46 protein-coding genes and 1 pseudogene (2 of these 47 cut by a window edge) are annotated in these 57,671 nt (G+C 42.1%); 31 read left to right on the top strand and 16 right to left on the bottom strand.

Annotated features, from left to right (window positions below):
* Nucleotides 1–345: the 3' portion of an RNA-guided endonuclease TnpB family protein gene (locus tag EG2_RS00755; RefSeq protein WP_060813098.1), read on the top strand. Its footprint begins 693 nt before the window's first position; the window shows 345 of its 1,038 coding nt (coding positions 694–1,038); its start codon lies beyond the left edge, outside the window; its stop codon occupies nt 343–345.
* A 198-nt stretch (nt 346–543) separates the two neighbouring features.
* Here the strand turns inward: EG2_RS00755 and EG2_RS00750 are convergent, their stop codons facing one another.
* Together EG2_RS00750 and EG2_RS00745 are read right to left on the bottom strand one after the other, a co-directional pair.
* A complete protein-coding gene (locus tag EG2_RS00750) occupies nt 544–1,374 on the bottom strand; it encodes an NUDIX domain-containing protein (protein WP_060813097.1) in 831 nt (276 codons plus the stop codon).
* A gap of 45 nt (nt 1,375–1,419) precedes the next feature.
* Nucleotides 1,420–1,689 carry a hypothetical protein gene (locus EG2_RS00745; protein WP_060813096.1) on the bottom strand — a complete coding sequence of 90 codons (270 nt, stop codon included), beginning with the start codon at nt 1,687–1,689 and terminating at the stop codon, nt 1,420–1,422.
* Nucleotides 1,690–1,873: 184 nt separating this feature from the next.
* Between EG2_RS00745 and metG the strand changes: the two genes are divergently transcribed.
* The 10 genes from metG to EG2_RS00690 all read left to right on the top strand — a co-directional run bounded on the left by metG (nt 1,874) and on the right by EG2_RS00690 (nt 16,927).
* Nucleotides 1,874–3,880, top strand: a complete 2,007-nt coding sequence (gene metG / locus EG2_RS00735; protein ID WP_060813094.1) for a methionine--tRNA ligase — start codon at nt 1,874–1,876, stop codon at nt 3,878–3,880.
* A 263-nt stretch (nt 3,881–4,143) separates the two neighbouring features.
* A complete protein-coding gene (locus tag EG2_RS00730) occupies nt 4,144–6,822 on the top strand; it encodes a cation-translocating P-type ATPase (RefSeq protein WP_060813093.1) in 2,679 nt (892 codons plus the stop codon).
* 174 nt (nt 6,823–6,996) lie between these two features.
* On the top strand, nt 6,997–7,425 hold the full coding sequence (locus EG2_RS00725; RefSeq protein WP_060813092.1) for a hypothetical protein: 429 nt from the start codon (nt 6,997–6,999) through the stop codon (nt 7,423–7,425).
* Nucleotides 7,426–7,941: 516 nt separating this feature from the next.
* Nucleotides 7,942–9,450 carry a ribosomal protection-like ABC-F family protein gene (gene abc-f, locus EG2_RS00720; RefSeq protein WP_060813091.1) on the top strand — a complete coding sequence of 503 codons (1,509 nt, stop codon included), beginning with the start codon at nt 7,942–7,944 and terminating at the stop codon, nt 9,448–9,450.
* A gap of 470 nt (nt 9,451–9,920) precedes the next feature.
* On the top strand, nt 9,921–10,994 hold the full coding sequence (locus EG2_RS00715; RefSeq protein ID WP_060813146.1) for an ABC transporter ATP-binding protein: 1,074 nt from the start codon (nt 9,921–9,923) through the stop codon (nt 10,992–10,994).
* A complete protein-coding gene (locus EG2_RS00710) occupies nt 10,994–11,875 on the top strand; it encodes a carbohydrate ABC transporter permease (protein ID WP_029487291.1) in 882 nt (293 codons plus the stop codon). The genes EG2_RS00715 and EG2_RS00710 overlap by 1 nt, the downstream gene beginning before the upstream one ends.
* Before the next feature lies 1 nt (nt 11,876).
* Nucleotides 11,877–12,695 (top strand): carbohydrate ABC transporter permease, encoded by an 819-nt coding sequence (locus EG2_RS00705; RefSeq protein ID WP_041119808.1) that lies wholly within the window; start codon nt 11,877–11,879, stop codon nt 12,693–12,695.
* The gene (locus EG2_RS00700) at nt 12,679–13,971 is read left to right on the top strand and encodes an MBL fold metallo-hydrolase (RefSeq protein ID WP_060813090.1); all 1,293 of its coding nucleotides are present in this window, start codon (nt 12,679–12,681) and stop codon (nt 13,969–13,971) included. The genes EG2_RS00705 and EG2_RS00700 overlap by 17 nt, the downstream gene beginning before the upstream one ends.
* Nucleotides 13,972–13,992: 21 nt before the next feature.
* Nucleotides 13,993–15,276, top strand: coding sequence for an ABC transporter substrate-binding protein (locus EG2_RS00695; RefSeq protein ID WP_060813089.1), 1,284 nt, complete (start codon nt 13,993–13,995; stop codon nt 15,274–15,276).
* A gap of 103 nt (nt 15,277–15,379) precedes the next feature.
* Nucleotides 15,380–16,927, top strand: a complete 1,548-nt coding sequence (locus EG2_RS00690) for a bifunctional metallophosphatase/5'-nucleotidase (protein WP_060813088.1) — start codon at nt 15,380–15,382, stop codon at nt 16,925–16,927.
* A gap of 192 nt (nt 16,928–17,119) precedes the next feature.
* Here EG2_RS00690 and EG2_RS18725 read toward each other — a convergent pair whose 3' ends face one another.
* The 3 genes from EG2_RS18725 to EG2_RS00680 are packed head-to-tail and all read right to left on the bottom strand — an operon-like array spanning nt 17,120 to nt 18,705.
* Nucleotides 17,120–17,281, bottom strand: coding sequence for a hypothetical protein (locus EG2_RS18725; protein ID WP_021149110.1), 162 nt, complete (start codon nt 17,279–17,281; stop codon nt 17,120–17,122).
* Nucleotides 17,282–17,310: 29 nt separating this feature from the next.
* Entirely contained in the window at nt 17,311–17,661 is a 351-nt protein-coding gene (locus EG2_RS00685; protein WP_060813087.1) for a hypothetical protein, read from the bottom strand.
* 21 nt (nt 17,662–17,682) lie between these two features.
* Nucleotides 17,683–18,705 carry a lactonase family protein gene (locus EG2_RS00680; RefSeq protein WP_060813086.1) on the bottom strand — a complete coding sequence of 341 codons (1,023 nt, stop codon included), beginning with the start codon at nt 18,703–18,705 and terminating at the stop codon, nt 17,683–17,685.
* Between the two features lie 118 nt (nt 18,706–18,823).
* Here EG2_RS00680 and EG2_RS00675 point away from each other — a divergent pair, with 118 nt between their 5' ends.
* From EG2_RS00675 to EG2_RS00655, 5 genes are all read left to right on the top strand, one after another.
* A complete protein-coding gene (locus tag EG2_RS00675; protein ID WP_003128600.1) occupies nt 18,824–19,174 on the top strand; it encodes a PTS glucitol/sorbitol transporter subunit IIA in 351 nt (116 codons plus the stop codon).
* 11 nt (nt 19,175–19,185) lie between these two features.
* The gene (locus EG2_RS00670) at nt 19,186–20,349 is read left to right on the top strand and encodes an AI-2E family transporter (RefSeq protein ID WP_003128601.1); all 1,164 of its coding nucleotides are present in this window, start codon (nt 19,186–19,188) and stop codon (nt 20,347–20,349) included.
* A gap of 228 nt (nt 20,350–20,577) precedes the next feature.
* Entirely contained in the window at nt 20,578–21,477 is a 900-nt protein-coding gene (locus EG2_RS00665; protein WP_060813085.1) for an ROK family protein, read from the top strand.
* Between the two features lie 100 nt (nt 21,478–21,577).
* Nucleotides 21,578–23,836 (top strand): helix-turn-helix domain-containing protein, encoded by a 2,259-nt coding sequence (locus EG2_RS00660; protein ID WP_060813145.1) that lies wholly within the window; start codon nt 21,578–21,580, stop codon nt 23,834–23,836.
* Nucleotides 23,837–23,865: 29 nt separating this feature from the next.
* The gene (locus EG2_RS00655) at nt 23,866–25,158 is read left to right on the top strand and encodes a family 20 glycosylhydrolase (protein ID WP_249024250.1); all 1,293 of its coding nucleotides are present in this window, start codon (nt 23,866–23,868) and stop codon (nt 25,156–25,158) included.
* Nucleotides 25,159–25,442: 284 nt separating this feature from the next.
* Here the strand turns inward: EG2_RS00655 and EG2_RS00650 are convergent.
* From EG2_RS00650 to EG2_RS00635, 5 genes and pseudogenes are all read right to left on the bottom strand, one after another.
* Nucleotides 25,443–26,740 (bottom strand): annotated as a pseudogene (locus EG2_RS00650) (alpha-L-fucosidase).
* An 11-nt stretch (nt 26,741–26,751) separates the two neighbouring features.
* Nucleotides 26,752–27,237, bottom strand: coding sequence for a hypothetical protein (locus EG2_RS00645; RefSeq protein ID WP_060813083.1), 486 nt, complete (start codon nt 27,235–27,237; stop codon nt 26,752–26,754).
* A 47-nt stretch (nt 27,238–27,284) separates the two neighbouring features.
* Nucleotides 27,285–28,943, bottom strand: coding sequence for a beta-N-acetylhexosaminidase (locus tag EG2_RS00640; RefSeq protein WP_249024253.1), 1,659 nt, complete (start codon nt 28,941–28,943; stop codon nt 27,285–27,287).
* On the bottom strand, nt 28,944–29,147 hold the full coding sequence (locus tag EG2_RS19475) for a hypothetical protein (protein ID WP_249024254.1): 204 nt from the start codon (nt 29,145–29,147) through the stop codon (nt 28,944–28,946).
* Between the two features lie 27 nt (nt 29,148–29,174).
* Nucleotides 29,175–29,801 (bottom strand): YesL family protein, encoded by a 627-nt coding sequence (locus tag EG2_RS00635; RefSeq protein ID WP_060813082.1) that lies wholly within the window; start codon nt 29,799–29,801, stop codon nt 29,175–29,177.
* A gap of 434 nt (nt 29,802–30,235) precedes the next feature.
* Here EG2_RS00635 and EG2_RS00630 point away from each other — a divergent pair, with 434 nt between their 5' ends.
* The 7 genes from EG2_RS00630 to EG2_RS00600 all read left to right on the top strand — a co-directional run bounded on the left by EG2_RS00630 (nt 30,236) and on the right by EG2_RS00600 (nt 41,981).
* Nucleotides 30,236–31,579 carry an alpha-L-fucosidase gene (locus EG2_RS00630; protein WP_060813081.1) on the top strand — a complete coding sequence of 448 codons (1,344 nt, stop codon included), beginning with the start codon at nt 30,236–30,238 and terminating at the stop codon, nt 31,577–31,579.
* 78 nt (nt 31,580–31,657) lie between these two features.
* Entirely contained in the window at nt 31,658–32,611 is a 954-nt protein-coding gene (locus EG2_RS00625) for an ABC transporter permease (protein ID WP_060813080.1), read from the top strand.
* A 15-nt stretch (nt 32,612–32,626) separates the two neighbouring features.
* Complete coding sequence (locus EG2_RS00620; protein ID WP_003128615.1) at nt 32,627–33,541, top strand: carbohydrate ABC transporter permease; 915 nt, start codon at nt 32,627–32,629, stop codon at nt 33,539–33,541.
* Between the two features lie 19 nt (nt 33,542–33,560).
* Nucleotides 33,561–35,210 carry an extracellular solute-binding protein gene (locus EG2_RS00615; RefSeq protein WP_060813079.1) on the top strand — a complete coding sequence of 550 codons (1,650 nt, stop codon included), beginning with the start codon at nt 33,561–33,563 and terminating at the stop codon, nt 35,208–35,210.
* A gap of 90 nt (nt 35,211–35,300) precedes the next feature.
* Nucleotides 35,301–38,327 carry an alpha-mannosidase gene (locus EG2_RS00610; protein ID WP_060813078.1) on the top strand — a complete coding sequence of 1,009 codons (3,027 nt, stop codon included), beginning with the start codon at nt 35,301–35,303 and terminating at the stop codon, nt 38,325–38,327.
* 28 nt (nt 38,328–38,355) lie between these two features.
* Entirely contained in the window at nt 38,356–40,593 is a 2,238-nt protein-coding gene (locus EG2_RS00605; RefSeq protein WP_060813077.1) for a glycoside hydrolase family 3 protein, read from the top strand.
* Complete coding sequence (locus EG2_RS00600; protein WP_060813076.1) at nt 40,587–41,981, top strand: glycoside hydrolase family 1 protein; 1,395 nt, start codon at nt 40,587–40,589, stop codon at nt 41,979–41,981. The genes EG2_RS00605 and EG2_RS00600 overlap by 7 nt, the downstream gene beginning before the upstream one ends.
* A 121-nt stretch (nt 41,982–42,102) precedes the next feature.
* Here EG2_RS00600 and EG2_RS00595 read toward each other — a convergent pair whose 3' ends face one another.
* The gene (locus tag EG2_RS00595) at nt 42,103–42,963 is read right to left on the bottom strand and encodes a MurR/RpiR family transcriptional regulator (protein ID WP_003128626.1); all 861 of its coding nucleotides are present in this window, start codon (nt 42,961–42,963) and stop codon (nt 42,103–42,105) included.
* A gap of 217 nt (nt 42,964–43,180) precedes the next feature.
* Between EG2_RS00595 and rpsO the strand changes: the two genes are divergently transcribed.
* The 5 genes from rpsO to celB all read left to right on the top strand — a co-directional run bounded on the left by rpsO (nt 43,181) and on the right by celB (nt 50,092).
* Nucleotides 43,181–43,450: a 30S ribosomal protein S15 gene (gene rpsO / locus EG2_RS00590; RefSeq protein WP_003128628.1), complete on the top strand. Its 270-nt coding sequence runs from the start codon at nt 43,181–43,183 to the stop codon at nt 43,448–43,450.
* Nucleotides 43,451–44,099: 649 nt separating this feature from the next.
* Entirely contained in the window at nt 44,100–46,217 is a 2,118-nt protein-coding gene (pnp, locus tag EG2_RS00585; RefSeq protein WP_060813075.1) for a polyribonucleotide nucleotidyltransferase, read from the top strand.
* A 189-nt stretch (nt 46,218–46,406) separates the two neighbouring features.
* Nucleotides 46,407–47,174 carry a DeoR family transcriptional regulator gene (locus tag EG2_RS00580; protein WP_060813074.1) on the top strand — a complete coding sequence of 256 codons (768 nt, stop codon included), beginning with the start codon at nt 46,407–46,409 and terminating at the stop codon, nt 47,172–47,174.
* A gap of 161 nt (nt 47,175–47,335) precedes the next feature.
* Nucleotides 47,336–48,727, top strand: a complete 1,392-nt coding sequence (locus EG2_RS00575; RefSeq protein WP_060813073.1) for a glycoside hydrolase family 1 protein — start codon at nt 47,336–47,338, stop codon at nt 48,725–48,727.
* A 3-nt stretch (nt 48,728–48,730) separates the two neighbouring features.
* Nucleotides 48,731–50,092: a PTS cellobiose transporter subunit IIC gene (celB, locus tag EG2_RS00570; RefSeq protein ID WP_060813072.1), complete on the top strand. Its 1,362-nt coding sequence runs from the start codon at nt 48,731–48,733 to the stop codon at nt 50,090–50,092.
* Nucleotides 50,093–50,271: 179 nt separating this feature from the next.
* On the opposite strand, the gene fni is transcribed toward celB, so the two are convergent.
* The 4 genes from fni to mvk are packed head-to-tail and all read right to left on the bottom strand — an operon-like array spanning nt 50,272 to nt 54,332.
* Complete coding sequence (gene fni / locus EG2_RS00565) at nt 50,272–51,312, bottom strand: type 2 isopentenyl-diphosphate Delta-isomerase (protein ID WP_060813071.1); 1,041 nt, start codon at nt 51,310–51,312, stop codon at nt 50,272–50,274.
* Nucleotides 51,312–52,391 (bottom strand): phosphomevalonate kinase, encoded by a 1,080-nt coding sequence (locus EG2_RS00560; RefSeq protein WP_060813070.1) that lies wholly within the window; start codon nt 52,389–52,391, stop codon nt 51,312–51,314. The genes fni and EG2_RS00560 overlap by 1 nt, the downstream gene beginning before the upstream one ends.
* Nucleotides 52,388–53,407 carry a diphosphomevalonate decarboxylase gene (gene mvaD / locus EG2_RS00555; RefSeq protein ID WP_060813069.1) on the bottom strand — a complete coding sequence of 340 codons (1,020 nt, stop codon included), beginning with the start codon at nt 53,405–53,407 and terminating at the stop codon, nt 52,388–52,390. The genes EG2_RS00560 and mvaD overlap by 4 nt, the downstream gene beginning before the upstream one ends.
* Complete coding sequence (gene mvk / locus EG2_RS00550; RefSeq protein ID WP_060813068.1) at nt 53,400–54,332, bottom strand: mevalonate kinase; 933 nt, start codon at nt 54,330–54,332, stop codon at nt 53,400–53,402. The genes mvaD and mvk overlap by 8 nt, the downstream gene beginning before the upstream one ends.
* A 414-nt stretch (nt 54,333–54,746) precedes the next feature.
* Between mvk and EG2_RS00545 the strand changes: the two genes are divergently transcribed.
* Both EG2_RS00545 and EG2_RS00540 read left to right on the top strand, forming a co-directional pair.
* On the top strand, nt 54,747–55,391 hold the full coding sequence (locus EG2_RS00545) for a deoxynucleoside kinase (RefSeq protein WP_172461435.1): 645 nt from the start codon (nt 54,747–54,749) through the stop codon (nt 55,389–55,391).
* Between the two features lie 95 nt (nt 55,392–55,486).
* Nucleotides 55,487–56,389: a magnesium transporter CorA family protein gene (locus EG2_RS00540; protein WP_003128641.1), complete on the top strand. Its 903-nt coding sequence runs from the start codon at nt 55,487–55,489 to the stop codon at nt 56,387–56,389.
* 4 nt (nt 56,390–56,393) lie between these two features.
* Here the strand turns inward: EG2_RS00540 and EG2_RS00535 are convergent, their stop codons facing one another.
* On the bottom strand, nt 56,394–57,029 hold the full coding sequence (locus EG2_RS00535; protein ID WP_060813066.1) for a pentapeptide repeat-containing protein: 636 nt from the start codon (nt 57,027–57,029) through the stop codon (nt 56,394–56,396).
* A 337-nt stretch (nt 57,030–57,366) separates the two neighbouring features.
* Between EG2_RS00535 and nox the strand changes: the two genes are divergently transcribed.
* Nucleotides 57,367–57,671: the 5' portion of a H2O-forming NADH oxidase gene (gene nox / locus EG2_RS00530; protein WP_060813065.1), read on the top strand. It continues 1,030 nt past the right edge of the window; 305 of the gene's 1,335 nt are visible here — the first part of the coding sequence; it begins with the start codon at nt 57,367–57,369; the stop codon falls past the right edge of the window.

The following is a 57,671-nucleotide window of genomic DNA, read 5'->3' as shown; positions in this document are numbered from 1 at the left end:
GCTCGTAATTATCAAAAACAAAAAGGAAAAGTTTCTCAGCTATATCGGGCGCATCGTGATCAAAAAAAAGAATACATCGATCAAGTAACCTTTCATCTGGTCAAACAATACGATACGATTTTTTTGGAACGGCTGATCGATGAGACTTGTAGATCTACAGGGAATTTTTCAGTCAGTGACTGGCATCAGTTTATTCGTAAAATCACGTACAAAGCAGAGTGGTACGGCAAAGAAGTCCGATTTATTTCTTTGTCGGCCAAAGATTGTCAAAAAATGACGCAAATGTTGCGTGTAATCGAAAGTGAAACAAACTGGGAGGAGCGCCAGGGATCGCCTAGGGGATAGAAAAAATCTTCGGATTTTTGTTTCTAGGAATTCTGCTCACTAATTATGATTAACCAGCGAAGAGGCTGTGACGTCAGGCAAAACAAAAAATACCCAAACGATACACAAACCCACAGACGCTGGCTTTATGCCCAGCTGAAAGTGATTCGTCTATCGTTTCGGTTCTTGTTTGCTTATGTTGCAGCCTCTTTGCACGGCCTACATTTTGTCGCCAAGCACATCAGCATTCAATTCATAGATTTTCGAAGGTCGTCCAATACCGACGGGCTTTTCACCGATTTCCGTGAAATATTGAAGCATGGCTTTTTTGAAATTTGAATGGTCAATCAATTTAAAATCGATCCCCAAAAATTTAGCGAAGACTTTACGTGCTTCAGTGATCGTGAAGCTTTCGCCTAGAACCAGCAGTACTTGTGGTTCGTGTTCCATTTTGTTTGCCACTCGTTCAAATGCTTTCAAAATAATCGCGCTATGGTCAAAAGCCAATGTATCCTTACCGACAGATTGTCCCGAGACTAGGTCCAAGATAATCTCAACATCGCCACTAGATAAAAAGATTTGGTTCGCCTTTCTCTCTAATGAAAACCAGCGGACTTGATTGGCATCATCCCCAGCGCTCAAAGGTTCTTCGCCGATAAAAGCGAGATAACTGACCGTAATGACCCAGCCCCGCGGATCTCGCCCTGGTGTGCTGAAGGTATGGAGTTGTTCGATGTTTTGCTTTGAGATGGTTACGCCGATCTCTTCTTGCGTCTCGCGAATGACACTTTGACCAGTTGACTCATTCGGATTGACGAAACCACCCGGTAAAGCCCAAGAATTTCGAAAGGGATGCCCTTTTCGCTGGATCAGTGCAATCTTCAGTTCTTCTTCTTCTTTGTTGTAACACATCAAGACCATATCGACTGTCACAGAAGGCTTCTCGTATTTTGGCTGGTCCTGACTGCGATACCAAGTTAAAAATTCTGCTTCAGAAGCTTCTTTTTCATAATACTCTTTTTCTGCTGTTTTTGAGGTGAATTCTTTCATTCCTGTCTCCTACTCCTGATATGATGAAATAATAATGATGATGGATTAGTTAAAAAAATAGGGAAAAATCAAATTGATAAAAAAGAGTGCTAAATAGAAGAATGCCGCTTTTTGTGTGTGCTTCATGGCTAAATATCCCCACACAGCGATCCATAGCAGGAACACATAACGAAGCAATGATGTGATGACCACAAAGAAGCTAGCTAGATTTTCCCCATTGAAATAGCCGTAAAAATACAAATAAAAACTAGAAAAAATCAAATGAATGATCGTTAAAACAGCTAAGATCATGAAGCGCTGTTGTTGTTTTTTCAAGCGAAAAACCCTCTCTTTCAAACGTTCATTCCTATTATAGCAAAAAAACAGCTCATAAACCAAAAGGAGCTGATAGTAAAATCATCTCATCAATTTGGGCAAAAGAAAAAAGGAAAAACTCGCAGAAAATTATGGTATACTACCTTAGTATACACTTTACAGGTGAAAAGGAGGACGTACGCCCATGGCTGAAAAAGAAACATTTTACATTACGACGCCAATCTATTATCCAAGCGGCAAATTGCATATCGGAAATTCTTACACAACGATAGCTTGCGACGCAGTAGCACGTTATAAACGTCTAATGGGCTTTGATGTGTTTTATTTGACTGGTGTTGATGAACACGGGCAAAAAATCGAAAAAAAAGCGGAAGAACTAGGTGTTGATCCACAAGAATATGTAGATAAAATGGCTGCCGATGTCAAAAAATTGTGGAAAACATTGGACATCAGCTACGATAAATTTATCCGGACAACGGACGACTATCACAAAAAGGCAGTCCAAAAAATCTTTCAACAATTATTGGACCAAGGAGATATTTATCTTGGCGAGTATGAAGGATGGTACTCCGTCTCTGATGAAGAATACTTCACAGAAACACAATTGGCAGAAGTTTATCGTGATGAAGAAGGACATGTGATCGGTGGGAAAGCACCAAGCGGCCACGAAGTAGAATTAGTAAAAGAGTCTTCGTACTTCTTCCGCATGAGCAAATATGCAGATCGTTTGGTGCAATATTATGATGAGCACCCAGAATTTATCCAACCTGAATCCCGTAAGAATGAAATGATCAATAATTTTATCAAGCCAGGTTTAGAAGATTTAGCTGTCTCCAGAACAACTTTCAAGTGGGGGATTCCGGTAACGGCGAGTCCTGAACATGTGGTCTATGTTTGGATCGATGCTTTATCAAACTATATTACAGCACTGGGCTATGGTTCCGATGACGATTCATTGTTCCAAAAATACTGGCCGGCAGATGTTCATATGGTTGGGAAAGAAATCGTTCGTTTCCATACGATCTATTGGCCAATCATGCTGATGGCATTAGATTTGCCATTGCCTAAAAAAATCTTCGGTCATGGTTGGCTGATGATGAAAGACGGCAAAATGTCGAAATCTAAAGGCAATGTCGTTTATCCAGAGATGCTTGTTGAGCGCTATAGCTTGGATGCTTTGCGCTACTACTTGCTGCGGGCAGTGCCTTTTGGCAGTGACGGCGTCTTTACACCAGAAGACTTTGTTTCCCGGGTAAACTATGATCTAGCCAATGACCTGGGTAATCTATTAAACCGTACTATCGCTATGATCAATAAGTATTGTGAAGGAATCGTTCCTAAATATGCCTCAAAAGTAACTCCTTACGATAGTGAGTTGTCGACAACCGCAGCCAACGTCGTAGGTCGCTACCATGAAGCAATGGACAAGATGGAATTCAGTACTGCATTGTCGGAAGTATGGACGTTGATCTCTCGTGCCAACAAATACATCGATGAAACACAACCGTGGGTATTGGCCAAAGATCCTGAGAAAAAAGCAGAATTAGACAGTGTGATGGTCCATCTTGCAGAAAGTTTGCGAATCGTAGCAATCTTGCTGCAACCGATCATGACCGAAACACCGGCGAATATTTTCCATCAGTTAGGCTTAACTTCAGAAGCCATGGACTTGAAAGACTTACGGTTCGGTGAATTTCCTAGTGATACCAAAGTAGTGGCTAAAGGAACGCCAATCTTCCCTCGTTTGGAATTAGAGACGGAAGTCGCTTATATCCAGAAGAAAATGGCGGAAGGAACGCAAAGCACTGCTGAAACAGTCAAATGGAACCCAGAAGAAACGGTTCTTGCTTCTGAAAAAACAGAGATCAAATACGATGATTTCGACAAGATCGAATTGAAAGTAGCTGAAGTGATCGACTGTCAAAAAGTCAAAGGAGCAGATAAACTGCTTCAATTCCGCTTAGCTGCCGGTGATGATCAAGATCGACAAATCTTGTCAGGAATCGCTGAGTTTTATCCAGAGCCGCAAGATTTGATCGGTAAGAAAATCGTAATCGTAGCTAATCTGAAACCACGTAAGATGCGGGGGCAAATCAGTCAAGGGATGATCCTTTCCGCGGAAGATACCGAAGGACGATTAAAAATCGTTGAAGCACCAAAGGGAATGCCTAACGGATCAATCATTGCCTAAGCGAGACAGTATTTAATCATTTCTGTTCTTTTTCAGAAAATGAAATTGCAACCGAATGAAACATTTTGTATAATGGTCTTTATTGAGATGATCATGAGGGAGTAACTGGCAGCTTATCGTTGCGGCAACATCACCATCCTGAAAGAAATTTCTGGTGTTGCCTTAAATAGTGAGACTCGTGTATGTGTTTTAGTGCATACATGAGTCTATTTTTTTTCATTTCATGTACAATAAAGAAGGAAGAAGAATAAAGGAGGAAAAACATGTCTGAAGAGAATAAAAAAGAGCAACTCTCACAAGCTTTTTATGCACAAGAAGCTGAGGCTGTTCTGAAAGAGCTGCAAACCGATGCCAACGGTTTGACAAATGACGAAGCCAAAAGTCGTCTGTCACAATATGGCGCCAATGAATTAGAAGAAGGTAAGAAAAAATCGATGGCTCAAAAATTCTTTGAACAATTCAAAGATTTGATGATCATCGTCTTGTTAGCCGCTGCGATCATTTCTGCAGTCGTGTCACATGAAATCGTCGATTCAATCATTATTTTAGCCGTTGTTATTATCAATGCGATCATGGGCGTGGTTCAAGAAGCGAAGGCCGAACAAGCCATCGAAGCGTTGCGGGAAATGTCGACGCCAAATGCCAATGTGTTACGAAATGGGCATACGGTGACGATCAAAAGCGATGAACTGGTACCCGGGGATATCGTTCTTTTAGAAGCCGGCGATGTGGTACCAGCGGATTTACGCTTATTAGAAGCTAGTTCTTTGAAAATCGAAGAAGCGGCATTGACTGGTGAATCGGTACCCGTAGAAAAAGAATTGACTGTGATCGATGCAACAGATGTTGGGATCGGTGATCGTGTCAATATGGCTTACTCCAACAGTAATGTGACTTATGGACGGGGAAAAGGGGTCGTTGTCAATACAGGGATGGCGACAGAAGTCGGTAAGATCGCTGGTATGTTAGCAAGAGCTGAAGAAACGGAAACGCCGTTGAAACGTAACTTGAATGAACTTGGTAAATTCTTGACGATCGCCATCATCGTGATCGCCGTAATTATGTTCTTTGTTGGTACGATCTTCAATAATACTTCTTGGGTCGACATGTTGCTGACATCAATCTCTCTTGCGGTTGCTGCGATTCCAGAAGGATTGCCAGCGATCGTAACGATCATCTTAGCACTAGGCACACAAGTCATGGCGAAACGAAACGCTGTTATTCGTAAATTACCGGCAGTAGAAACATTGGGTGCGACAGATATCATCGCTTCAGATAAAACAGGTACATTGACACTAAACCAAATGACAGTTGAAAAACTTTATGTCAATGATAAGCAACATGCTGCTTCTGAAGATATTCCATTGGATACAATGGCTCTGAAAGTCATGAACTTCGCGAATGATACTAAGTTCGGTGAGGAAGGCAACTTGATTGGTGATCCTACTGAAACAGCACTTGTTCAATTCGGGATGGATCAAGGCTTCCACGTGAAAGATCAAGTGAGTGCAGAACCTCGTGTAGCGGATCTGCCATTTGATTCGGATCGTAAATTGATGAGTACGATCCATGAACAAGAAGATGGTCGTTACTTAGTTGCAGTGAAAGGCGCGCCAGATGTCTTATTGGGACGTGCGTCAAAAGTCTTGTTGAACGGACAAGAAGTACCAATGACTGAAGAAGAAAAACAAAAAATCTTGTTCAACAATACAGATATGGCCAAACAAGCACTTCGTGTCTTGGGAATGGCATACAAGTATGTAGATGCAGTACCAGAAAACTTGGAATCAGAAATCGTAGAAAATGATCTAGTCTTTGCTGGTCTTGTAGGGATGATCGACCCTGAACGGGCTGAAGCAGCCGATGCTGTGCGAGTAGCTAAAGAAGCTGGCATTCGTCCAATCATGATCACAGGAGACCACCGAGACACAGCAGAAGCAATCGCTGGACGTCTAGGAATCATCAAGCCTGGTGATGACGCAGCTGTATTGACGGGTGCTGAATTGAACAAAATGAGTGATGAAGAGTTTGCACAAAAAGTGACCCATTACTCGGTTTATGCACGGGTTTCACCTGAACATAAAGTTCGGATCGTGAAAGCATGGCAACATGAAGGCAAAGTCGTCGCTATGACAGGTGATGGTGTTAATGATGCGCCTGCACTGAAACAAGCTGATATCGGTGTTGGTATGGGAATCACTGGGACTGAAGTATCTAAGGGTGCTTCGGATATGGTTCTGGCTGATGACAACTTCGCAACGATCGTTGTGGCTGTTGAAGAAGGACGAAAAGTTTTCTCAAACATCCAAAAAGCGATCCAATATTTGTTAGCAGCTAACTTAGGTGAAGTTTTGACATTGTTCTTAGCTACCTTATGGGGCTGGGATACACTGTTGCCGATTCATCTGTTGTGGATCAACCTTGTAACAGATACATTCCCTGCAATCGCATTGGGAATGGAGCCAGCTGAGAAAGATTTGATGAAGCATGCCCCTCGTGGCCGGAATTCGAACTTCTTCTCTGGTGGAGTTATGAGCAGTATCATCTATCAAGGGATCTTGGAAGCTGCAACGGTCTTGTTCGTCTACTGGTCAGCAATTCAATGGCCGGTACACGATACCTATGATGCAATCCATGCAGATGCATTGACAATGGCGTTTGCTACATTAGGATTGATGCAACTGTTCCATGCCTTTAACGTTAAGTCTGTTTACCAATCATTATTCAAAGTGGGACCTTTCCGCAACAAAGCCTTTAACTGGGCAATCTTGCTTTCCTTTGCATTGATGATGGTCATCATTGTTGTTCCTGGATTAAATGATATCTTCCGAGTGGCTCATTTAGATCTCTATCAATGGGGAATCGTCCTAGGTGCATCCTTCGCGATCATCCCGATCGTTGAGATCGTTAAAGCTGTCCAACGTGCAATGGGCAAAAAATAAGCAGTCTCTAAATTTATTCCGCAGGCAGAGTATTCTGTCTGCGGTTTTTGTTCACACCAATCGTCGTAAATGAATAATAGGGGCGAATAAACAATCTGCTTTTGCCGACCTTTTCATTTTTGGCAATAAACGGTAAAATAAAAGATAGCTAAGAAGAAAGTAGGGGAATGAATCGTGCGACCGAATTTAGGTTTTTATGTACAAACAATCAATGATCTAGTGAAAGAGACAGAGAAAATCGGGGAAACCATGAATCCGAATTATGAAGAGATTCGTCAGGCTCTCGATAAAAAAAAGGAATCTGAACTATCACCAGAGCGTCTGGAAACAATCGAAGCATCCTTTAAAAAAGGAACGGACAAATACCGTTTGATGCTGGAACAGATCTCTAAATTACGTCCGCCTGCAACGGTCATGGGGATCCACAAGAAATTTGAACGAGCATATATGAAGTATGTTGCTGGCTGTGAAGAAATGATTCTAAGTATTGCTGATGGGGTCGATCGGGAAGCTTTCGATGCGGCAGAGAAAAAACAAGACGAAGCCACTGATGAAATCTCTTTTGCAATTCAGCGGATGACAGCTCTCTTGTTAAAAAAATGATAAAGTTCGTTTCTTAAACGAGAGTTATTTAATTTAAATGTTATGTTATTCTTATGTAAAATGACGATGGTGGATGTATAATGAATTCACAACCAACAACCTTTTTATTTTTCATTTTACTCCTTTTGCCATCAGGACTAACCAACCTGATGGTTTTTTTATTTTTATAAATGTTTTTTTACTCAAAATAATAAAATGACTGCAAAAGATATTGTGAATAAATTTACCTGACAGTTTGTTAGTATCGTTTCACTGCTAATCTAAAAACAAGTATCGCCAATTGCGGTTTTTCGCGGTAGATGCTATACTGAAAACAACTTATAAACGAAATGAGGGATCCTCCATTGAAAAACTAACCAATTTGTTGGAAGCTGCATAGAATCATGTTCTCTAGGGAGCAGTGTGCAGATTTTCAGGATTGGTGTGTTTTTCTGGAGGGTCTTTTTGTGTACTTTTCTGGAACCTGACCTGAAAATAGGCGCGGTTTTTGTCTAGAGATAGACAGGAGGTACAAAAATGTCAAATATAAAAATTGAACAATTAAGTTTTGGCTTCGATACTCAGAATCATCTGCTGTTCGATCAAGCTGATTTGGTGATCGATACCCAGTGGAAATTAGGGTTGATCGGTCGAAATGGTCGGGGGAAAACTACTTTACTCAAATTACTGCAAGACCAATTGCCTTATAGCGGGACTATCACCCATCAGCAAGCATTCGTTTACTTTCCTCAACCAGTGGCAGATCCGCAGCAACTAACCTATGATACATTACAAGATCTGTGTGACTTTGAGCAATGGCAGATCGAGCGGGAGTTAAATTTGCTTCAGTTGGATCCAGATGTCCTCTGGCGTCCATTTGAGACATTGTCTGGTGGGGAACAAACCAAAGTTTTACTTGCACTGCTGTTCATCGATGAGGAACACTTTCCGTTGATCGATGAACCCACCAATCATTTAGACATTACAGCTCGTGCGCATGTGGCTGCTTATCTAAAACGGAAAAAAGGCTTTATCGTCGTCAGCCATGATCGACACTTTGTTGACGAAGTGGTGGATCACATTTTATCAATTGAAAAAAGCCGACTAGTGATTTATCAGGGGAACTTTTCTGTTTACGAAGAACAAAAGCAACGGCAAGATCAGTTTGAACAGGAGCAAAATGTTAAACTGAAAAAAGAGATCGGCCGTTTAAAGCAAACGGCTGCCGAAAAAGCAGAATGGTCACGAGGACGGGAACGAGATAAACTGGGATCACCAACAAAAAAAGGCAGTGGAGCGGTCTATGACACAGGGGCGATTGGTGCTCGGGCAGCCAGAACGATGAAACGATCCAAAGCCATCGTCAAGCGGATGGAAGATCAAGCACAAGTCAAAGAACAGTTGTTGAAAGACATCGAATATATCGATCCCCTTTCTATGAATGTTAAAGCCTCGCATCACAAAGTTTTGCTGCGAGTGGAAAATTTGCAGTTGATGTATGAGCAACCGTTGTTTGATCCGTTGAATTTTACCATCGAAGCTGGTGACCGGATTGGTATTTTGGGTGCGAATGGTTCTGGAAAATCGAGTTTAGTGGCTGGTCTATTAAGTCATTTTACTGGAACTGTCACCGGCTCTGTTTGGATGCCGCAACATTTGTCCATCAGTCGTGTTCGCCAAAATTACGAGGATAATCGAGGCACCTTGACTGAGTTTGCTGAATCCCACCGATTGGATTATCAAGAATTGTTGAATAATCTGAAGAAATTGGGCGTGGAGCGAAATGTCTTTCAGACTCGAATCGAAGATATGAGTATGGGGCAGCGTAAGCGTGTGGAATTGGCAAAATCGTTGGCAACCCCTGCTGAGCTGTTCATCTGGGATGAACCCTTGAATTATCTGGATGTCTTTAATCAGAATCAGTTAGCTGAAGTGATCCAACTTGTCCAACCGACGATGTTGATCATTGAACATGATCGCCATTTTCTGGATCAAGTGACTACACAACAATTTTTGCTTGAACATACAGATCCAGCGCGTCCATAAATCGAACCGGGATAGGATTTTTTTAAAATCTTATCCCGGTTTTGTTATTTTAAAGTAGTAGATTTTTGAGAAAGCAACCCTATTTTGATCGTTAGTCTGTTTTTTTGATTTGAGTGGTCTAGACAAAAAATAATAAATGGGTTGCCTGTTTTTTCTTTTTTTATTTATTATAGCTGGATTTTTTATTTATTTTGCAAGAAAAAAAGCCTTACACCGCAATATTCTGTTGTTTAATAATCTCATTTTTTTCTCATCATTCTGCTAGTTAATTAAAATTTCTTTCATAATTACCAAAGGGTTTTACAAAAGATTTACAATAACAGTACCGAATAAAAATATTCATTTGTTATCATAAAAATCGAATTTCTTTGAGCGTTTGACAACAGCCTGTAAGAATTCAGCTGTTTTTGTGTTCCTATCTTGCTGGTCGAACAAAAGCGGCAAAGAGAAAAATAATGGAGGTTCTTTTTTTGATAGAAGTAGTTGGGTTGAAGAAGGTCTTTGACAACAAGTTTGAAGCTTTGAAAGCGGTGGATTTTACGATCGAGAAGGGCGATCTTGTTTGTTTACTTGGGCCTAGTGGATGTGGGAAGTCGACGATTTTGAATTTGATCGCTGGATTGTTGAGTCCGACAGATGGGGATATCCGCTTTAACGGAAATTCCGTAGTGAAAACGGAGCCAAAGGATCGCAATATCGGCTTTGTTTTTCAAAATTATGCCTTGTATCCTCATATGACCGTTTTAGAAAATGTCATGTTTCCACTGACTGTTGGTGATAAAAAAATCAAGAAAAACGAAGCGCAGCAAATTGCTGAAAAATATATGCAGCTGACCAATATTGAAGAATTGAAGGATAAAAAACCTGGTACATTGTCTGGTGGGCAGCAACAGCGAGTTGCCATCACTCGTGCGTTAGTCCAAAATCCTGAAGTACTATTGCTGGATGAACCATTGAGTAATTTAGATGCGCGTTTGCGTTTAAAGATTCGCGAGGAGATTCGTCGCTTAGTCAAAGAAGTTGGGATCACGACGATTTTTGTAACTCATGACCAAGAAGAAGCGTTGTCTATCAGTGACAAAATCATTTTGATGAATGAAGGCGTGATCCAGCAAAATGATGATCCGCAAAATCTTTATTTAGAACCCAATAATTTATTCGTTGCAAAGTTTATCGGAAACCCAATTATCAATATCTTGCCAGTGGAAGTGACAGATGGTGTCATGCATCATCCAGAATTCACAATCCCTGCAGAGCGCTTCGTGGATATCCGCTTCAAGAAGCCTTTGACAGATGGTCATTATACTTTAGGGATCCGTCCAGAAGATGTGTTAACGACGACCCAAACACCATTATTCAATACTGAGATAAAAAGTGTTGAACTAATTGGTCGTGAACGGATCTTGAACTTTGATCTGGCTGACATCCACGTTAAATCGATCGTTAGCATCGAAGAAATCATTGAAGAAGGAGCACACTTAGCCTTTGACTTCAATTACAAAAAAGCGTTCATCTTTGATGAAAAAGGGGAGCGAGTTTATTGATGTTCAAAAAAAATTATAATCCCGAAAATCAACCCAAAGCTTGGCTGTTCTTATTGCCCTCACTGGTCATTATTTTGCTCTTTAGTGTGTATCCATTATTTCGTTCATTGTTTATGAGTTTTCAAAAAGGATCATTGATCAATCAGCGATATGCCGGATTAGAAAACTACCAAAAAGTGTTGACAGATCCAGTGTTTTTCAAGGCGCTAAAGAATACAGCTTGGTTTGCATTCGCTGTGGTTCCTATTGCATTAGTGATTTCACTAGCGATCGCTTGGATCATCTTTGAAAAGGTGAAGCATAAGAGCTTTTTTGAGACGATCTTCTTTATGCCCTATGTCACCAGTACCATCGCCATTGGGATCGTGTTTCGCTATTTCTTTAATGGGTCTTATGGGATCATCAACTACTTGCTGGGCTTAGTGGGGATTCCCGCCGTCAATTGGCTGGATAATGTCAATATGAGTATGCCGACACTGATTATTTTTGGGATTTGGAGCAGTCTGGCATTCAATATTATTATTCTCTTAGCAGGGATGCGTAACATTGACAAAGAACATTATAAGATCGCAAAAATGTTTGGCGCCAATAACTGGGAGATTTTTCGCAAGATTACTTTTCCGCAGTTGATTCCGACATTTGCCTTCTTGTTGACCGTTAATATCATCAGTGCCTTTAAAGTCTATACACAAGTCTATGCCTTGTTTGGTGGTCAACCCGGTATCGCCAAAAGCGCAACCACAGCTGTCTATTATATTTATGACAAATTCCATATTGCGGGCCGTCCTGGGATCGCAATGGCTGCGACTGTGATTCTCTTTGTTATTATTTTGGCGGTGACCTTTATCCAAAATAAAATTTTAAAGAAAGTAGGGGAATAAGATGAAAAAAGTCGTAACCCTCATCTCTCTGATTTTTTTGGCGCTCTTAGCGATCATCACGATTTTTCCGTTTATTTATATGATTCTCGCGGGACTGATGACTTATAGTGAGGCTACCAGTATTCCGCCTACGATTTTGCCGGAGTCCTTCCAATGGAGCAACTATGCCGAAGTCTTTACCAAAGCGCCATTTCTCCGTTACTTTCTGAATACAGTCTTTGTTTCAGCAGTTACGACTATCGCCACATTGATTACTGCTATTCTGGCAGCTTTTGCATTGACTAGTTTGGAATTCAAATTCAAAGGGCTTGTGATTGCTCTAATGATTTCCTTATTGATGGTTCCTTATGAATCAATCATCTTTACCAACTACAACACGATTGCTCAGATGGGGTTATTGAATACTTACAGTGCGTTGATTATTCCCTTTCTGACGAGTATCTTTTATATTTATTATCTGAATGGCTATTTGAAAAGCATTTCGAATACCTTTTATAAAGCAGCAAAAATCGATGGTGCAAGCGATATGGCTTACATACGACGGATATTGATCCCAATGTCTAAACCGGCACTAGTGACTGTTGGAATCTTGACGTTTATCTCGAGCTGGAATTCTTTCTTGTGGCCATTGTTAGTCACGAATGAAAAAAAATATCGGTTGTTGAATAATGGGCTAGCGGCCTTCACATCAGAAAGCGGTAGCGATGTTCATTTGCAGATGGCAGCTGCAACGCTGACTGTCATTCCGATTTTGATCATTTATTTGATTTTTAGAAAAGAGATTATTAAAGGAGTGGCAAAAGATGGCATCAAAGGCTAAAACAACGATCACATTTCACAGTGGCATTCTAACGATCGGCGGCACGGTTATCGAAGTGGCATACAAAGATGCCCATATTTTCTTTGATTTTGGTTCTGAGTATCACCCAGAGCAGCCGTTACCCGATGAAGCATTGCAGACCTTAGTGGATCATCGCTGGGTTCCGCAATTACGCAATGTTTATGATCCACGTCTGTCTTATACGTATCAAGGGTCAGAACAAAAGGACTATCAGGAAACGGCCGTTTTTCTTTCTCATGCCCATCTTGATCATTCAAAGATGGTCAATTATTTGGACCCTGCAATCCCTTTATATACACTGAAAGAAACCAAAGCGATCCTAAAAGCATTGAATCGCACCGGTGACTTTTTGATTCCTACTCCCCATGAAGGGCCTGCCTTTGTGCGGGAAATGATTGGCTTGGAACCCCACGATGTGATCAAAGTTGGTGAGATCGAAGTGGAGATCGTTCCTGTGGACCACGATGCTTATGGCGCAGCGGCATTGCTGATTCGAACACCGGATCACTTTATTGCCTATACGGGTGATTTACGATTGCATGGCTATCATCCCGAGCGGACAAAAGAATTTTGTCAGTTAGCAAAACACACGGATCTATTGATGATGGAAGGAGTCAGCATCAGCTTTCCTGAAAGAGAAAGCGATCCAGATACTATCGAAGTAGCCAGTGAGAAAGAATTGGTAGCGGCTTTTGTCGAGTTAGTCGAAAAAAATCCACAACGGCAAATCACTTTCAACGGCTATCCTGCCAATGTGGAACGCTTTTTAGCTTTGGTGGATGCTTGTCCTCGGACAATCGTTCTTGAAGCACACCAAGCAGCATTACTGAAAGAAATCTTTGACAGAGAAGTTCCTTATTACACGGTTGAAGGCGGAGCTTCCTTAGCAGAGTTAGATCCTGCACTAGAAATTGATTATCGTTCTTTATGTGTCGACACTGACCAGTACGTCTGGCAAGCAGTTGACCATTTTGAAAATCTACAACCAGGCAGTCTGTATATCCATAGCGATGCACAACCACTGGGGGCTTTTGACCCTGCCTATGAAGAGTTTCTAACTTTGTTAGCAAAGCTGGAAATTGAGTTTGTACGGCTGCCGGTTTCGGGACACGCAGTTCCTGAAGATCTTGATCAGATTATTGCGTGGATCGAACCAAAAAGATTGGTTCCAATCCATACCTTGAAACCAGAGAAACTGGTGAATCCGTATGGCGAAAGAATATTGCCAGAACGTGGCGAGAAAATAGAACTATAAAAGGATAGAGGAGAGTAAAGAATGAAATCAAAAAAACTAGCATTTGCAGCAGTGGCTGCGGCAACTTTAGTGTTAGGGGCATGCGGCAACAATGGCTCAAATGACAGTGCAAAAGGCAACGATGAGATCGTTACAGAGGTTCCGAAAGATACAACTGTCACATTCTGGCATGCAATGAATGGTGCACAAGAAGAAGCACTGACGAAACTGACAGATGAGTTTATGGAAGCAAATCCAAATGTGAAAGTAGAACTGCAAAATCAATCTCAGTACTCCGATCTGCAGGCGAAAATCAATTCGACACTACCTTCACCAAAAGATTTGCCAACCATCACACAAGCGTATCCAGGTTGGCTTTGGAATGCGGCCCAAGATGAAATGCTTGTTGATTTAGGCGAGTATATCGATAATGATAAAATTGGTTGGGGTGACCAAGAAGAAATTCGTTCTTCATTATTAGAAGGTGCACAAATTGATGGTGTCCAATATGGTATTCCTTTCAACAAATCAACGGAAATGTTGTTCTACAATGCAGATCTTTTAAAAGAATATGGTGTAGAAGTACCGACAACATTAGATGAGTTAAAAGAAGCTTCAAAAACAATTTATGAAAAATCAAATGGCAGCGTTGTTGGTGCTGGCTTTGATTCATTGAATAACTACTATGCTATTGGCATGAAAAACAAAGGTGTTGACTTTAACAAGGATTTACAGCTAGACAGCGATGAATCGAAAGAAGTCATCAATTATTATGCGGAAGGTGTGAAAGACGGCTACTTCCGGATTGCTGGATCCGATCAATATCTTTCAGGACCATTCGCAAACGAACAAGTTGCGATGTTCATCGGCTCGATTGCTGGAGAAGGATATGTCAAAAAAGACACCGAAGGCAAATTTGAATATGGTGTCTCTGCCCGCCCAGAAAAAATCAATCTACAACAAGGAACAGACTTATATATGTTCACAAGCGCATCTCCAGAGGAACGTACCGCTGCTTTTGAATACATGAAGTTTTTGACCTCTCCTGAATCACAATTAGAATGGGCAGTTTCAACAGGATACATGCCAGTTGTTCAATCTGTTTTAGATAGTGATGAATACAAGAACAATCCAGATACGAAAGTTGCTTCTGAGTTAAGTGAAGCAACAAAAGAACTTTTCTCGATCCCAGTAATCGAAAATGCAGACTCAGCTTACAATGAAGTTCGTTCAATCATGGAAAATATTTTGTCGAATACTGACAAAGATACCGATAAATTGATTAAAGATTCCATTCCACAACTTGAGGATGTTTGGAATCAATAATTCTGCTCGTAAAAGGGCCAGACAATGACCCTATCAATCTGAAAGAGACCGTCAGATATCCCTGCGGTCTCTTTTACATAAATGTTAGAGGAGTAATGAGAAAATGCAAATCACCTTTCTTGAAACCAGCGACATGCACGGCTATGTCTACCCAACTAATTTCGCCGACGACCACGATCTGGCTATTGGGGCAGCGAAAGTCGCAACGAAACTAAAGCAGTTAAAAGCCGAAGCCGATGGTCCTGTTGTAATGATCGAAAATGGCGATTTTATCCAAGGATCCCCACTGAGTTATTATATTGCCAAAAGCCAGCATCCGGTAGCAGAATTGACCAAAGTGATCAATCACATGGCATACGATGTCCATGTTTTAGGAAACCATGAATTTAATTATGGATTAGCGTATCTTCAAGAGGCAATCGCTAGTTATCAATCCCCTGTTTTAGCAGCGAACATCTTAAATGAAGAGGGACAGCCCTATTTCGGCAAAGCCTATACGATCCTTGAAAAAGATGGGATTAAAATTGCGGTGTTGGGATTGGTGACCCAGTATATTCCTCATTGGGAACAACCAGCTACCATCAAGGGGATGCGGTTCGAAAGCATTATCCAAACGGCAAAAAAATATGTGCCAGAGCTAAGGAAACAAGCAGATCTTGTCATCGTCAGCTATCATGGCGGTTTTGAGAAAGATTTGGTAACCGGTGAAGCCACCGAATTGTTGACCGGAGAGAATGAAGGCTATGAGTTACTGCAAGAGGTGCCGGGAATTGACGCTTTCTTTACTGGACACCAACATCGGGAAATCGCCGCCATTGTCAATGGGGTCCCTGTGGTCCAGCCAGGTTATCGGGGTAGCCAAATCGGCCGAATCCAATTAACAATAGAGAAAAAAGAGGGGCAAACAGTGATTACGGATCAACAAGCGACATTGCATTCAGTGGCAGAAGTTTCAGCCGATGAAGCAATTTTGGCAATGATCGAACCAATTGAGACGGAATTGGAAAGCTGGCTTGATCAGCCGCTAGGGAAAGTGAACGGGGATATGCGAATTACTGATCCGATGCAGGCACGGATCGTGGAACATCCATACGTGGAATTTATCAATCGCGTTCAGATGGCTGCCAGCGGAGCGGAAATATCTGGGACAGCGCTCTTCAATAATGAAGGGAAAGGTTTCGGTACAACGATCACGATGCGGGATGTCATCACGAATTATATTTATCCTAATACATTGGCTGTCGTAAAAGTGACCGGAGCAGAGTTGCGTCTTGCGTTGGAACAGACAGCGAATTACTTAGCCGTCGAAGCAGGAAAAATCGTCTTTAATCCAGCCTTTATCGAGCCGAAACCGCAATACTACAATTATGATATGTACGAAGGAATCGACTATACGATTGATATGAACCAGCCAGTTGGCAAACGAATCACGCGCTTGTTGTTCCATAATGAGCCTATTACTCCGGAACAGGAGCTGGAAGTTGTCGTAAATCAATACCGAGCGGTAGGCGGTGGGAATTACGCGATGTTTACAGCCGACAAAATTGTACGGGAGATCCAAGTGGATATGACTGAATTGATTGCTGATTATTTGAAACAACACCCAGTACTAGAAGCTAAGACGAATCAGAATTTCAAAATCGTGTACTAAAAAGCCAAAAAGGGCTGTGACATAAGTCAGGCAACAAACGAACGATTCCGAGGAGAATGAGACTGTGCTTGCGCTTCAGCAAGTTTCCATCGCCAATGTACGATGGGTGACACCCAGTTATCCTCGGATCGTCTTGTCTAGTTGCTACTTATGACACAGACCCTTTCTATGTTCTTGTAAAAGAAAATCAGATTAGTTTTCTACATTGCGGACATATTCATCGAAGTAGCGAATCAAATCGGCTTTTACTTGCTGATAGTCTTCTTCGCTATAGTTTTTTTCCTCTAATTTTGCTTGGAAAAAAGGAAGTTCTAACTCTTCTTTTAAGCGCTCAAGCACTTCTTCTTGGTTCATGAGATCACCTTTTCGTCTATTTGGTACCATCATAACAAATTGAATGCGGCTGTCAATGCTTCATACATTTCTTTCATTTTTTCCAAACGACTTTTAAGAGAAACAAAGTCATCGTCATCATGGAAAAGGACTTGTTTCAATTCAAAATAGTAAATCTCAAAAGCATCAAAGAAGCCAGTAACTTCGGATGTTTGCAATTCTTTAAAGGTATCACAACGAATATAGGCTTTTTCTGCAATGGCATAGGTTTCAGCCGTAGTCAATAAGACGAGGGCTTCATTGTAACGGCGGCTAGTGACCAATTCATAAGTTGACTGGCACTTATTATAAATATTTGAAAAATCTTTCAGTACAAGCTCGATGGGTGTTTTATCAAACATGGGGGAGTCCTCCTGATCGTTTTATTTTTCAAATAAGACACAAACACATTCAGGCGCGTAAACGTCTTTTTGAATAGTAGTGAGTTCACCAGTTTCGGCGTTGCGACGGTACAAAGTCAAGTTGTCGGAATTTTGATTGGCACAAACTAAGAATTCGTTGGTTGGGTCCAAGTCAAAGTCTCGCGGGAAGTCACCTTCCGTTGATAGGCGTTGAATGAATTTCAATCCAGCGCCATCTTCAGTTACTTCAAAGACAACGAGAGAGTTGTGTCCACGATTGGATGAATAAACGAAACGTCCATCTGTTGATACTCGGACAGCAGCCCCACTATTAAAGTCGGTGAAATCTTCTGGTAAAGTCGGTACTTTTTGGATTTCTTCAAAGCTGCCGTCCGCTTCATTGTAGCGTAAAACAGTCAAAGAGCTGTCTAGTTCTCCTACCAGATAAGCATATTGGTGGTTAGGATGGAACACTAAATGACGAGGGCCTGTTCCGGCAGCTGCAACATAAACAGCTGCTTCTGTTAATTTTCCTTCAGCAGAAACGTCATACATATACACACGGTCTGTTCCAAGATCACATACAGCTAAGCGTTGATCCGGCGTTAAGTCTGTGTAGTGTACATGAGGGTTGTCTTGATTTTCGTGAGGACCAACAGGTTCATCATGATAGATGTGATCAGTGGCTTCAATACTGCCGTCCGCCAATATTTTGTAGACGTTTACTTCACCTTTATGATAATTAGCGCCATAAACAAGTTGACGAGGTTCATCTACTGCTACATAACACAATGGTGCGCCTTCTTCGGTCACAGTATTCAACAACTCAAATGCAGGCGTATAAGCACCACAACCGCCTGCGCCATCAACTTCGGTCACAGTATAAACTCTTTCTTTTTTACTGCGGGCAAGATACGTTGGGCTCTTTTCTTCCGCACGCAAGGTCAAGTCGACCAATTGTTCTTTTTTTGTATCTAAAGTGATCGAATAGATCCCTTTACTTTCGCGACGCGTATAAGTGCCTAGGTAGATCGTTTGCAACATAAAAAAAGCCTCCTAATAGTTTGATTTCTTATTAATTCTACCATAGAATGCGGAAATGGGCGGATAGAAAAACTTCTTATGTTATAATAAAAAAAGAACATAAAGGGGAGGTTGTTGTATGAAACAAGGAACAATCAAAGCGATTGGGCCACAAGCGATCGATCAAAAAGAAAAAATGCTGATTTTTTTTGGCGACCAAGCAACAGAGATCTTAAGGGAGTATTCAGTGATCCAATCGATCCCAGATTCTCAAGATTTGGTCGTAGAAAACGGCGATACACTTATTTTTGGGGATCAGTCGTACACCGTGACACATGTCGGTCCTATCGCAAATCAAATTTTGCAAACGATCCAACATGTGACATTTATCTTCGATGAAGTACCCGAAGAACAACTGACCAGCGCTATCTATTTAGAGCCTTTCAATTTGCCGACTCTTGAAGTTGGTATGAAAGTTATCTACAAGTAGGAGGCGGGGAAATGAAGGAAACAGAGAAGCGTCCTTTGTCCTGGTTTTGGAAGTGGTTTTTAAATAATCAAGCAGTCACGAGTCTATTAGTGGTTCTACTCGTCTTATTGATCTTGTTTATGTTTACGAAAGTATCCTATCTATTTGAGCCAATTTGGCAATTTCTGGCGATTGTTGGATTGCCGATCATTTTGGCGGGGATTTTGTATTACTTGATGAATCCTGCGGTTGATTATCTGGAACGAAAGGGAATCAAACGCATCTATAGTATTTTCGGTCTTTTTATTTTGGTCATCGGATTGATCGTCTGGGGCGTTGTGGTGATTGTGCCGAAGATCCAAGAACAGTCCATGAGTTTCGTTGAGAATTTGCCCGGATATTTGGATATCATTGAAAATAAAGTCAATGAGATTTTGTCCGATCCGATTTTCTCACAAGTTCAAGATCAATTGGAAGCATCTAATGAGAAGTTGATTGCATCAATGACCGACATCATTCAAAACTTATCACGGAGCACGATTCAAAATATCGGCAGCTTTTTTGGGGCCGTTGCAACGGTGGTATTGGCTGTCATAACGATGCCGTTTATTCTCTTTTATCTTTTAAAAGATGGACGACAGTTAGCACCTTATTTCGTGAAATTTTTGCCGACAAAAATGCGTAAACCATCATTGACGGTTTTAAAAGAGATGAATGATCAAGTTTCTTCTTATATTCGCGGACAACTAACAGTCGCATTTGCAGTAGCCATCATGTTTATGGTCGGTTTTAGTTTGATCGGCCTAGATTATGCCATCACATTAGGGATCGCAGCTGGCTTTTTGAACTTGATTCCATACCTAGGCTCTTTTCTAGCGATGGTTCCGGCGGTCTTTTTGGGTATCGTCGGTGGTCCTGTCCTGTTGGTGAAAGTCCTGGTCGTCTTTGTGATCGAACAGACTATTGAAGGGCGATTGATCTCACCACTCGTTTTAGGAAACGAGTTGTCGATCCATCCCGTGACGATTTTATTAGTATTGCTGACTTCGGGTAAACTCTTCGGACTTGTCGGTGTGATTCTGGGGATCCCGGTATATGCTGCGGCAAAAGTAATCATTACCCATATTTTTGAATGGTATACGACCGTATCAAGTTTGTATGAAGAAGAGACGGAAAGCGATGTTCAGCAAGAATAGTTCGAAGAAAATTTTTTGACGAAAGATCTTTGTGAAAATCACACTGACTCACACATTTTTCTAGTTTTTTATCGGAGTAGAAGAAAGCTGAATTTAGAAGGCTGGAGCGAATTGCTTCAGCCTTTTTGTTATGTGCGATTTTTGACACATAGTTGCAAGAAAAACATATAGCTTCTGTTTCTAGAGAATGCTTATACTGAAAGCACATACAAGCAAAGGAGCGTTGGAATGAAGATTCTTGCAGTAGATATCGGAGGGACAATGATCAAGACGGGGTTGTTGAATAGTCACGGGGAAAGAATACAATTAGGGAGCTTTCCGATGAATAAAGACTATTCAACTGTGATCGACCGATTGATTTCACATATTGATAATGACTATCCAAAAGACTTTTCAGGAATTGCTATTAGTACGACAGGATTAGTCGATCCAGTGACACAACAGATTGGGATGGATTCACCGCTTTATGAGGGATTTGGCAATCGCATGGTTTCTTTCTTAACGGACTATTATCAAAAACCCGTCATCGCGGAGAATGATGGCAATTGCGCGCTTTTAGCAGAAAAATGGCTGGGAAGAGGAAGCGGCGCTAGCAGTTTTGCTGTCATTGTTTTAGGTACCTCTGTGGGAGGCGGATTGATGGTCGATAACCAGTTGATTCGTGGCAAACACTTTTTAGCTGGCGAGTTTGGTTATATGCTGTTTCCTGAAGTCGAAAAGAAAGATTGGGAAATTTGGAGTATTGCCGGTGCAACAAGAACATTGGTAGAACAAGTTGCAGCCGAAAAAAAAGATCCCTCGATCGATGGGTATAAAGTTGTTGCTTACTACCAACAAAACGATCCGGCAGTGACGATTTGGGTGGATCGCTTTATTGAAAAGCTAGCCGTGGCCTGCTACAACCTACAATACATTCTTGATCCAGAAATTGTTTTGATCGGAGGCGGAATCAGTGAAAGCGACTTTTTACTGCCGCTATTAGAAAAGAAGATTCAGCAGATTGCAGCGCAGATTCCTAGTACAGTTCGATTGCCAAATGTTGCCTGTTGCCAGTTTGGGAATGAGTCCAATTTAATTGGTGCTTGCTACAATTGGTTACTGCAAACTTTTGAAATGAAAACTAGCTAAAACAGTTGCAATTCTAAGATAAAAATGTAATAAAAAAATAGTCTCTATTTTTATAATATGTAAGCGTTTAAATTGTAGCGAATGAAACAAGGGTCAGGTGATAAAAGTGAAAAAGTTTTACGATCAAAACGGGCAAAACACGTTCAGAGGGATCGCGCGCTCAATCAGTTCCTACTTGCTGGTATTCCTGATCCCCTTTTTAACGGTCTCGTGGATTTGGTATGCGACTTCTGTCAAAAGTATCAATGAGCAGGTCGCATTAACGGCAAAGAATCAGTTGATTCAATTGAAATACTCCTTAGAGAACAACTTCCTTCAATTGAACTACCTGACCCAGAAAATGACGGATGACCATCAACTCTCATTAAATTTTTTGACCCATCCCTATTATTCAAAGGAAGGCAAAGCAAGCCTGCAAACCTACAAGATCACGAATGAGTTTGTCGAAGAAGTTTATTTATACTATAAAGAAGAACCGGAGAACTTTTTTTCTTCGATTGGCAAATTATCCGTCGAAGGTTTCTTAGAAAAAGTAATCCCAGATAATGATATGCAGCAAGGACAGCTGATCGATCAACTAGAGAAAGCTTATCCAACGTTGTTGACTATCGAAGGGGCATCATTGGCACGGCATCATTCCCGATTCTTCTACATTGTGCCGTTACAAAATGATGAACTGACTGTCTATGGAGCAGCTATTTATGAGATCAAAGAAGCCAGCTTAGCAAAAATGCTGGACTTGACCAATAGTGATGGTGCGAGTACGAATTATTTGATCAATGATGAGTTTCAGATTTTAGCTAGCACAAATCATAACGATCTGACAGTTTTTTTGAATGATCCCCAAGAAATGGCTCAGATCACCACTCAGGACACCTTTCAGTTTAATCAGCAAAAGTACCTCGTTCAATCAATTCCCAATGAGGAACTGCATATCTCTGTGGTATCGGTAACCAATCCTTCACAAGCATTATCGCTGGTCAATCGCGTTCAAGAACATTTCATTCTTATTTTTATGTGTATTCTATTCGTGGGGATCATTGCTGTTACATTGATGGGGATCAGAAATTATCGACCGATCCGCAAAATTGAACATTTGGTTCGAGAATTCCATAAAGACATGGAGATGTCGGTCAATTCGATGGATGATGTTCATAATACATTGGCTGCTGTTTTAGAAGAACAGCAGGAACTGCATAAAGAAATCCAGATGCAGACGCCACATGCTCGAGAACAAGTTCTTAGAAAGCTGATGAGCGGTCGTCTGCGTTCGGAACAAGAAGTTGCAAGGCTGATCGAAGCCGTTCATATTCATTTTCCTGCGGACAATTATTTTGTCATCACGATCGATACCAAAACCGTGGCTTCAAAATATAAAGCCGGCGAGAGCTGTTTTCTGATTGACTATATTGAAGAAATCAGCAGCCAAGGGTACACAGCCTACGCCACCGAGATCCTTTCCACTGAAGTGATCGCATTGACTGTAGGATTTGATCAAAGATACCAACAGGAAGAGATCGTTCAAGAAGTCGCGGCAAAAATAGCAGTTGCGATTGGACTGCTTCCAGCAATCGGGGTTGGAACCATCGTCAATGAATTGACGGCTATCAATGAATCTTATATTGAAGGATTAGCTGCATTGGATTATCATGTCAGTAACAACCAGCAAATTATTTATTACCTTGAAATTTCCGCAGAAGAACAACGCTCGGCGATCCAGTATCCCGACAGTCAAAAATTAAAACTGATCCAAGCACTGAATCAAGGAAATAGCGATATCGCAATTGAAACGGTGCATTGGTTAATCAAAGACGGGTTAAGTAAACAACGTTCTCAGCCGGTCCAAAAGATGTATGGCTATTATTTATTGAATACGGTTGCACAGACTGGAGGCGAACTAGTGGGAGAGGAGATTTTGCTATTTGCAGCCGAACATGCAGATTTTACCAATCTGATGCAACTAGGAACGGTGTTGCAACAATTGGTCCAGCATATTTGCGAAAAAGTGAGAGATCGACCGCAAAATCAAGAATCGGAGTTGAATGAAACGATTTTTGCCTACATCAAAGCAAATTTTCAGTCTTCTCAGCTGTCATTGGAATCCATTGCGGAAGAATTTAAAGTATCCGTCTCTTATATTAGCCGATTTGTGAAAAAAGAAAGTGGCAAAACATTTTCTAAGTATATCCAAGAACTGCGGTTAGAAAAAATCAAACAAGAATTAGTCGAAACCGATCTACCGATCAAAGAAATCATTCGGGACAACGGTTATTATGATGTCTCGAACTATACGCGTAAGTTTCGAACGATCGTTGGTGTAACACCAGGACAATATCGCAAAATCAACCAAAAACGCTAAGAATGCGAAAAATGAAGGGAAATGTGACAATGAAAGAAATGACTCAAAAAGCGAGAGAACTTTATACTTCTATTGGTGTCTCATTAGAAGAGGAACCCAACATTGAGATCGAACCTGCACTAACGGCAGATTTTATTCTTGATGAGGAACAAAAAACGATCACTGCGAAAGATCCCCAGCAATTATTTTATGGTCTGACAACCTACTACTTGAATCAAGTGACGAAGAAACAGCAAAAAAACAGCTACACCGCCCAAATCAAGGAACGCTGCCTAATGATCGATATTGGCCGCAAATATTTTTCCTTAAAAGAACTAAAAGCACTCGTTCACAGTATGGCTTTTTTTCAGTTCACCCATTTGCAAGTTCATTTTTCAGAAAATGAAGGATTTCGAATCGAGTCTGAACGTTTTCCGGAGATTGTATCAACCGAACATTTAACAAAAACAGAGATCCGAGAACTAATCACATATGCCAAAGGTTACGGTATCGAGATCATTCCTGATTTTGACTCCCCAGGACATCTCAAGCAAGTCTTAGCCACCCATCCCGAATGGTGTTTACCTAACGCGACTGGTGGGGTCGATGCTAGAGCATTGAACATTCTTGACCAAGAAGCTGTCGCTTTCATCCGAGAGATCTACAAAGAATACGCAGAGCTATTTGTAGACAGCCATTATTTCCATATTGGTGCGGATGAATTTGTTGATTTTGACCGTCTAGAAGAGTTTCCGACTTTAGTTGAAGCTGCCAAAGAAGCATATGGACCAGAAGCAAGTGGGATTGAAGTATTCATTACGTATGTGAATGATTTGGTGGACTATGTGACTGATTTAGGATTTGTTGTTCGTGTATGGAATGATGGGTTTTATCGCTTGAATCGAAAGGAACAGCTTTCCTTAACGAAAAACTGTGAGATTTCCTATTGGACACGCTGGAATCAAAATATGGCACCAGTCGCTCTTTATTTTGACAAAGGCTATTCTGTGATCAATCACAATGACAATTTCTTTTATTATGTAGTAGGTGAAGCTGCAGGGTATACGTATCCGACATATGAAAAAATAAGCGATGAGTTTACATTAACGACTTTTGCCAACGGACAGCAAGTGACCCAAGAACAACTAGCACAAACCCCAGCGATCGCATTAGCGATTTGGGCAGATATCCCAGATGCAAAAGAAGGTGCGGCAGTGATCACAGAAGCTTTTTGGCTGCAAGCGATCATCAGCCTAAAAGTTTATGAAGAAACAGATCCAGGGAAAGAAACCTTTAGTCAACTATTTCAGAAATGGCAGTCGTTGTTGACTAAAGAGCAGTAAAGCGAAACGTTCTCTAGGAAAACGAGACTTGTTTTAAAGTGGACGATAAGAAGAGATTCCAAAGAAGAATACATGGAGAGAATACATGAAGAGAATACATGAAGAGAATACATGAAGAGAATATATGAAGAGAATACCTAAAGCGAGTATTTAAAGCGAGTACTTAAATAGTAGACGGCAGTCTAGTGAATCTTTGTCGTGGTTTGCGAGGAAGATTTACTGTCTGCCGTCTATTTGCTAGAGATATTGTCTAGGGCTTTACGGTATTCTTTGTTCTACTCTTTTCACTTCAATGTAATCTCAAGGACCGGAATAAGAACATTAGGTGGCACTACCGGCAGCGTGACGACTAGATCATTAGGAGCAATGACTGCTTCCGTAGAAGTGATGACTTCATTAGGATCAAAGCCACGATAAAAAATTTCAGAGCCATCATGCAAGAAGCGGATAAAGCGAACTTGATCAGCAATTTCCGGCAAATGAATATGTTTGAAGGGATAACTATATACATGCAAATAGAGTTTCTTGCCATTTTGAGTATAACGACAATCTTTAGGTACCGGGTATTTACTAGGACCACAATCGATGATAGCTTCTTTATGCAGCCGTATCCATGCACCAATCGCCTGCATTCGTTTGACTGCCCGCGGGTCGATCTCTCCTCGGGAATTGGGACCAATGTTCAATAAAAAATTACCCCCTTTTGAAACCGTATCGATCAACATTTTCAGCAGCAGATCACTTGATTTCCATTCCAACGCATCGCGATCATAGCCCCAAGTTCCGTACATTGTCTGACAGGCTTCCCAAAGAACAGGTAAACCGTCTTTTTCTAGTGGTTTTTCTGGTTGAAATTGTTCAGGGGTGGTAATTCCCCGACCAAGTTCCAAGCGATCATTGATCAGCATATCCGGTTGGAGTGTCCGACAGATTTTTTCCAGTCGCGAACTGTCCCAGTCTTCTGCTCCTTTTCCTTTAGACCAGCCCCAATCACGATGACTGTAAGGAAAGTCGAACCACATATAATCGATCGTGCCATACTGAGTCAATAGTTCGGTCACTTGACCAGCAATGAAATCTTGATAAATAAGCATATCCCGTTGAGAATTGGACTCTCGAGCGGCTAAGTCACTTCTTTGAGGATGCAATCCATCGATCGTAAAATGAGGGTGGTACCAGTCAATCAGCGAATGATAGAGTCCAATTTTGATTCCCACATCACGAAACGCAGGCAATAATTCTGCGAGTAAATCTCGCTTAAAGGGTGTATTGGTGACTTTATAATCGGTCCATTCACTATCCCATAGGGCGAACCCTTCATGATGTTTCGTAGTAAAGACTATATATTGAACACCACAGTCTTTAGCTGTTTGGCCCAAACAGCAGCATCAAATAAATTGGGATTAAATTGGTCGAAATAAGTTTCTCGATAAGTTTCTGGGGCAATTTCTTCGGTGGTCATAAACCATTCGTGGCGTGCACCAATACTAAATAAGCCAAAATGAATGAACAACCCAAACCGATCATGAATAAACCAGCTAGGATCGGGGTAATGATCAGGCCAATTCTGAAATGTTTTCATAGAGATACTCCTTAATCAATGAATTCGGTGTTTGTCATAACCGTTTCTTTAATCTTCCACTGCCCATTCTCGAGCACAAAGGTATGATGGGCTTGGGTAATATGGTCGCGATAGTCATTCTGTCCTTGGTTCACTGTTTTTTGCTGTGCAGCTACTAGCATGGAGTCTGCTTCTTGTTTGACAACTTCAAAAGATAAGAGTTCATGAGTCAAATCATATTTCGCAAAAAAAGCGTGCATTTCCTTTGCCGTAGATTCTCTGGCAGAAGTAACAAGGGTCGCTGTGTAGCCCTCAACGTCTTTCTGGGTGGCTGCCTGCAGGTTTTGCTTTAGCACGGTCAGACACGCTTGTGCTGCAGAAGAATCTGTAACGGCTCCAGTAACTTGCAAACGCGCTACAGTAGTTTCTGCTGAACGAGAAGTTGTCTGTTGATAAAAAAATAGTCCGCAAATGAAAAGTAAACCAACGAAAAATAGGGGATAACTCTTTTTTTTCATGCAAATCCTCCTTGTTTTCTGCACTATTTTTTGTACTTTTTTTGTACTTATACGTCAGATATCTTGCTGGCACTATAAATGCCATGGAAAAGATTTCTTCCTAAACTGCCGACACTTGAGGGATCATCTACTGGCAACAGTGGCATCTCTAGTTCTGGTAATCTAGTGATGTGACCATCCAAATAGTTCTGCAAACGCCATTGTGCCATCTCGGCACGTTTAGATAGAGCGCCGTAGCGAAGATCGATCACCTCAAACCCAAAGGGGCGATTCCATTCAAACCACAGATCTCGATGAGATTGATGCAAGTGTTGTAATTCCTGCTGATAGCGCTGAATCTTCTCAAGGGCTTTTTGAAGGTTCACGCGGTTTTTTTCATGATAGGCCTCTGAGATCCAGGGACTCAAAGAAGCTTTCAAAGCTAGTACCACCGCTAATTGGTGATAAAAGCGGAACATCCGTTGTGTGTCCTGTGTTCCCGTGACTGCGGCCAATCGTTGGGCCAGCTCCTCATAATGTTGGGTCAATGGCACCTCTCTGAATGTCTTTTCATAAAGGCCATAAAGAATATCTTGATAAAGCAATAATTTACTTGGATTTGATCCAGAAGGATTTTCGGCAGCAACACCGGGAGTTTGGTCAAAAAGATCCAGCAAAAGAAAATCTTCTGCTTGTGATCCATGAAATAGTTTCAAGTGATCTGTGACAATCTCCCACGATGGCGTGGCATAAAACTGGGCCTCGCTAAATAATTGTAGACCTAATAAGCTGGCAATCATCGGGGTTTCTGCGCCGTCATCTCCCCATAAGGTAGCATAGACTTCAGTGATGCCATTTGCTTTGGCACTTCTTAATGCTTGCTCCATTGTAGCGATGGTTTTGCCATAATTGGGTGCCAGTCCATTCCATGTCCAAATACCGCCAGCAAATACTGTGGGTTGGTTTAGCTTTTTATGTTCAGCAAACAGTCGTTGATACGTTTGAAAATCATGATGATAATAATCCCAGTACACCATGTTGACCGCTGGAATTTGCTGAATGACTTCTGGAGGAATGACGACTGCTGGATCATAGTAATCGCCTGTTGGAGAACCGATCCGAAAGAACATGTCACTCCACATCATGGGTTCTAGCTGTAGCTGTTCACAGAGAGTGATGACGTGTTTTAAATGTTTGATCATGATGGCAAAGCGATCTTCTAAACCATTGTGTTCGAGGTAACGACCTTTTCCTAATTGGTGTGCTTCATCCATACCAATATGGATTTTATTTGTTTTGAAGCAGCTGCGAATGGAACGAAGAGCGGCTTCAAGAAAAATGTAAGTTTTGGGCTCACCAACTAGCAGAATGTCTTCCGTGTCACGTATCTCTTTGGCAAAATGCCACTTTAATGGATTTGTCAAATGAGCGAGTGTTTGGATCGCAGGGATTAGTGTAACGCCTAATTGGTCAGCGTAATGGTCCAATTCCCGCAAGTCAGATTGACTGTATCTCCCTCGCAAGTGGCCAAAATAAGGATATTCAGGAATTTCGTAAGTATCTTCCATATATAGCATGAGACTGTTGAGACCCATTTTACTGCTCAACAAAATGAAACGTTTCAACTGAGGTACTGTCAGTACTGCATTTCGAGATAAATCGATCATAGGACCAATTTGGTCAAATTGCGGGGTCTCTTCGTGGACAAAATCGGTATTTGCTTGCATCTATAGAAGGAGCCCTCGAAATAAATGGGCTTTTTCCTGATAGTAAATCGTGGCTTTTTCTGTATTGGAAATGATTTTCAATGATCCTTTTCGGCGGATCAATTCAAGCGGTTTGCCGGTTTCTGATAATGACAAGCCAAGTTCAGGAGCAACGATTTGAAAAAAAGCGGCGACGTCTTCGTTGGTGACAATCTTTATTTCCATGATTCACTCTCCTTTAGTAAAAAATCGTCAGTGTTCATTTGTCAGCAACTCTGTTTTTTGGATCGCTTGATAGGCGAACCAACTGATTGGCCAGAGAAGCAAAGGGATGAAGGCAATGAATAACAAAATCGGCAAAAAGGTAGCGGCGAATGTAACCAAAAACACACCTAAGATCATGGCAATCGTTTGTGGCACACTAACGATCATTAAAAGAAACGCATTCCTGAAATAGACCCAAAAAGGAAGATGGTAGCGGACAAAGACCGGCAGCAAATAAAAGCTGATGAGCAAACCGCTGATAAAGAGTACCGTCAATCCGAAATGGAGAAAGACATTTTGCAAGAATGTACTGGAGATCCGCAGCTCGATCCATAGCAGCAGCAAGATCGCCATTTGCAGCAAGCCTAGTTGATTACTACGCCAAAAATTTTTGGCTGCTTGTTGTTTGAACCAACTATAAAGTTCGGCAGGCAGTGGTTTTTTTGCAAATAATTCAAAGAAATAGCGAATAACAGTAGCCGTCGCTGGAAAGAAACCAAAAATGATTCCCCCCCGTAAGACAAAAAAGAACCACAAAAAATGCAATCGAATCACCATCAGCAAATAGTCACCCAAACGGTAAGATAGATCAAATAACCCTCGTGATTGTTTCATGGACACACCTCTTTTAACTAATTGATAAAAAGTAGAAAACTACTAGCCAAATAGTAGCAAGAAATGGACCTTTTAGAAAGCGTATTCAAAAAATTACATAGCCGAACCAGCTAATACATACACCCCCTAAAGCTATCTTTTGAAAACATTCGATTGCGACGAGGAGCGTCAGCCCGCAGGAGCAAGTTTTCTAAATAAAGAGAAAAGTACGACGAGAGCGCCAGCTCGCAGTTTTCTTACAAATGAGAAAGGCGAAATTGCTAGAGTGAACATGGCGTCTGATACCGTGAGCTAAAATTTCAATTGAAGTGGTGTGTTTCTTAAAAAGAGTGCTCTTTTGTTGCAAAAAAATAAAGTTTGACACAGTTGCTGAAACTACATATTGATAGCGCTTTATTTTCTCGTTAGATTAGTGGCGAAAGGGGTTGGATAAATTGACAACAATTCGTGGGGACATTGAGTCTGCGAAAAACAGTAATCAGGATGATCGTTGGTACCCTGAGTCAGAGATGCTGGCCAAGCGTTTGGAATGGTTCCAAGATTTAAAATTTGGGGTGATTTTCCATTATGGTTTATACGCACAAGCGGGTATCGTTGAATCATGGCAACTATCAGAAAAAGATGAATGGGCAAGGGAAAATAAAGCTTATCGAGAAGATATCAACACATTGCGTCTTGATTATTGGCAACTGATCAAAACGTTTGCACCGATAGAATTAGATACGGATCAGTGGGCTGAAACGTGTAAAAAAGCTGGCTTCAAGTATTGTTTGTTCACAACGAAACACCATGACGGCTTTAATCTCTTCAATACGATGGAGTCAGAATTCAAAATTGGCGGTAAATTGAGTCCTTTTAAACGGGATATCCTAAAAGAAGTTTTTGCCTCGTTCCAGCAAGCAGGTATTGCTACTGGGGCTTATTATTCTAAGGCGGACTGGTACTCACCGTTTTATTGGCTGGATGATGAAACGATCAAAGGGCGTCACGCGAGTTATGATCCATTAGAACAGCCGGAAATCTGGTCGCGGTATGTGGATTTTGTTCATCGACAAATTCATGAGATCACCGGCAACTATGGAAAAGTGGATTTGCTATGGCTAGATGCCGGCTGGTGTGGGCAGGGGAAAGAAGATTTGCAGATGGATCGCTTAGCGGAGATTGCCCGGCGCAACCAACCAGAATTGATCATTGTTGATCGCATGATGGGCGGCAGACATGAGAATTATGTGACGCCAGAACGCAAGATTCCTTCTTTAGAAGAAATCCCAACAAAAGTTTGGGAGAGTAATATACCTATAGGCAATGACTGGGGCTATGTTCCCCATGACACCTTTAAAAGTAGTCAAGAGTTAGTCGATACATTGATCGATGTAGTCAGTAAAGGCGGAAACTTAATTTTAGGAGTGGGTCCAACACCAGAAGGAACTTTCACGAAAGAAGAGACCCAGCGCCTGCTTGAAGTAGGTGATTGGTTGGAACAATATGGAGAAGGCATTTACGAGACCCGAGCTAGACCAGAAGCGTGGGCGGAGAATTGGCATCTTACCTATAGCAAAGATCAAAAAACACATTATGCCTTTCGCAGTATCACAGCAAATATGCAGCCGCGAATTTTTCTGAAGGAGATCCATGCAGATGAAAAATCCGTGATCACAGATTTAGCAACCAATCAATCACTGACGATTCATGGAACGGGTGAAAATGCCTATATTGCTTCATCAGAAGTGCATCAGCCCGAACTTGGAGCAGTTGGCATTCGCATTTCTACACATTGAAGAAAAAATACACATTGCTTTGAAAGCGAATTCATTTCATATTTAGTTTACAAACCAAAAACACAAGGAGGAGTATGAATGGAAACAACAACGATCAGAGAGCCTGTGTCAGCATCAAAAAGTAAAATCAAAGAAATGAAGACTAAATTAAAAAAGAGTCGACAGTTATATTTGTTTGTTCTGCCTGCTTTTTTGATTATTCTGATTTTTTCTTATGGGCCGATGTATGGTGTGATCATCGCCTTTAAAGACTATATGCCTTCTTTGGGAATATTAGAAAGTCCTTGGGTAGGGTTCAAACATTTTCAACGCTTTTTTGATTCTTATTACTTCTGGGATCTAATGAAAAATACATTAGGTATCAGTTTGTACTCTTTGATCGTCGGATTTCCGCTACCGATCATCCTTGCACTGGCTTTGAATGAAATCAAGGATGGCCCATTCAAAAAAATTACCCAGACAGTCACGTATGCCCCGAACTTTATCGCAGTAGTGGTAATGGTCGGAATGGTTATTGCATTTCTGTCTCCTTCCACTGGGATCATCAATCACTTTCTAGATTTTATCGGCGTGGGAAGAATCAATTTTATGACTGAACCGCGCTGGTTCAAAACAATCTATGTGTTATCAGGCGTCTGGCAAGGCACAGGTTGGGGATCGGTTATTTACTTGGCGGCATTGTCTGGAGTGGATACTCAGCTGCATGAAGCTGCCACCATCGATGGTGCTTCTCGGCTCCAAAGAGTTTGGTATATCAATATTCCAACGATAATGCCGACCATGGTGATTTTACTGATCATGAGTTTTGGTAGTTTGATGTCGGTGGGATTCGAAAAAATCATTTTGATGCAAAACCCATTGAATATGGAATCATCGAATGTCATTGCAACCTTCGTTTATCAGCAAGGGCTTTTAGATGCACAATATAGTTTTGCAGCAGCTGTTGGGTTATTCAACTCGTTGATCAATTCAATTCTCTTGATTTTAGTCAACGGGATTGCGAAACGGCTGAGTGATTCGAGTCTCTTATAGAAAGGTGGTATAGGAATGAAAACAACTTCATTAGTGAAAGATACACGTGCAGATAAAATCTTTTTGGTTTTTGTTTATTTCTTTTTAGCCATAGCATTACTAATCGTTCTCTATCCATTGATCTATATTGTTAGTGCGTCGATTTCAAATCCTCATTTAGTCAACTCGGGGGAAATGTGGTTATTGCCAAAAGGGGTCACCTTTGAAGGCTATCGAACTCTCTTAGGCAATAGCAGCATCTGGCGCGGCTACTTAAATACGATCTATTACACTGTTTTAGGAACATCAATCAATTTGTTGGTGACACTGCCTTGTGCTTACGCACTCTCCAGAGATGATTTCTATGGCAGAAGAGCTTTTACCAATTTCATGCTAGTGACAATGTTTCTCTCTGGGGGCTTGATCCCTAGCTATTTACTGATCCGCAGCTTAGGTATGTTGAATACAGTTTGGGCTTTGGTTATCCCAGGAGCTGTCTCTGTCTATAATGTGGTCGTTACGCGGACCTTTTTTCAAACGACGATCCCAAGAGAGATGGAAGAAGCGGCAATCGTGGATGGCTGCTCGGATTTTCGCTTATTCATGCAGATCGTACTGCCTTTGTCTACGCCAATCATTGCAGTCATGGCACTTTTTTATGGGGTAGGACACTGGAACAGTTTCTTCAGCGCATTGATCTATCTGTCAGATAAATCCATGTATCCATTACAAATGATTTTACGGGAAATTTTGATTTTACAAGATATGTCATCAAATACTGTCAGCAATGTGACTTCCGAAATGGCCAGTATGCTATACAGCAAGCAACAGTTAGCAGAGGTCATCAAATACGGTGTCATGATCGTTTCATCATTACCGGTCATTATTGTCTATCCATTTTTGCAGAAATATTTTGTCAAAGGCATGATGGTAGGATCAATTAAAGGATAAAACATAGAGGAGGAAGAAGATGGGAATGAAAAAACTTTTAGGAGTAACAGGGGTGTTTTTGTGCAGTGCGCTTTTACTCAGTGGGTGCGGGAATACAAAAAAGGAAACAACAGGAGAAAATGAAGGGGTAGCCATCAATCATGACAGCCAATTTCCGATCATTAAAGAAGGCGAAGAGCTGACGCTGAACATTATGGCGCCAGGAGTAGGTATGGCAGAATGGGAAGACATGCCGACGCTGCAGGATTATCAAGAAAAAACAGGGATCAAACTGACTTATACAACACCCCCTTCTGCTGATTTTAGTACCAAGTTGAACTTAGCATTTGCTTCAGGGGATCTGCCGGATATCGTTTATGGCGCAGGATCGAATTCGCTCACTTCTTCAATGGAGATCGATTATGGTTCCCAAGGAATTCTGCTGCCGTTAGAAGAATATATCACGCCGGAAATTATGCCTAATCTTTATGCATTGACCCAAGAAGATCCGTCCATCTTAAAATCAATCACCACACCAGACGGACACATCTATTCATTGCCGATGATTTCGAGAAATGCTACATCTATTTGGTGGCAAGGACCAATGTGGTACAACGGAACATGGCTAGATAAGTTGAATGTCAAAGAGCTGCCAAAGACAACGGATGAATTGTATGATTTGCTGACGCGATTCAAGAACGAAGATCCCAATGGCAATGGCAAAGCCGATGAGATTCCTTTGACCGATGTCGATATGAATTCAACAAGGGTATGGCTGATGGCCGCTTTTGGGTTACGGACACGAGGCGTTCAAGTAGATGATGATGTGGTTTCTTATACGCCAATCTCGGAAAACTATAAAGCATTCCTTGAGTATATGAACAAATTGTATAGTGAAGGTTTGCTGGATGCGGAAGTTTATGGCCAATCTGATGAACAGAAAAAAGCAAAAGGACAAAATGATCAGTTGGGCTTGTTCGCCGATTACTTCAGCTTCTTTACGACAGGCCGCAGCGAGATTGAAGCGATGAACGATGCCATGTTCCAACCATTGACTTCAAAATGGTCGCCAGAAGCAGTGATTCCAGGAAGTCCACGAATTTCTCGGGGCACCTTTGCGATCACAAATGTCAATCCATCACCGGAAGCTTCGATGCGCTGGGTGGATTACTTCTATTCTGAAGAAGGTACGAAATATATCGAACAAGGACCTGAAGGCGTTCTTTGGGAGTACAAAGAAAATGCTGACGGCCAAAAAGTACGAGTTTATGCAGAAGGCATTGATACAGAAAATACAGAAGATGAACGTGGCAAGATCACACCAGCCTACGGGTTGACAACACCGAACATTGTTATCGATACGACAGGTGAATATCAAATCTTGAAATCCGCGGATGAACAACCTGATACTCGTTTCAGTGACTGGGTGGCCAAAGAAACAGCAGATAAGATGGATGACATTGCGGAAGTGCCATTCCCATTACTTTATCTGACTGTAGAAGAAAATGATAAAGTGGCTGCTACGGCTACTGACTTGACAACGTATGTCGAACAAATGGAAGCCAAATTCATTACGGGTGTCGAGCCGATCAGTAATTGGGATAAATATGTTTCGACGATCGAGTCCATGGGGATCGATGGCTACATTTCCGTTTACCAAACAGCATATGATCGTTGGAAAGAGAATTAGAGTCACGGCAATAGGAGAAGCGGGCTTGGACAATTTCTTGTCTACCCGCTTTTTTCCTCCTCAGAAACCGAGTAAAGGAGAGAATACAGCGTGCAGTTATTTGAATTTGAACGTATCCGTAAGATTTTATTTCAATTAAAGAATTATCGGATTCGCTATCAGGTGCCTGTTACTGACTTGCAGTTAAAGCAAGAAAACTGGGCACCCTATGTGCAAGGAACTTTTTTTGGAGAAAAGAATTGTTATTACACAATGAAAGGAACTTTTGAACTACCGGAAGACTGGAAAGAGATGTCGGTTGCATTGCAAGTCTATTCTTCGCTCTCTGAATGGGACAATACGACAAATCCGCAAATGAAAGTGTCCTTGAATGGGAATTACATTCAGGCAATTGATGTCAACCATCGAGAAGTGCGGTTGGATCCCTCAGAGCTAACAGGAACGACAGCCTTACAGATCGATATTTTTTCGGGACGAGAAGAGAAGAAGTTTCCGCTTTACGTAAATCTATTGGCGATCGATCCTATTGTTGAGCAAATCTGGTTTGATTTCTCTACGATTTTTGACAGTTGGCGAGCAATTAGGAAATTTGGCGGAGAAGAACAAATCTATCAAAACTGTCTGTCACAAGCTGCCAATGCACTGGATTTTCGAGCCCCTTATACGCCACGATTCTATGAAGGTCTCACAAACGCACAAGAATATCTGCAAGCGTGTTACAGCCAAGAGATTCGTCAAAAAGTGACCGCAGTCGGGCATACCCACATCGATCTGGCATGGCTTTGGACGGCACAGCAAGCGGTTGAAAAAGGTGAACGCAGTTTTCAGACCGTATTAAAATTGATGGATGAATACCCTGAATATACTTTTCTCCAAAGTCAGCCCCAGTTATATCAAGCGATCAAAGAACAATATCCTGAGTTATATCAGGCAATCAAAGATAAAATCAAATCCGGACGCTGGGAAGTAGAAGGTGCTATGTGGGTAGAAGCAGATTGCAACTTGACCTCCGGTGAATCATTGGTAAGGCAGATTTTATACGGCAAACGCTTTATTAAAGAAGAGTTTTATCATGAGAGTCAGATTTTATGGCTGCCGGATGTTTTTGGCTATTCCGCCGCATTGCCACAGATCTTGCAAAAGACCAATACACCTTATTTCATGACAACTAAATTGTCTTGGAATCAATTCAATCAGATTCCTTATGATTCTTTTTACTGGCAAGGGATCGATGGCAGCAGAGTTTTGACCCACTTTATTACAACGATCAGTGAAGGCTACAGTCCAAGACCCTACTACACCACTTACAATGGGCTTTTAGACCCTTATACAGTCAAAGGCAGCTTTGAACGGTACCAACAAAAAGATCAGCATGATGAGATCTTGATTGCATACGGCTATGGAGACGGCGGCGGAGGACCTACTAGAGAGATGTTGGAGACAAAACAGCGGTTATCAAAACCACTCCCTCAGATGCCAGTGATCACTGGCGATCATGCGGGCAAATTTTTTGACCGATTAGCCGCAGCTTTTGCTCATTCAGAAGCCCCGGTCTGGTTTGGTGAACTCTATTTTGAGTACCATCGTGGGACACTGACCTCCATCGGTAAAAATAAGAAAGCCAACCGCAAAGGCGAATTTTTATTGCAAACTATTGAGAAGCTTTACAGTGCCTATCGAAGCGAAGCGTATCCGCAAGAGCTCCTTGAAAGGCTCTGGAAAAAATTGTTGTTCAATCAATTTCACGATATTTTGCCAGGAAGTTCGATTGGCGAAGTATACCAGCAGACAGAAGAAGAGTATGCTGCTCTTTTCGAAGAAGGCGAGCAATTGATCCAGTCCCTCGTGGCAGCGGGAACTGCCAGTGATAGAAAGCATCAGGTGGTCTATAATCCATTAGGCTTCACTCGCGATGCCGTAATCAAAGTTGATAGTCCGGCGATTCAAGAAGATTATCTGACACAGCGAACCGAAGATGGTTGTTTGCTGGTCAAAGTCCCGCAAGTCCCGAGCTTAGGTCTGCGTTCCCTAACGTTGAGGGAGACTATCTCAGAACCAGTAGAACAAGAATGTGTTCCGTTGACTCGTCAACTGGAAACGACCGACTTTGTCGTAACATTTAATGCGGCATATGAAATGACTGCTCTTTTTGACAAAAGACACCAGCGTGAAGTATTACCAGCAGGAGAAGTGATGAATCAATTGATTGCCTATGAAGACTTACCGATGGACTATGATGCCTGGGATATAGATATCTACTACGATCGCAAAGCGTATCCAGTAAAGGATGTAACTGAAGCGTCGTTCGTCGAGCGAGGAGAGATTCGTGACACGATTCGTATCAAACGGACGTTTGAGCAATCAACGATCATTCAGCTGATCCATTTCTATCATGGAACCGGAAGGATCGACTTCGAGACGACGGTCGAATGGCATCAGCATCATCTTTTATTGAAGGCGCAGTTGCCAATTGCCGTCAATACGCTAGATGCCACTTTCGATATCCAATTCGGGAATGTCAAACGCGCCATCCACAAAAATACCACTTGGGATTTGGCACGTTTTGAGAGTTGTGGGCAAAAGTGGGTCGACTTGTCTGAAGATGGTTATGGCGTCAGCGTGTTGACGGATTGTAAATACGGATTCAGCACAGCTTACCAAAAAATTGGTCTCTCTCTTATCAAGTCGGCGACTGATCCCTATCCAGAAGCAGATCAAGGACTTCATTCGTTTACCTATTCTCTTTATGTTCATGAAGGTGACTGGAAGAAAGGACAAACGATGGAAGAAGCGTTGGCACTCAATGTACCAGCATATGTATTGGCAGATTTTGATCAGCAGCAAGAGCAATCTTTTTTACAAGTGGACCACAATAATGTGCTGATCGATTCGGTCAAAAAGGCTGAAGCAGATGAAGCCATCGTGGTACGTTTGTATGAATACCACAATCGCAAAACGACATGCTGCTTGACTGCAGCTAAAAAAATCAAACGAGCAGTGCTAACGAATTTATTGGAAGAGGAACAGCAGGAGTTAGTGGTTACAGGCGAATGCCACCAAGTGGTGATTCCTTTCAATCCTTATGAAATTCAAACGGTCAAGGTCTATTTTGACTAATCGGCATTTTTGATGATAGGAGTTTAAAATGATCGAAGAAATCGTAAAGAAGATGTCCCTAAAAGAAAAAATCGGCCAGTTAAATCAGCGATTGTATGGCTGGCAAGTTTATCAGAAAAAAGAAGGAAAACTTTATTTGACAGACTACTTCAAGTCGGAAGTTGCTCGCTTTGGCTCGATTGGCTGGATCTACGGCGTTTTCCGAGCAGATCCTTGGTCGGGCAAGGACGCAACAACGGGTCTCTCGGTGGAAGAATCACGGGAAGTCAGCCGGATGATTCAGGACTATTTGAAAGAACATACTCGTCTTGGGATCCCAGCTTTTTTGACAGAAGAATGTCCTCATGGTCATCAAGGATTAGCAGCAACAACACTGCCGGTCAATTTCAGTACAGGGGCTAGTTGGAATCCTGATCTTTATCAGAGCGTGCAGACGTTCGTGGCGCAAGAGTTACGAGCTAAAGGGGCACATGTTGGGCTAATCTCTACATTGGATATCGTACGAGATCCTAGGTGGGGACGAACCGAGGAATGTTTCAGTGAAGATCCCTACTTAGCCAGTTGTTTTACGCAAGCTGCGGTCAAGGGAATGCAAGGGGAAATGGTTGGTCATGAACCGACAACCCATGTACTGGCCGTGTTAAAACATTTTGCAGCTCAAGGTTCAAGTATGGGCGGGCACAATGCCGGACCAGTCACTATTGGGGAGCAAGAATTGCGAGAGATTCATTTACCCGCTATGCTGGCGGGAATTCAAGCAGGGGCTTTAGGGTGCATGGCTGCTTATAATGATTGGGATGGTGTCCCTTGTCACGCGAACCCTCGCTTACTTCAAGAGATTTTGCGAGAGGAAGCCGGCTTTGCAGGAGTTGTGATGGCAGATGGTTGTGCGTTGGACCGTTTAGCGGATTGGCTAGGAAACAAACCAGAAGCGGCAGCCCGGGCCATGAACAGCGGTGTAGACATCAGTTTATGGGACAATGTTTTCCCTCAGTTGGAAGCTGCTGTTGATCAAGGGTTGATTAAGCAAGAAACCATTGATCAATCCGTGATGCGCGTTCTGAAACTGAAAGAGCAGCTAGGACTTTTTGACGAACCGGTGCCTGCGGTGTCCGTTCCGAATCAAAAGCTGTTTCAAGAAAGTGCAACTCGTTTAGCAGAAGAAGCCATCGTTTTGTTGAAAAATGAGCGGGTCTTACCGTTAAAGAAACAAAGACAAACAATCGCTGTTATTGGTCCTCATAGCAATAACAGCTATCATCAGCTAGGGGACTATACTCCTTTCAAAGAACTGTCTGAGTGCCGCAATCTGTGGGAGGGGTTGCTGGAAATCAATGGGACCGAAACTACTTTTATTCAAGCAGATGGCTGCGGCATCACAGAAGGAACCGAAGAGCAACTGACTGCCGCATGCCAAGCGGCAGCAACAGCGGATCAAATCATTTTAACGATCGGCGGCTCTAGTATTCGTGACTTTTCGACGGATTTTGATAAGAATGGAGCTGCCTTGCAAGGATCTGCGGAGATGACCAGTGGGGAAAATATCGATCTGGCGTCTTTGGCATTGCCAGAATGTCAAAAACGATTGATTACTGAATTGAAAAAATTTCAGAAACCCCTGATCGGTATTGTCATTGCTGGCCGTCCTCATCTGTTAAGTGAGGTCAGTGCCGCTTTTGATGCGTTGCTTTTTGCAGGCTATCCAGGGCAATTTGGCGGAAGTGCGCTAGCTCGGATTCTTTTTGGCGAAACGAATCCCAGTGGGAAATTAGCTGTTTCTATCCCAGATGAAAATGGGCAGCTGCCAGTTTATTACAACTACCGTGAGGCTGCTTTCCAGAGAGATTACGCAGATTGTTCAGGAACCCCTCGTTATGGGTTTGGTTATGGTCTAAGTTATGCAGACTTTATGCTTAAGGGAATCCATGCGCAGTATGCTCCGCAAGCAATCCAAATTAATGGAACAATCGAGAATCTTTCGGCGATAGCAGGAGCTGAAGTGGTACAAGTGTACCTTCGCAATTACTCACAGCGGGTCTTACCGCGTGTCAAAGTGTTATGCGGTTTTCAAAAAGTCTTTTTGCCAGCCAAAAGCACCGTCGACTTTTCTCTAACAGTTTCTTATGAAACGTTGAAACGGTTAAACATTTCACCAAATGAATTGCCAGCTGATTTTATCATCCAAATCGAAGCAGCCAATCAGAAACAAGTATTCACGAAGCCATTGGAGCAAGAAAAAAATGGAAAAGGAGAGAAATCATGTTAAAATTCCAGGAAGGATTTTTATGGGGAGCAGCCGCTTCTGCTCCTCAAACGGAAGGCGCTGCGGCGATTGATGGCAAAAGCCCTTCAACTTGGGATAAATGGTTCGAATTGGAGCCAGACAAGTTCTATGATCACGTAGGACCTAGTGATACTTCGAATACCTACCGACACTTTCGAGAAGATGTGGCACTGATGAAAGCCATGAATCTGAACTCTTATCGGACGTCAATTGCTTGGACACGACTAGTACCTGATGGAAAGACGGTCAATCCTCAAGCAGTCACCTTCTATCGTGCCTATTTTCAAGAAATGGTCGATCAAGGAATCGAACCCATCATCAATTTGTTCCATTTTGATATGCCATGGTGGTTGATGGAAAGAGGTGGTTGGGAAGCCAGAGAATCGGTAGATTACTTTGCCGCTTATGCTCGTATCGCCTTTGAGCAATTTGGCGACATTGTCAAAAAATGGGCCACATTCAACGAACCTTTAGTTCATATTGAATGCGGATATATGGGGGATGCCCATTGGCCTAAAGTTCATAATTTTAAACGAGCGATCCAAGTAGGCTATCATACACTGTTAGCTCATGCAAAAGCGGTAGCTGCTTTTCGCGAACTTGCGATTCCTAACGGAGAGATAGCGATTATCTTAAATTTATCGCCCGTCTATCCGAAAAGCCAGCAGTCTGCTGATCTTGAAGCTGCTGAATGGGCAGACTTACTCTATATTCGCAGTTTTTTAGACTGTACAGTCCTCGGACGATTTCCAGAAAAATTAGTCGCGATGCTGAAAAAGTCAGGTCTTGCTCCTGTAACGGAGGAGGGGGACCGAGAACTTTTTGCCTTAAATACGGTGGATTTTATTGGTTGCAATTACTACCAGCCATTACGAGTTCAAGCCCCGATTGCGCCGAACGATCCAATCACAGGGCCGAGGGATCTTTTTCGAGGCTATGATTGGCCGGACAAAAAAATCAATCCTCATCGCGGTTGGGAAATCTTTCCGCAAGGTATTTATGACATTGCCATGCGTCTAAAGAATAGCTATGGCACGATTCCTTGGTATATTTCTGAAAATGGTATGGGGGTTTCTCAAGAAGAACGCTTCGCAGCGCAAGAGGGACAGATCAATGATACCTACCGTATCGAATTTGTAACAGATCATCTCAAAGAACTGCAGCGGGCGATCGAAGCAGGAGCCCCCTGTTTCGGCTATCATATGTGGACATTTATCGATTGTTGGAGCTGGCTGAATGCGTATAAAAATCGTTATGGGTATTATCGAGTAGATTTGACAGATGATACCCGAACTCCAAAAGCGTCGAGCTTTTGGATGGCGCAAGTAGCAAAGGACAATGGGATCGATTCAGGGAATGGGCCTGATTAGCCAAAAAATAAAGCATGCTTCAGAGGGACGATTGGACCTCTGGAGCATGCTTTGAGTGTTTCAACTGATTTTATTTTATGCTTAAGTTTCGACCACTGAATTTAGCAGGCGCATTTGACGATCAGAGATATTTGTGACGATAGTCAGCAATGGCCTGTCTTGATTCGTAGATATTTTGAGCCAGCTGTTCATTTTTACTCAAAAAGACATAGAACAGCACATCAACTGCCAAAAGATGAGCAATAATCGAGTTGGTTGCTGCACTGCGCATATTGGCTTCTTTCGGTCGGGAAACTTGTAGCGGAACATCTGCTAATTTCGAAAGGGAATTGCTGCCAAAGCGAGTCAAAGATAGAACTGGAATCCCCATCTCCTTCGTAAACTCCGCAAGGTGCAGGATTTCAGGTGTTTGACCACTGTTTGAGACAGCCCAGAGCAAACATTCTTTTTCGTGTTTGATCAATTGAGGCAACAGCGAATTATAGTCAGTTTCGAAAATAACCACTTTGCCTAAGCGAGTCCATTTTTGTTGGATATCTTGAGCAATCAAAGAGGAAGCCCCAATACCACATACGAAGATCCGATTGCGGGTTTTCAGTAGATCCGCTGCTGCCAGCATTACTTGTTCTTCTAAAAGGTCCGCAGTCTCATGCATAGTCACTTGGGCATTATGGCTCAATTTCGCAGTAATATCATGAAAAGATTCGTTCAATGCAACATCTGCATAGCCAATGATCTCCTCATGGGTTTGTCGGGAGCCAGATTCCGCAGAAAGCTGAATCTTAAGATCAGTTAGGCTGGAAAAGCCTGTTTTCTTTGCAAAACGAACAACTGTAGGGGCGCTGATCCCGGTAGCTTGAGCCAACTGACTCGCAGTCATCGAAGGAACTTTTTCAGAATTTTTTTTGATGTAATCAAAAAGTTTTTTCTCGGAATTGGATAATTCGCTCTGGATACTTTCAATGCGAGAAAGGACGCTCATAAGGTCACCTGCTTTAAGAAATTTCTAGATTTAGTATACCATAAGTTGGGGTGTTGCTTTCATTTTAAAATGAAAAGATTCAGCGAAGAAACTTGCATTTTTAGGTAGAATAAAGTAAAGTAATTACGTGTGAATACACGCTACCTGTTACTTGGTTCAACGAGTCACCAACGTTTTACTCAGTCGCAGGTGAAAAAAGAAAAAAGAGGTGAAAAACATGGCAATTACAAAAGAACGCAAAAACGAAATCATCAACAAATTTGCTCGTCATGAAGGAGATACTGGTTCTCCAGAAGTTCAAATCGCTGTTCTTACAGAAGAAATCAACCATTTGAACGAACATGCACGTATGCACAAAAAAGACCACCATTCATACCGTGGCCTAATGAAAAAAGTTGGTCACCGTCGTAACTTATTAGCATACCTACGTCAAAAAGACGTACAACGTTACCGCGAATTGATCCAAGCTTTAGGATTACGTCGTTAATCAAACAAAGAAAAGTGAGGTTCAACCCGAATCTCACTTTTTTGCTATGAATCACTGCGACTGGGCGGCACAAGCCGTACAGAGCAGATGATGAATAGTACTAGGCGACTAGCAGGAGCGTAGTTACCCGAGCGGAATCACTGCGACTGGGCGGTGCAAGCCGCACAGAGCAGATGATGAATAGTACCAGGCGACTAACAGGAGCGTAGTCACCCGAGCGGAATCACTGCGACTGGACGGCACAAGCCGCACAGAGCAGATGATGAATAGTACTAGGCGACTAGTAGGAGCGTAGTCACCCGAGCGGAATCACTGCGACTGGGCGGCACAAGCCGCACAGAGCAGATGATGAATAGTACTAGGCGACTAGCAGGAGCGTAGTCACCCGAGGGGAATCACTGCGACTGGGCGGTGCAAGCTGCACAGAGTAGATGATGAATAGTACTATGCGACTAACAATAGTGGCCCAATCTTTTTAACAAACTCAATTAGCGGGACTTGACTGGTGAATCAAACCCGCAACTAAAAAAGAATCTCTGAGACACGGCGAGCAGCTTCCTACTAACCAAATGAAAGCAGCGGAAGCACCGATCCGCTTTTTTCATTTGTTTAGTAGTGACTTGCTTGGCTCAGAAAAAAGGAGCAGATTATGACAGAAAAACAAGTATTCAAAACGACTTGGGGCGGGCGTCCGCTACAAGTTGAAGTTGGCCAATTAGCCAAACAAGCAAATGGCGCAGTACTCGTCCGCTACGGCGATACAGTAGTTCTTAGTGCAGCCGTTGCTTCAAAAGAAGCAAAAGATACAGACTTCTTCCCATTAACGATCAATTATGAAGAAAAAATGTACGCAGTAGGGAAAGTTCCTGGTGGTTTCATCAAACGTGAAGGTCGTCCAAGTACCGAAGCAACATTGACTGCTCGTTTGATCGACCGTCCGATCCGTCCAATGTTTGCGGATGGTTTCCGAAATGAAGTCCAAGTGACAAACATTGTAATGAGTGTGGAACAAGATTGCTCACCAGCAATGGCTGCAATGCTAGGCTCGTCTTTAGCGTTGTCTATTTCCGATGTGCCTTTTGACGGCCCAATCGCTGGTGTTGAAGTTGGCCGCGTCAATGGGGAATACGTGTTGAATCCAACCGTTGAACAAGCAGAGCAAACAGATATCGAGTTGACGGTTGCTGGTACGAAGAAAGCCATCAACATGGTAGAATCAGGAGCGAAAGAAGTTTCTGAAGATGATATGTTAGGCGCTTTGCTGTTCGGTTTTGAAGCAATCAAAGAATTAGTTGCTTTCCAAGAAGAAATCGTTGCAGCAGTCGGTAAACCAAAAATGGAAGTGACTTTGCTTCAAGTAGATGCTGACTTGAAAAAAGAAATTTTCGATGGGTACTATCAAACAATGAAAACGGCTGTTATGACCGAAGAAAAATTGGCTCGTGAAGACGAGATCGACAAAGTCAAAGAAACAGTTAAAGAAGTTTATGCAGAGAAATTTGCGGGTCATGAGGATGAAGCGCAACTTCTAAAAGAAGTGAAACAAATCGCAGAAGACCTTGAAAAAGATGTTGTCCGCGAATTGATCACGATCGACAAAATTCGTCCGGATGGCCGGAAATTAGATGAAATTCGTCCATTAGCCTCAGAAGTCGGTCTGTTGCCTCGTGTTCATGGTTCAGGACTATTCACTCGTGGGCAAACGCAAGCATTATCTGCTTGTACGTTGGCACCATTGGGTGAACATCAAATCATTGATGGTTTAGGGGTAGAAGAATCAAAACGGTTCATCCACCACTATAATTTCCCGCAGTTTTCAGTTGGTTCAACAGGACGTGCCGGTTCTCCAGGCCGTCGTGAGATCGGACATGGCGCTTTAGGTGAACGTGCCTTGGCGCAAGTAATCCCAAGTGAAGAGGATTTCCCTTACACAATCCGTCTGGTGGCAGAAGTATTAGAATCCAACGGTTCATCCTCACAAGCAAGTATTTGTGCGGGTACATTGGCATTGATGGATGCTGGTGTTCCAATCAAAGCCCCTGTTGCTGGTATCGCGATGGGACTTGTCTCTGATGGCGAAAACTATACGATCTTGACTGACATCCAAGGATTGGAAGATCATTTAGGCGATATGGACTTTAAAGTTGCCGGAACAAAAGATGGAATCACAGCCTTGCAAATGGATATCAAGATCCAAGGGATCACCGAGCAAATCTTAACTGAAGCTTTATCGCAAGCGAAAAAAGCACGGATGGAAATCTTAAATGAATTGACTTCAACCATTGCTGCACCACGGGAAGAATTGAGTCCATACGCACCGAAGATCGAGATGATTCAAATCGACCCAGCCAAAATCAAAGATGTGATTGGTAAAGGTGGGGACACGATCAATGGCATCATTGATGAAACAGGCGTGAAGATCGACATCGATCAAGACGGAAAAGTATCAATTGCTTCTTCTGATGCGGAAATGATCAAGAAAGCTATTAAGATCATTGAAGATCTAACAAAAGAAGTCAAAGTTGGTGAAGTTTATTTAGGGAAAGTTGTTCGTGTTGAAAAATTCGGCGCTTTTGTCAACTTGATCAAAGGCAAAGATGGGTTAGTTCACATTTCTCAACTTGCAAATGAACGGGTCAACAAAGTAGAAGATGTTGTTAAAGAAGGCGATGAAGTTCTTGTGAAAGTCACAGAGATCGACAAACAAGGTCGAATCAATTTGTCTCGCAAAGCGTTATTGACTGACGATAAAGCAGAGAAAAAATAATTTTCTTAACTAGTTATCCGCAAGAGAAGATTTTGCAAACGCAAAACAACGTCCAAAAACCCCAGTAATCGATTCGATTACTGGGGTTTTTTTACGACATAAGGCACAGACATTTCGCTGATAATAAGGTAAACTGACTCAAAGAGGTCGGGTAATCAAAAATTCAAAAAACGTATAGAAGGTGAAAAAATGAAAGCCACACAGGGAAGTGTTTTTCGTCGACGGGAGGCCTTGATCACCTATTTGGATAGGTATGATTATGGGACTGTTTCAGAATTAGCGGATCGATTTCAGGTATCAGAAGTGACTATTCGCAGGGATTTGTTGTTTCTGGAAAAAAAGCAGTTGATTGAACGTTATTATGGCGGCGTGAAACGGATCAAGAAATCAGAAAAAAGAGAATCCCAACATCTTGGATCAGTAGAAGAATTTCCTTGGCAGCGACTGCTTCCACCGTTACACCTTTTGCTGCAAGAAAAGAAATTGATTTTTGTAGGGGCTGGACGTTGGTCGAAAGAATTGATCCAAGCAGTTGCTGATTTTGATTTAACGATTGTGACCAATGACCATTCCGCATTGATTGATCTAAAACCAGGACGGGCGATTGTTTGTCTGTGTGGAGGAGAAGTGGAAAGTAACTCCACTGCGTTAGTCGGAGATATAGCGACACTGGCTTTCAGCAAATATACGGCTGATTTGTGTTTGATTGAAGCCTCAGGAATCGACTCCCATGAAATCACGACAATGACGCTAAGTGAATCCTTTGTGTATCGGACGATGCTTCAGCATACTCAAGGAGAGAAAATCATCTATACGGAAGGAGAAAATATCGGCCATGTCCGAGGATTTATGATTGATCGTACGTTTATGGCGAATCGCTTGTTTAGCAATAGGCAACTTTCAGAGGTCGAAACGGCGCAATTTTCATCTCAAGGTCTGCAGTTTTCGCTGCTATGATTTTAATTTAGCATTGAAGCTGTTCTCAGACAATCAATTAAGGAAAATCGTTCATAAATATTCTTTCATGAACAGTTCTTGCCCGGCTATTGCTTTTGATCAAGGAGACGATTATCCTAAATACCAGAAAGCGCTTTACTAAAAGAAGACAGGAGAACATCATGACATCAAAATTTCCAACAGATTTTTTATGGGGAGCATCCATTTCCGCACATCAAACAGAAGGAGCTTATTTAGCGGATGGTAAAGGACTAAGTGTTCAAGATACTCGTCCCCGAGACAATAACGAAATCGCCGATTTTACAGTAGCAGTAGATCATTATCATCGCTATAAGGAAGACATCGCCTTGTTAGCAGAACTAGGAATCAAAGTTTTTCGCTTTTCAATTGCATGGTCACGGATCTACCCTGAGGGGCGGGGAAGTGTTAATCAAAAAGGATTGGACCATTATAGTGCTGTCATCGACGAACTGTTGAAGCAGGGAATCCAACCATTTATTACGTTAAATCATTTTGATTTACCACAAGCATTGGAAGATCAAGGAGGCTGGACAAATCGCAGTACAGTTGAAGCTTTTGAAATCTATGCTAAGACATTGTTCAACGCCTATGGTGATCGGGTGACCCATTGGTTGACGATCAATGAACCGAATATCATGCTCTTAGTCGATCGCAAGATTCTAGGTAAAACGATTCCCCTACCTGAGAAATACCAGCAATTCCATCATCTGATGATCGCTGAAAAGCTTGCCTTCAAACATTGCCATGAACTCATCCCAAATGGAAAAATTGGACCAGTCCCTAATATCTCGCTTGTGTATGCAGCAACCAGCAAGCCGGAAGACAATCAGGCAGCCCTTTATTTCAATAGTGTTCGGAATTGGGCGTATTTAGATTTTGCCTGCTTTGGGCGCTACAATACAGTCTTTCAAGATTACTTGAATCAAAATGGGGTGAAGATCGCTGTCCTGCCAGAGGATCAGGCTTTAATGGCCAGTGCCTTTCCCGATTTTATAGCCATGAACTTCTATACGACTGTCACAGTTGAACAGCCCGCAATGGATGGAGACATGACGAATGGAATCAGTGATCAACAAAGTGAAGACATCATGGAACGAGGGTTTTATAAAGGATTTACGAATCCGTATTTGAAGAAAAATGCGTTTAACTGGACCATTGATCCTCTGGGCTTAAAAACGACTCTACAAACACTCTATGATCGCTACCATTTACCAATCCTCATCACGGAAAATGGTTTGGGAGCAGAGGATCATCTGGAAGAAAACGGCGCAGTCCATGATCCTTATCGTATCGATTATTTGCAACAGCACATCCAGCAATGTCTCGCGGCTATTGATTCAGGAGTGGAGTTGATTGGCTATAGTCCTTGGTCAGCGATCGATCTGATCAGTGTTCATGAAGGCATCAAAAAGCGCTATGGTTTTATTTATGTGGATCGAAATGATGCCGATGAAAAAGAGCAAAAGCGTGTGAAAAAAGATAGTTTTTACTGGTATCAAAAGTTGATCGAAAACGGACATTGGGAGGGATAAGCAATGAATCATGTCTTTACTTTTTTAGAGCAGCGATTGATGCCGCCATTAAATAAAGTCGCTAACTTGCGTTTTATCCGAGCAATCATGCAAGCAGGAGTCATCACGGTTCCTTTCACGATCGTTGGCTCGATTTTTTTGATCATCAATAACCTGCCTCAAATTATTCCGCCACTGGCGGGCTTTTTTGAACAGACGGTTTTGAAATTTTCCCCGCTTTATAGTGTCGCGACAACTATGTCTATCGGCTCGATCGCACTCTTTTATTGTTTAGCCACTGCGTATTATTTAACGGATATCTATCGCAAAGAAGAAAAACTCCAATTGAGCAGCTTTGTTGGCGCAATTCTTGGGTTGTTTGCATTTTTGATGACGATCATTCAAGTCGATATTTCAGATAGTGGGGCACAATTGCTTCAAACAACTGGAGAGACAGCTATCATCTATAATGGTGTAGCACTTGGCTCTTGGGTGACACGGTTTAGTGGGATCGGTATTTTTATCGGTATCATTACGGCGGTGCTTGCAACCCAGGTCTATCGTTTTTGTGTCAAAAAGAAAATCACGATCCAAATGCCAGCGGGAGTACCAGATGGGGTCAGTAAAGCATTTGCTTCCCTGATTCCAGCGATTATTATTGCTTTTTTGATGATTCTGATCAATGGCTGTTTAGCCGTTTTTCATACCGACTTGCATGGCTTGTTGTCAAAACCATTTGAATTTGTAAAAGATTTGACAGGTTCTTGGCTAGGGATCATTGTGATCATGTTGTTGATCCATTTGTTGTGGGCCGTGGGTGTTCACGGAACAGCCGTCATCAAAAACAGTTTTATCAATCCGATTTTATTAGTTGCTTTAACCGAAAACATCGATGGAGCAACCAACATTTTTGCCGGTGATTTTGTCAATATGTATATTTTTATTGGCGGTGCTGGCAGTACGTTAGGGTTGGTCTTGCTGATGTTGTTTCGAGCTAAATCCCAACAGTTGAAAGTATTGGGAAAAGCGGCGATCCTTCCAGGATTGTTTAATATCAACGAACCAGTGATCTTTGGTGCGCCAATTGTCTATAATCCCTATTTGATTATTCCTTTTATTGTGACACCGCTGATCAATGTGACGATTGCTTATTTTGCTACATCCTTTGGCTTTGTAGCTAAAGTGATCACCGGGATTCCTTGGATCTCACCTGTTGGGATTGGAGCATTTCTTGGAACTGGCGGCGATTTTCGCGGAATCTTGATCGCTATCCTTAATTTATTGATTTCGGTTGTCTGCTATTATCCATTTTTCCGAATGTACGATAGTAAGCTTTTTGCGGAGCAACAAGCAAACGAAGCAGAAGCGACTCTCCATGATCAATAGACAAAAAGAGCGTGAGACAAAAGTAAAAAACACTTTTGTCCCACGCTCTAAACACGTCTAAACGGCGGAAGCAGAAGCAACTCCGAGAATTCAATCGAACTACCCCAAAATTTGAAAAGCAATTTCCGTGTATTCCGCCTTATTTTGCGGAGTTTAACATTTCTGTCCCAGCCTCTTTTTTAGCGAAAACTATAATCCGACAACGAAATATGCCGGGCATGACACCAGTCTTTGACAGAACCGGAGAAAATTAGCGGTACATTGGTCAAATCCTGTGTCCGGGTTTGTCCGACCATGGTGTAGAGAAGCTGAAGCTGTTCTTTCCACGACTGGATGGTCGCAATCGTTTCTGCAGGTCCTTTATCTAAGAGCATGGTCAAAATCGTAGCAGAGATTCCGACACTTTTGGCACCAAGACATAAAGCTTTGAAAATATCAAAGGCATCGCGAATACCTCCTGAAGCGATTGTCGTAAAGGCGTGTTGCACTTCGTTGGCTTCTAGTAAAGAGATAACCGTCGATTGGCCGAAGTGATTCAAGTAAGCCATTTCTCGTTTTTTTCTGCGGGCATTTTCAATTTGGGTAAAACTCGTTCCGCCGCTACCAGCAACATCGATCGTTTGTACGCCTACCGAAACCAATTGCTGAATAGTCTCTCGGGTCATACCAAAACCGACTTCTTTTACGACAACTGGTACTGGAGCTGCCTTTACGATTTGCTCAAGCAGTCTTAACCAATTGCTGAATTCACGGTCCCCTTCTGGCATCACCAATTCTTGAGGGGCATTCAGATGGATCTGTAAGGCATCTGCTTCAAATAAGTCGATCGCACGCAAGGCATTTTCAACGGAACTACCAGCACCGACATTTGCTAAAAGAAAGCCCTCTGGATTGACTTGGCGAACGACTTGGAACGTGTCGGACAACGCTGGGTCTTTTAATGCAGCTGAGACAGAACCAGTCGCCATCATCAGGTCACAAGCTTTCGCAACTTCAGCCAAGTCTTGGTTGATTTTTTTGCTTTTCTCACTTCCGCCTGTCATGGCGTTGATGAAAAATGGGGTAGCGAAAGAACGGCCAAAGAGTTCCGTTTCCAATGTGACTTGTGCGCTGTCAATCTCGGGAAAGGACTGGTGGATAATCTGAACCGCATCAAAATCATTCAACCGTGGCTTGTGAAAGGCTTTTGCCAATGAGACGTGTTCATCTTTTCGATTCATTAAATCTCCTCCCGATAATGATAGACATGCAGTGGCAATGGAATGATGTCGGCTTTTTCCCAAGCACTCATCAAGGGTAAGATTCCGGTTTTTTGATCGACGATCACAATGCCGCAATCCCCGCCGCCAGCGCCTGAAGACTTGGCGGCCCCGCGATAGGTTTCTGCTAAGTCACATAGTTTCTTTAAAGCGGGTGTTTCAATGGTTACACCAGTCAGACTAGATAATCCTACAAGTAATTTTCGGTTTTCGGTAATCATTTTTTTGATTGTTCGGCTGTCTTCATTTAAAAATCCATCAATCAAACGATTGACACAGTCTTTGCTGTCTGCCAAAAATTTGGCATAGCCCTTTTCTTTGGCTTCTTTTGATTGGTAGACTTGGTCAACTAAATCAGAAGTGGAAGCAGGACTACCTGTCCACCCAATCAACAGGCGCAATGATTTTGGTACAGTCAATGGACGGATCGAAAGCTCGGGCCAATCACTGGTCAATAGCTGAGTCAATGTCCATTCCTGCTGTTTTCGTAAAACCCACTCATGATCAAAGGTCGAAAAAGCAAGCCAGCCGCCATAACAAGAAGCAGCGATGTCGCCACACGAGCCATTCCCTTGCACAGCCAAATGGGCCAATGCGGCGATCTTGAATTGCGTCAAGCGATCCATTTTTAGATCATAGTAGAGGTTAAGTGCTTTGACGGTAGCAACGGTCACTGCACCACTAGAACCAAGTCCATATTTTCGACCATTGGAATTATCTAACTCACTCGTTACTTTTAAGTCATAAAAAGAGAGCAGGGTTCCTTTTTCTTGGGCGTATTTTTCTGTTAGACGAATAGCAGCTAGAATGTAATGAAAAGGATTTTCTCGGTGGTCCAGTACTAGTTCGCCATTGCGGCGGGTCCAGCGGATCGGCAAGTCACTGTACTGGGCAGATTGGATACTGCCGTTTTTGCGGGCACCTTCGATCGTCACATTGATGAATTGATCCACCGCAACGATGATCGCTGGATGTCCAGGTTCAACGACCGCATACTCACCTGCAATAAATAATTTGCCGGGGACTGAGATTTCTATCATTTCGACACTCCTTCATTTGTCATAGACGGATCGGTCACTGTCATTGGTAAATCAACCAACCCTTGTCCTGCGTGAGCAACGATTAATTGTTCAGGATGAAAATCTTTTTTCAGTTGGGTTAATATAGCTTCTTCGTTTTTTCTTTGACAAAGCACTTTGACGTTTGGACCGGCATCCATCGTAAAGTAGCAGGCCAGTCCTTTTTGACGCAAGGAACGGACGCAATCCATTGCTCGCAAGGATTCAGGAGACCAGTAGGTGAACGGTGGAGTCGCCGCCATAGTAGTGGCATGCATTTTTAGGGCATTGGCTTCTGTCGTTTCACCTAACAACTGAAAGTCTTTTTCGCGGATGGCTTGCTTTAGCTTTTTCAAATCCTGTGGTGTGCTTTCTAGCCAACCAGAATAATAGCTGGAAGTCTCTACAGTCCGCCGCATCCCGTCACGACTGGAAACATCTTTTTCTTTGTCGTTGATCAAAATGAAAAGCATACTTAGCTCTTTTTCCCAGCCTTCCGAAGCAATCGGTGTTGCGTAAGACGTGTCATCATCACCAGTATGCCATTCGACAAAGCCGCCAAAAATACTGCGACAAGCAGAGCCAGATCCCCGCCGAGCGAGACGGGATAGTTCTGTTTGAGATAATTGTAAGTCAAGTGCTGCGTTACAGGCTCCGGCTAAAGCAGCTAGTCCACTAGCAGATGAAGCAAGACCAGCAGCTGTTGGAACGAAATTGCGGCTGTTGACTTGCGCGAAAAAAGGACAATTGGCTTTTGCGCGTACAAGATCCAGAAAAGCGGAGATTTTCTTCGTTGCAGCCTCACTCTGCTGTTTGCCATCTAGGAAAAAACGGTCTTGAGTATATTCCTCTGAAAAGGTAACCGAGGTTTCTGTATAGAAAGCATCTAACGTCAAAGATAAGCTGTTATTCATTGGCAAGATCAGTGTTTCGTTCTCCTTGCCCCAATATTTGATCAAAGCAATATTCGTGTAGGCTCGCGCCTTTCCTTTATACATGTTCGTAAGCTCCTAATCCTTGAATCCAAGTGGCATGGGCGCCATTGGACAATAAAATACGGCTGATTACTTCAGCCTGTGTTTTTGTTTGAGTCAAAGCGATCATACAGCCACCGCGGCCACCGCCCGTCAGCTTTGCGCCAAAAGCGCCGTTGGCTAATGCCAGTGACACGAGATCGTCCAGGTTTTGATTGCTGACACCTAGTTGCCGGAGGGTCTCATGTGCGTGGGTCATTGCCTGGCCAAGCTGCGTCAGCTGATTATGTAAGATAGCTTCTTTAGCGGTCTTTGCCAAAGAACCTAAGCGGCTGATAGCCTGACTCGTTTGGTGTTTTTGCGTTTCAAACAGATGCGCGACGCTTTTGACAGCTGTGCGGGTCTGACCTTTGATCCCTGTATCGGCGACTAACAAAAAGCCATCGATCGTCAATGGAAAAGAAGTAATCGGCTGCCCTTTGGTAAAGTAGATCGCCTCGTTGCCGCTTGTTGCTGCAGCATCAATACCGCTAGGATTTCCATGGGCGATTTTCTCAGAAAAATCGACATAATCCAATAGCCGTTCTTTTTTTAAATCTTTGTGTTGCCAATCAAAAAAGGCCCGAGTCAACGCAACTGCAACTGCCGCACTTGAACCCATTCCTCGTTCTGAAGGGATTGTACTAACGATCGAAACAGAAAAGGGACTGGTTTGATGGTCTTGCTGCAAGCGATGAAGAAGTTCTTTGACATTTTTTAAATGCGAAGGGGCTTCTTCTAATGGGCCGTGGTAATAATTGGAGGTTAAATCATTCGTTAGGCTGGCAGTGATCGTCACGTGAACCTTTGCGCCAGCAAATGGAAAAGCGATGGCGGGTTCGCCATAGACGACCGAATGTTCACCCATTAGTATGATTTTCCCTGTAGCTATGCCAGTACCGAGTGACATTCATTATCCTCATTTCTCTTAGAACTGCAGCAGAAGCCGAAAAAATGTCTCAGAGGAAGCAGCAGGCAAAAAAATAAAGGTTCCCCTTTGATCCTGTGAGTCATTCATTTGAACTAAGCTGCAATCTACTTAATAATTACTAGTGATTTCATCATAGATCCTTGTTTTTCTGTTAGAACAGAAAAGTTCGCAGAAAAACGAATAAAAGATTCTTTCTTATTTTACTAGAAGAAGGCTGTTTCGTTAAGCATTCCGAAAAAGAAATCGTAAAAAACTGAAAATATTTAAACTTTTATTGAAAATTTTTTGTTTTTATGCTTCAAAAGCGCTGGGTTGACGATACAATATCTAGTAGTGTATAGTTGATTACGCAAATGAAACATACAATATTTAGTGATGAGTGAGTTGGGGGATATGAGCGTGATCGTATTAGCAGGAACTATCGGCGCAGGAAAATCAAGTTTAACTGCATTGTTAGCTGATCATTTAGGCAGTCAAGCGTTTTATGAGTCAATCGATGATAATGAAGTGCTGCCGTTGTTTTATGCCGATCCAAATAAATATGCTTTTTTATTGCAGATTTATTTTTTGAATAAACGTTTTGATAGTATCAAAAAAGCATTGAATGATGATAATAATGTATTGGATCGATCCATTTATGAAGATTCACTGCTTTTCCATTTGAATGCTGATTTAGGACGAGCAACGGATACAGAAGTTCGGGTTTATGATGATTTATTGGCCAACATGTTGGAAGAATTGCCTTATGCAGCTCATAAAAAACATCCAGATTTATTGGTCCATATTCGGGTTTCTTTTGAAACCATGTTAGAACGGATCAATAAACGGGGACGGGAATATGAACAGTTATCCTTTGATCCTACTTTGTATGACTATTATCAAGAATTGAATCTACGGTATGATCAATGGTATGAAGAATACCAAGAAAGTCCAAAAATCCAAATCGACGGCGATCAATTCAACTTTGTTGAAGATCCAGAAGCAGCCCAAAAGGTATTAGCGATGATCGATGAAGCACTGGCAAAAGTGCGCAAATAAAGCAACAGCTGGAGTCCAGCCCATAAAAGTGGGGATTCCAGCTGTTTTCTTTTATAATAGAAGAAAGCGAACATGTAACGTGTGGAGGGAAACCAGTGGAAAAAAAACGATTTTACAATGGCCGTTATGAATGGATTCAAGTGGACCAACAAGACAGTAGCAGTATTGCGCGTTTACAACGACAGCACCAGTTGACTGATGAGATGTTAACCTACTCATTAGATAAGAATGAACGTGCCCGTGTGGAGTTCGATACTGATGACCAAGCATTGTTGTTGGTGTTCAACGTACCTCAACAAGAAAAGAAAGACAATCATTTTGAAACAAGTCCGATGACGTTTATCTTAAAAAAAGATCGGCTGTTTACTTTTTCTTCGAGAAATACACAATATGTGATTCCGATGATGGAACGGATACTCGTGCAAAATCCTTTGCAAACACCGATTCATTTTCTTTTTAATAGTCTTTTTTTGATCTCAGGAACTTTTTTTCCTTTAGTCGAAGAAGTCAATAGCGATCGCGTGCATCTCAATCAACGGCTGCGGGAAAAGACCACCAATAAAAATTTGTTGGAGATGTCTGACTTGGAGATCGGACTCGTTTATCTGGTTTCAGCAACGAAACAAAACGCCGTTTTATTAGAACAGATCAAAGCTTTGTCATTCTTTCGCTTAATGGACGACAATGAAAAAGAGCAGTTGGATGATGCGCTGATCGAAGCGAAACAAGCCGTTGAAATGACTCAGTTAGCGTTTCAAATTCTGGAACAATTGTCAGGTACGTACAATAATTTGTTGAACAACAACTTGAACGACACGATGAAATTTCTGACTGTTTGGTCGTTGTTGCTGACGGTACCATCGATCGTTACTAGCTTCTTTGGCATGAACGTTCCGTTGCCCTTCACGAATACCGTGTTTGGCTGGGGAATCGCTTTGCTGATCAGTTTAGTCTTGTCAGGATGGATGTTGATTGCACTCTGGCGCAGAATCAAGTGATGCTTCAGTCAATCACTAGACCTAACCCTGCTGCAATCACTAATGCTTGTTCTTGGCCAACGATCAATCCCCGCAACAATTCTTGCGAAAGAGCGATTTTCTGGAAAGGATTGGTCCGCAGATCTAGCTGATAGAGTTTGGTTCGGAACCAATTACTGTTTGTTAGCTGATTGTGTTGCAACTGGAGATTTTTCCATTGGACTTCGTAAAATTCTGTGTCATTCAGCTGGCACTCTGCAAAGCGGATCGTTTTGAGATTGGTGTTGCTGAAGGAAGCAAAATTGCCGACGCAAGATTCAAATGTACAGTCACGAAAATAACTTTCTGCAAAATTCGTACCGGTTAGTTTGCAGTTTTTGAAGTGTACTTGATGAAAGCTAGCGCCCAAACATTCCATGTTGGAAAAGTCGCAGTTTTCAAAGAAAACATTTTGGCATTCCCAATGCTCCAGTCTTGTCTTTTGCATGGTGACCTTTTTCAAATGGCACTGTTTTAAAATGAGTCCCGTACAAGCGTCATAACTGGCATCAGTTTCTGTAAAAAAAGCTTGTTCAAAAATTTCTTCATCTTCAAGATAAAAATCTTTTGTTTCTGAGTGTTCAATAATCGGTAAAAGAGGATCCGGCTGCTTTTTTTTCATTTTGCACCTCAAAATTTTGTTTTTTTAATAGTATACCATGTTTTGGGCGATGCCTTTAGCAGTGCAAAGATGTTTGTTGGATAGATTGTGAATTTAATTCAATAGACTAACTTTAGCTGCTGAAATATCAAGGTTTTATGAAAAATAAATACGTTTATATTCACAAGGTTGTGAATTGTTTTAAGAAAAAGCTTCATTTCAGAAGCATAATTCAAGGATAATTCGGCAATAACCAGTAAAAACTGTCATTTTTTTAACGGTTTGCGAAAATCTTGATAGTTTTTAAATTCACAATGTAGCTATAATGAAACCATAAACAAAAGGGGGAAATTTTTCCATGACAAAAACAGTGATTATTGGTGCGAACCACGCAGGGATTGCCGCAGCAAATACCTTATTAGACAATTACCAAGATCAAGAAGTTGTAATGATCGATCGGAATACAAACCTCAGTTACCTTGGTTGTGGGACTGCATTATGGGTTGGTCGTCAAATCGATTCATACGAAGGCTTATTCTATACAAAACGGGAAGATTTTGAGGCAAAGGGAGCAAAAATCTATATGGAAACAACTGTTGACCATATTGATTTTGAGAAAAAAACGGTTCATGCAGTAACAAAAGATGGTGAAGAAGTGGTAGA

This window comes from Enterococcus gallinarum NBRC 100675, from assembly GCF_001544275.1.
Lineage (GTDB): Bacteria > Bacillota > Bacilli > Lactobacillales > Enterococcaceae > Enterococcus_D > Enterococcus_D gallinarum.
This window is presented reverse-complemented; position numbering and strand designations above follow the sequence as displayed.

Excerpts from the sequence above, each read along its gene's own strand:
- EG2_RS00700 (WP_060813090.1), top strand. The coding sequence starts at position 12,679 with ATGGCATCAAAGGCTAAAACAACGATCACATTTCACAGTGGCATTCTA.
- EG2_RS19475 (WP_249024254.1), bottom strand. The coding sequence starts at position 29,147 with ATGGAAATAAAGATTGTCACCAACGAAGACGTCGCCGCTTTTTTTCAA.
- EG2_RS00710 (WP_029487291.1), top strand. The coding sequence starts at position 10,994 with ATGTTCAAAAAAAATTATAATCCCGAAAATCAACCCAAAGCTTGGCTG.
- EG2_RS00645 (WP_060813083.1), bottom strand. The coding sequence starts at position 27,237 with ATGAAAAAAAAGAGTTATCCCCTATTTTTCGTTGGTTTACTTTTCATT.
- EG2_RS00665 (WP_060813085.1), top strand. The coding sequence starts at position 20,578 with ATGAAGATTCTTGCAGTAGATATCGGAGGGACAATGATCAAGACGGGG.
- EG2_RS00615 (WP_060813079.1), top strand. The coding sequence starts at position 33,561 with ATGGGAATGAAAAAACTTTTAGGAGTAACAGGGGTGTTTTTGTGCAGT.
- EG2_RS00685 (WP_060813087.1), bottom strand. The coding sequence starts at position 17,661 with ATGTTTGATAAAACACCCATCGAGCTTGTACTGAAAGATTTTTCAAAT.
- mvaD (WP_060813069.1), bottom strand. The coding sequence starts at position 53,407 with ATGTATAAAGGAAAGGCGCGAGCCTACACGAATATTGCTTTGATCAAA.
- rpsO (WP_003128628.1), top strand. The coding sequence starts at position 43,181 with ATGGCAATTACAAAAGAACGCAAAAACGAAATCATCAACAAATTTGCT.
- EG2_RS00560 (WP_060813070.1), bottom strand. The coding sequence starts at position 52,391 with ATGATAGAAATCTCAGTCCCCGGCAAATTATTTATTGCAGGTGAGTAT.
- EG2_RS00705 (WP_041119808.1), top strand. The coding sequence starts at position 11,877 with ATGAAAAAAGTCGTAACCCTCATCTCTCTGATTTTTTTGGCGCTCTTA.
- EG2_RS00600 (WP_060813076.1), top strand. The coding sequence starts at position 40,587 with ATGTTAAAATTCCAGGAAGGATTTTTATGGGGAGCAGCCGCTTCTGCT.
- EG2_RS00595 (WP_003128626.1), bottom strand. The coding sequence starts at position 42,963 with ATGAGCGTCCTTTCTCGCATTGAAAGTATCCAGAGCGAATTATCCAAT.
- abc-f (WP_060813091.1), top strand. The coding sequence starts at position 7,942 with ATGTCAAATATAAAAATTGAACAATTAAGTTTTGGCTTCGATACTCAG.
- EG2_RS00730 (WP_060813093.1), top strand. The coding sequence starts at position 4,144 with ATGTCTGAAGAGAATAAAAAAGAGCAACTCTCACAAGCTTTTTATGCA.
- EG2_RS00750 (WP_060813097.1), bottom strand. The coding sequence starts at position 1,374 with ATGAAAGAATTCACCTCAAAAACAGCAGAAAAAGAGTATTATGAAAAA.
- EG2_RS00680 (WP_060813086.1), bottom strand. The coding sequence starts at position 18,705 with ATGTTGCAAACGATCTACCTAGGCACTTATACGCGTCGCGAAAGTAAA.
- pnp (WP_060813075.1), top strand. The coding sequence starts at position 44,100 with ATGACAGAAAAACAAGTATTCAAAACGACTTGGGGCGGGCGTCCGCTA.
- EG2_RS00675 (WP_003128600.1), top strand. The coding sequence starts at position 18,824 with ATGAAACAAGGAACAATCAAAGCGATTGGGCCACAAGCGATCGATCAA.
- EG2_RS00575 (WP_060813073.1), top strand. The coding sequence starts at position 47,336 with ATGACATCAAAATTTCCAACAGATTTTTTATGGGGAGCATCCATTTCC.
- EG2_RS00640 (WP_249024253.1), bottom strand. The coding sequence starts at position 28,943 with ATGCAAGCAAATACCGATTTTGTCCACGAAGAGACCCCGCAATTTGAC.
- mvk (WP_060813068.1), bottom strand. The coding sequence starts at position 54,332 with ATGTCACTCGGTACTGGCATAGCTACAGGGAAAATCATACTAATGGGT.
- EG2_RS18725 (WP_021149110.1), bottom strand. The coding sequence starts at position 17,281 with ATGAACCAAGAAGAAGTGCTTGAGCGCTTAAAAGAAGAGTTAGAACTT.
- metG (WP_060813094.1), top strand. The coding sequence starts at position 1,874 with ATGGCTGAAAAAGAAACATTTTACATTACGACGCCAATCTATTATCCA.
- EG2_RS00670 (WP_003128601.1), top strand. The coding sequence starts at position 19,186 with ATGAAGGAAACAGAGAAGCGTCCTTTGTCCTGGTTTTGGAAGTGGTTT.
- celB (WP_060813072.1), top strand. The coding sequence starts at position 48,731 with ATGAATCATGTCTTTACTTTTTTAGAGCAGCGATTGATGCCGCCATTA.
- EG2_RS00535 (WP_060813066.1), bottom strand. The coding sequence starts at position 57,029 with ATGAAAAAAAAGCAGCCGGATCCTCTTTTACCGATTATTGAACACTCA.
- EG2_RS00545 (WP_172461435.1), top strand. The coding sequence starts at position 54,747 with ATGAGCGTGATCGTATTAGCAGGAACTATCGGCGCAGGAAAATCAAGT.
- fni (WP_060813071.1), bottom strand. The coding sequence starts at position 51,312 with ATGAATCGAAAAGATGAACACGTCTCATTGGCAAAAGCCTTTCACAAG.
- EG2_RS00580 (WP_060813074.1), top strand. The coding sequence starts at position 46,407 with ATGAAAGCCACACAGGGAAGTGTTTTTCGTCGACGGGAGGCCTTGATC.
- EG2_RS00695 (WP_060813089.1), top strand. The coding sequence starts at position 13,993 with ATGAAATCAAAAAAACTAGCATTTGCAGCAGTGGCTGCGGCAACTTTA.
- EG2_RS00690 (WP_060813088.1), top strand. The coding sequence starts at position 15,380 with ATGCAAATCACCTTTCTTGAAACCAGCGACATGCACGGCTATGTCTAC.
- EG2_RS00605 (WP_060813077.1), top strand. The coding sequence starts at position 38,356 with ATGATCGAAGAAATCGTAAAGAAGATGTCCCTAAAAGAAAAAATCGGC.
- EG2_RS00625 (WP_060813080.1), top strand. The coding sequence starts at position 31,658 with ATGGAAACAACAACGATCAGAGAGCCTGTGTCAGCATCAAAAAGTAAA.
- EG2_RS00635 (WP_060813082.1), bottom strand. The coding sequence starts at position 29,801 with ATGAAACAATCACGAGGGTTATTTGATCTATCTTACCGTTTGGGTGAC.
- EG2_RS00655 (WP_249024250.1), top strand. The coding sequence starts at position 23,866 with ATGAAAGAAATGACTCAAAAAGCGAGAGAACTTTATACTTCTATTGGT.
- EG2_RS00620 (WP_003128615.1), top strand. The coding sequence starts at position 32,627 with ATGAAAACAACTTCATTAGTGAAAGATACACGTGCAGATAAAATCTTT.